This is a genomic window from Nostoc sp. (assembly GCF_036917675.1).
GTDB lineage: Bacteria > Cyanobacteriota > Cyanobacteriia > Cyanobacteriales > Nostocaceae > Nostoc.
The window spans coordinates 1-57,671 of sequence record NZ_JBALCT010000069.1 but is presented as its reverse complement, the minus strand read 5'-3'; the positions used below and the strand labels follow the sequence as shown (position 1 = coordinate 57,671).

The window sequence follows — 57,671 nt, the reverse complement described above, 5'->3', positions numbered from 1 at the left end:
ATTCCAGATGTAGTTGTGATTCTATTACCTTAATGGCGAGAGTTGAGAAACCGAGGGGCAGTTATTGAACTCAACCAACCACCTCCGTTGTTGGTGGTGGAAGTCGTCAGTGAATCAACAAAGATTGTAGATTATCGAGCCAAGCGAGTTGAGTATAACGTTTTAAATATTTCAGAGTATTGGATTGTCGATCCATTAACGAGCAAAGTGACTGTCTTCAGATTGATTGAAGAATTATACGAACCAGTAGAGTTTGTTGATACTGAACGCATTCAATCTCAAATTTTTCCGGAGTTAGAACTAACAGATGAGCAAATGTTAACAGCCGAAGGTTAAAAGTAATTTAAGGATTGAAAAAATCTAATCCAATACATTGTGAGAAAATCCAAAAAAATAGCAGGGTTTTATCCTTGCATACAGTAAGTAGCGCTTATTCCCTACTCGACTACTCAAAGATAAGTAGTATTTTCCGAAAAAAGCGCTACAAATTCCAATTTACTGTGGCTATGAAACAACAGTGAATCGGAATTTGTTACGTTTGCTGAAGAAAAGTAGATAGGCAGAATAAACGTATGCTAAGATTATCCCCATAAAGAAACATCCTAATTGCTTAGTAGAATTAAGTAGATTAGCAATTTAGGCATCTGTAAAACTAATTTAACCTGCGGCAACAGGGGAAATTATTTAAAAGGCGATGTTTTATTTCTCTCAAGGCTAGGTTAATCGTGTCTTGACGTTTATTGTTTCCCTTGTACTAAACTTCAGAAGTTTGCCTATGACGATGAATTTTCTAGTTTGATCTATTGCGGAAGATATTTCCTGCATTTGCGGTTGCATTTTGTGCAGTAAGTACATTTCCATTTCTGCTTCCAGCTGATCCATTTCCACCTCCCACAGCTATATTGATGGGAAGAGCAAGAGCAGTATTGCCGATGGAGAAGTTATTACCGCTGAAGTCGCGAGCACCACCAGAGAGGTTGGCTTCTTCGTTGGTGGTTAATTCAATAAACAATGTGCTTTCCATGATTTGAGTTCTCCTTTGATTGTGGGGATTAAAATAACGTCACATTTAAAGTAACAAATATACTATTTGTATATCTTGTAACTTTTTTGTGTCGTTAGGAGTATTATACGGTTTTTGGTAAATTGGTCAAGCAACTAGTTGTTTAAGAAATATGTACTACACGTATTCATCAAAAATATTACATAGTAAGTATTTATACAAAGCTAATTAAAAATAAGTTTGAATTTATCAAAAAATCGTTGGCGTTTATATCAATATATATTGATATAAACATGGCATTGTAAAAACTTAATTTAGTTAAAAAAATCTAGTAAGTTAAGCTTGTTTAAGTATTAATACTGATAAATTAACCAAAATGCACAGAATTTAAAGATATAATCAAGCAAACCAAACAACTTTTTTATACGAGTCGTGATTAAATAACTTTATAAAACTCCAAACTGTGATTTTGATTTTTGAACAAGTCTTTTTACATAAAAATACGGCTTTTTTAATTATTTTATACAACATTAAGTTTATGATATATAACTTATTATTATAGAATAATTCGTAAGTTTGCTTAATTATTAATTAATTTGAAAAAAGCTTTATTTTAACAGAAGACGGCAATATCCGGCAAAATCAGTTACAACGATCGCAGTTCAATGCACAACTAAAAGCCCTAGAAACTCAAGTCACTCCTGAGTCCAATGCAATGCCACAGGCGATCGTATCCGCAAAAGCAGACCTGAGTCGCAACCAACGGGACTATCGAGACAGGGTAATTACAACTCAGAGCAGAAGTGCAAGAAGCAGAAGCTGCTGGTGAATTAGCTGGTGAGGAAATGAACCAATATCAGCAGTTGGGAAATACGGAGGCGATCGCTATTCTCCAAATTAAGGAAAAAGAACAAGCTTTCAAAGCTGCTGTTGCTAAACTAGAACGCGCTAAAGCGGCACTAGCAGGGACTTCCAGTCGTTAAGTACTCTGGTGCAAGATGTGAGTTGACCAAGTTTGTATAAAATAGGAGGAGAAATTTGGCTTAAATTTTTATGAGTTCCCGCCGCATTCTCCAAGTTGGTGAATCTTATACTTTCAGCCGATATTTTGAATTGCCTTTCACGATTGATGATATTTTAGCCGAATTAAATTGCACTGTTGAAAGGAAAAATCTAACATTACCTGAATCATCAGAAATTTTAGACATCCAATTTTTACAACAGCAACTTCTGCGTAATTTCTCTCATATTGATTTAGTTAACGAAACTACTAGACGGGAAGCTTTAATTGGTCCAATTTTGTTTGAAGTATGCGATTTAACTAATCAGAGGCTCAATATAGAATATTCTATTGCTGTCAACGACTATCTGAAAGGGACTCTGGACTACTATATTGCAGCACCTCAAAATTTATTAGTCATCGAAGCCAAACAATCAGATTTAGTTAGAGGATTTACTCAACTCGCTGTTGAATTAATAGCACTTGACAGCAACCGTTACTTCCCTACTCAAGGTGAGCAGTATGTTTAGTGAAAAACACCACTTAAGTTTATCAACAGTTGCCTACTAGCAACCGTTGATAGACTTTGTGAAGTTTGTTGAAGAAAAGTATGTGGGGAACAATAAACGTATGCTAAGATAATTGCTATAAACAAATAGCTAATAGCTTGCCACGGTTAAGTAAATTAGCACATTAAGGCAGGCGCAAAAGTAACTTAACCTGGTAAAATAGGATACTTTATTTAAGAGCCTTTATCCCAGTAAAGACGCTGTTGCTCGTGTCTTTGCGTTTATTCTTTCCCTAACTTATACTAAACCTCAGAAGGTTAACTATTGCCTTAATAGGATAGTTGAACTGCTGGACTACCATATCAGCCATTTTTGCTCGTAACAGTGCCTCCAGTAAGACTAACAGGGTCAGTTCTCTATAAGTTTGCGATCGCGTCGCCGCCATTTCCGCCCGCTCCGGCATCTCCCCCAATAAATTGAATTACAGAGTTAATAATAAAGACTGTAAAAGAGAATTTTTTAGCTGCCGCCTTCTGGGGAACCTTTTTCTTTCCGCCAGAGAAATTTAATTCTTCGTCGGCGGTTAATGTAGTGAACAATGTGCTTTCCATAATCTTAGTTCTCGCTTGATTGTGATGATTAAAGTTACGTCACTCCCAAGTAATAGATATAAACGTAAAAGAGTATATTTAGTAACTTGTTTGTGCCGTTAAAAGTATTATACGGCTCTTGCTAAATAGGTCAAGCAATTATTTTTTGAATAAAGAAAAATCTTTTACACCTCTTCCTCTTCAGGAAAGATATTACATAGTTAGCATTTATACAAATTTAATTAAAAATCAGTTTTTATTTGTCAAAAAATCGCATGCATCAATATATATTGATATAAATATGGCGATCTAAAAGCTTAATTTTGTTTGTCAAAAAACGTATAAATGAAAATTATTAAGTGTTAATACTGATAAAGTAACGAAAATTCCCAGAATTGAACATATAATTAAGCAAACCAAACAAGATTTTTTATACTAATTTGTACTTAAATGAATTTCTCAAACTCAAAACTGGGATTCGGCCTTTTTGAATAAGTATTTTTATGTAAAAAATTCTTTTTTGTAATTATTTAATACAACAAAAAGTAGAGGCTGTATAATTTATACTAATATAAAAATGTTTAATTTTGCTTAATTATTTATTAATTTGAAAAAAGCTTTATTACGTTGATTAGAAAAATTATTTGCAAAATAAATGAAGAAAGAGTAAAAGTTTAGAGGAAAATTATAAAAATTTGGTATTTCTATAAAAATGCGCTATGCAGGGTTGGTCAGATAAACCTGGATTAACTCTTTTTTAGAGATATAACCGATGTTAACCCCTGGGTCAGCAACTATTATTTCTGGTTTCTAAACTGGGGATTGGGGACGCAGAGAATAACCAATGCCCCATGCCCAATCCCTGTTCAGTCGATTCAACGCTCTTGAGTTGCCAAAAATTGACGCAAGCTCAATAAACTCAGGGTTTGACCCAAATTCAAGGGCAAAATTGAAACTCCTTCCAAGCGAGATTGTACCCAACCTTCTCCCCAGTACCATTCGTGGAAGCCGTCAATGCCTCCGCTAAGTACTAAGCGGAGACAGTTGGATTTTACAACATCTACTTGATGATGAATCGGGACTGGCCCAGTCCAGGTAGTAAACTGGAATCCGGGAAGCAGTTCTTCTGGCATTCCTGGCGCAAAGCGTTGCCCTAAGAGCCATTTTTCTAGTTGCACCGGATGCAGCAGACTATCACGAATTGCATTAGTTGATGCTTCGATTTCGATCCGCAGTTGGCTTTGTTGAAAATTACCCAGCATTTTTCTAAGATTGCCTAAAGGTGAGACGTTGCTATTTCTAATATTGCAAATACAATCAGTGATTATTACGGCATCACTTTTCTACCAGCAGAGAACTTAGATTGACACTCCCTCGCTAACCGCAAGCAGTCTAGCGGGGGATTCTTGTTTCTCAGAAACCCGCTTTTTGGCACAAGTACCAACGAGTCTTACAGTCTCTCCACAAGCTTGAATTTCTGTGTGTCCCACAGTATTTGCTGACAGTATCCTAATTCCTTCTGCCCTCAAGTTTTTTGCTGCGTTTTCATCTCTGTCGTGATGATTTTGACAACTCAAACAAGTCCAATCACGAATGCTGAGATTTAACAAATTGTTTTTATATCCGCAACAAGAGCAAATCTTACTACTAGCAAAAAATCTGTCAATTTGAACAAGTTTACCTCCCTCTCTTTCCAGCTTATAGCCAATAAAATTAAGCAACATACCAAAACCAGCATCATGAATTGACTTAGCTAATTTGGTATGCACTAATCCTTTAATACAAAGGGTTTCAGCTACAATGATTTGGTTTTCGTCAACTAACTTTCGTGAGAGTTTATGAAGGAAATCTTGCCTAGTATTTGAAATTATTTCGTGAACCTTGGCTACGGCCTTAATTGCTTTACGCCTATTCTTAGACCCTTTAACCTTACGAGATAAAGATTTTTGTCTACGTCTTAAACGTAAAGCATATTTCCTAGTAGGTTTAATGGGGTCAACTTTGTAGCAGGTTTCTCCATCAAAGACAATCACTAGACTGCTTAATCCTAGATCAATTCCTGATATCTTCCCCTGCTTGTTAGATGAAGCGTCTTTAACCTCAAAAAGAATTGCAGCAAAATATTTACCTGTACTTGTTTTAGAAACAGTCGCAGACTTAACTGTGCCATTAATGCTTTTGGAAATACTAGCCTTAACAACACCTAGCTTAGGAAGCTTTACGCCACCATTCTTAATTGAGCAACTTTCAGGATAACGGATTGATTGCTTGGAATGCTTGCTTTTGAACTTGGGAAACTTAGCTCGGAACACATTGAAGTTTTTAAAGGCAGATTCCAGATTTTTTAGCGATTGTTGGAGAACAGCAGCAGTAGGTTCTTGCAGCCATTCATAGTCGGTCAGTTTCTTTAACTGGGTAAGGTCTTTAGCCATTTGGCAGTAATTCATTCCCTTACCTATCACCTCATATTGGCTGTTAGTTTTATTGAGATAGTAATTCCAAACAAAGCGGGAACATCCAAAGTTTTTGGCTAAGGATGTTTCCTGTTCCTTGTTTGGATAAATTCGTACCTTCAATACATCCAACATCGATATTATTTTGTGAACTGTAGTGCTAATCTACTATTTACCGCTATCACTTGTCAACTATGTATAATCATGGCTTCTGGTTTGTCTACAGACTTAATTCACATTGTATTGGTGGTAAAATATCGTAGAAAAGCTATAAATGCAGAAATCCTAAACAGACTCAAAGAAATATTCACAGATACTCTAAAAAAGTGGGATTGCGAACTGTTAAAGTTCAATGGAGAAGAGGATCATGTCCATCTACTGAGCGATTAAAAACCAGATAAACCACTGTCAACACTCATTGGAAATATTAAAATAGTGAGTATCCGATTAATTCGCAAAGAATTCCCCTGGCTAGCTCAAAAATACTTTTATAACAAGCCTTATCTTTGGACTGATGCGTACTTTGTCGCTAGTTGTAAAGGTGTGACAGTTCAGCAATTAAAACATTACGTTGAGAACCAGCAGCAACCCAAACAATGAAACGCTGTTGCTTTATTTGTTAGTTGGTCGCAATTCATCTTCCGTTAAGTTTGCGACTGTAACGGGAGTCCTCTTGCTCCATTAAGATAGAAAAAGTAAACTTGTTAAGAAATGTAAGGTTATTCATGGCGGATCAGTTAATTCGTGCAACAGCAGCCGAAGGTGGAATTCGTGCCGTAGGTGTGATCACCACACGTTTAACAGAAGAAGTACGGGAACGCCATAAGCTTTCCTATGTGGCAACAGCAGCACTAGGTCGGACTATGGCAGCAGGCTTGTTAATGGCTTCTGGTATGAAGCGAACTGGGTCGAGGGTTAATGTCCGAGTCAAGGGCGATGGGCCTTTGGGTGGCATATTGGTAGACGCTGGCTTGGATGGTACGGTACGCGGATATGTCGGGAATCCATCTGTAGAATTGCCTCCCAATGCCAAAGGTAAGCTAGACGTTGGTGGTGCAGTTGGTGGCGGCTACCTCTACGTTGTGCGGGATATCGGTTATGGTTATCCCTACTCTAGTACTGTTGAACTAGTTTCTGGCGAAATTGGCGATGATGTGGCTCATTATCTGGTGAATTCCGAACAAACACCTTCAGCTTTAGTTTTAGGTGTGTTTGTGGGAGCAGCTGGAGTAACTGCGGCTGGAGGATTACTGGTGCAAATATTACCCAAAGCTGCCAGAGACGAAGCCCTAGTAGAAATATTGGAATCACGGGTTGCTGGTCTAGCAGGATTTACGCCATTGTTGCAAGCAGGGAAAACTTTGACTGAAATCTTTAGCGACTTGTTAGGAGATATGGGGCTGGCAATCTTTCCCGAACGGCAAATGCTGCGTTTCCACTGTGGTTGTTCTTTCGATCGCGTTTTGGGGGCACTGAAGATGTTGGGAGAAGTGGAGCTGCAAGATATGATTATTAAGGATGATGGTGCTGAAGCAACTTGCGACTTTTGCGGCAGCGTTTACCAGGCAAGTAGCGATCACTTAGCTCAACTCATTGCCGATTTGCAAGCTGAATCTACTGTTTCAGAATAAAGTATAAAATAGCACTGATTTTTGAGATTGTTAATGGTATTCTGTGGAGAGAGATAATCAAAAAAGTAGCTTTTTAATTACGAGAAAGTTACTATGGCAACAATGGAATTATCAAGCTAAAACAGAGCGCTATTCAATTATTTTGGTGTGAGAGATGACAGAGCGGGATATTCCAGACAGTTGGTCTTCAGCCAGTGGAAAAAAGCCAGATCAAAACAAAAGATTATCCCGAACGGAACAATTCGGTGAAACTCAACCATTTGATGTCCCAGCTACTGGTTCTACCTCCAAGTCAGTGAAGCGGCGAAAAAAAAACGATACGCAAGGATTACCTATAAATAGTCATTCAGAAGAAGCTACCCAACTCAGTAAAAGTTCTGGGAAATGGCCACGCTGGATGAGAAGCTGGGTATTGTGGTCAGTACTGCTAATGTTAATTCCCGGCAGTGTCGGATTCTTGGCAATAGCAATGCTGCTGAAGTTGCCAGCTGCCCCTAATTGTCCCTCGATTTTCTGGCCCCTAGCTAGTGCTTCTGTGCGGCTGCACTGCGCTCAGTTGGCGGCTTCTAAAGAGACAGTGAACGACCTATTGCAAGCGATCGCTCTGGTGAAGCAACTACCACAAAATCACCCGTTGCATGGAGAAATTGATCGTTTCATCGAAGAATGGTCACGGGATATTTTGAAGTTAGCCGATCAAAGTTTCCAAACTGGGAATTTAGATGAAGCGATCGCTACTGCCCAGAAAATACCCCAAGACGTGGTTGCTCATAAATTAGTCGATGAGCAAATTGGCAAATGGCAGTCGATTTGGTCAAAGGCAGAAGCTACATACAACGGTGCGATCGCCGAAGTAAAGGAACGACACTGGCAATCGGCATTCATGTTATCCGCCAAAATGCTGCGCGTAGACAATCAATACTGGACGGGTACTAAATACGACCAATTGAATCGTCTAATTGCCACAGCGCGGGAAGATGGCGATAAGTTAGGAAAAGCTGAAAACTTAGCAAGTAGTAAAGTAGTTGATAATTTACTAGAAGCGATCAAGCTAGCCGAATCCATAGATCAGGAAAGTTACATTTACGAAAAAGCTCAGTTAGCGATTCCGGCATTTGGACGCAAAATGCTGGAATTGGCACAGGCAAAACTAGACAAGCGGGATGCAGATGAGGCGCTGAATATTGCCAGACAAATACCGGAAAGTGCAAAACTACAAACCGAAACAGATGACTTTATCGACATAGCTGACGCGAAAAGAAGTGCTTGGATAGGTAATGTTTCTGGTTTGGAGGCTGCGATCGCCCAAGCACAACAAATTGATCCTTCCAGACCAGTGTATAACGAAGCACAGCAACTGATTGCTCGTTGGCAGTTGGAAATTGAAGATGTTGCCAATCTAGAAAAAGCGAGAATATTGGCTAGTCAGGGAACAGTCCCTAATTTAACAGCAGCGATCGCCCAAGTGGAACTTATCCCTACTAGTAATCCTAGGGCTACAGAAGCTAGACAAGAGATCGGTCGCTGGCGTGGCCAAGTAGAGACAATTGAAGACCAACCTTACTTAGACCGCGCCGAACAGATCGCGGTATTTGAGGATATTAACTCCTTGCAAGCTGCGATCGCTCAGGCCAGCGAAATCCGTAGAGGTCGGGCATTATATCCAGAAGCACAGAAAAAAGTTCGGACTTGGATCGGAAAGATTCAGCGAATTCAAGACCAGCCGTACTTGGATCAAGCCCAAGAACTGGCTCAGAGTGGAAATCTCACCGCCGCCATTGGCGCAGCTCAACAAATTGCCTCGTCGGGAAGGGCGCTTTCTGGGGAAGCACAATCTGCCATAAATGATTGGGAAGGTCAAATCCGCACCAAAGAAAACTGGAAAAAAGCCCAGGAAGTCGGGGCGGCTGGCACGCCAGAAGCCTTAGTTGAGGCAATACGGCTGGCAGATCGGGTTTCAAACAATAGCATCTTACGTATGGATGCGAATCAGGCTATTGACCAGTGGAGTCAGCAATTGTTAGAAATAGCCCGCTCTCAAGGTCAGTCTGATATTGCCAGAGGGATTGAAATTGCCAAATCGATACCACGCAGTAGTGCTGCTTACAGTACGGCGCAAGAGCAAATTAAGGCTTGGCAGCAATTTCTCAATCCACAACCGCAACCGGAACCTCAGCCTCAGCTTGAGTCTCCACAATTGCCACCATCAACGACTATTAATGGTCAGTAATATCCTTATTAACGATTAAAATCTTTTGATTCGGCATTTTCAAAGTGTATTAGGACTTACGCAAAACTACACGGTGTAGGGGCAATTCATGAATTGCCCCTACAAAAATTTATTCTCCGATCCCTTCTCCCCATTCTTTAATTACAGAAAATAGTGATGAGTAATCATCATCAGCAAATGACATTTTCACGGCTGTTTGCAAGATTTGCCGCACACCTTTAATATTGCTGAGATCCAAACTCAGAGATTTCGCTTCCGAGATAAACAATTCTGTATCTTTAAGCAAGTGTTTTGTGGGGAAATCGGCATTAGCATAATTGCCATCCAACATCCGTTGTAGCTTTTTGTCAAAGATAGGTGCGTAGAATGAACTGTCGCGCAATATTTGCATAAACACATCCACATCGACACCCTGACGCTGGACAAAAGCTAGACTCAGAGCAAAGCAAGTTGTTAGGGAAGCTATTAGTTGATTTAGTGCCAATTTAAGCGCCGCCGCAGATCCCACCGGACCGATAAGTAAAGGTTCTGTCCCAAAATTTTGGAGTAACTTTAAGTGGCGTTCATATTGTTCTGGTTCGGCACCTACCATAACACTCAACTTACCAGCTTTTGCTTCCGGGATACTCCCTAATACGGGTGCTTCTAAATACTCACCACCACCTGCAACAACTGCATCTCTAATTTCCTGGCTTTGTGTGGGAGTAATTGTTCCCATTTGGATGATCGTGCGTCCTTTCAGAGTTTGCCAAGCCGTATCTGAAAGCAACACATTATAAATGGCCGAGGCATTAGTAAGCATGAGGATTACACACTCAGCAGCACGAATGGCATGGCGCGGATGTGTGACAATTTCAGCCCCAGCTGCTTGTAGTGGTGCTAATTTTTCTGGGGTGCGATTGTAGGCAACTAGCTGTATATCTGCGGCTAATAACCTTTGAGCCATTGGTAGTCCCATCAGTCCAGTTCCCAGAAATGCCACCTTCATTTTTCATGTTCCTTTGGTACAGCGTCAAACAATTTTGGATTTTGGATTTACCGCAGGGCTATTTCATTCTCATCTAGTCTGCCTCAGAATGAATTCTGAGTCTAATAGCACTCATTCGTCTAAAAACGACTAAGAAAAGGTTATAGTCCGTTAAAACGGACTTTAGCTATTAGCCGCTGAACTTCAGTTCTGGGCGGTTTCTGTCTAGAACGAAATAGCCCTGGATTGACCCCAGCAATCAAGTCACTGCCTCTGTCATTTAAGTTTCCCTACTCTCTAACTCTTGGCAATCAACCACCAGCAGCAAAAGTCGCCATAATTATCACTGAAAGTAAAATACCTGGAGTAAGTAAGGTTACTAGCATTAGTAGGTCATGAGTATTCATAATTATTACTTTTGGAGTGTGTTTAACTTTATAGTAATCACTGTTATGCTATTTTAACTTTTAAAATTTACGTTTACTCTGGCAGAGTCAATCCTTTTAGTGGTTGAGAAACTTCTGTCTTGTCCAAACCTTTGCTCTGAACTAGGACTCCAAAACCACCTAGTCCTGTGGGATCTATAAGCTGGTGTAGTGCGTCCCGCCGCTTTAGTAACTGTGAGAGGGATTGCTGTTGCTCAGAAAGGGCTGCAATACGTTCGCCTAATCCCAACGCCATCAAAAATAATCCCTGCTGGATAAAACCGACTTTCTCTAAACTACACCGCTCACCCCAGCGTGACAAAGCCGTAAAGTCAACATGGGCAGTGATATCTTGCTTTCCAATATTGATATAGGGGTTGTCATGGAAACGATGATGATAATAACACTGTAGCGTTCCTTGCGATCGCCTGGGATTATAATAACGACTTGCGGGGTAGCCATAATCAATTGTTAACACATAGCCGCGCTGCAAGCGGTCTGCTACTATACTCAACCAGTCTAGAGCAGCTAAATTAATTTCACTGCGATAGCCATCTGGATATGGACTTTGAGCAAAGTCGATTTGCACTAAATCCAAATATTCAGCTAGTTGGGGCGTTGAAGGTTCCCCTGTGACTTCTACAAATACAAAATTTGACCTCTCCCCCAACCCCTCCCCTACGAGGGGAGGGGAGTAAGATTCGCCCTTATCTTCTAGGGAAGGGGGTTGGATTGTCACATAAATTTCTCGGAGTTCTCCCGTTTCTAGAATGAATTGATGCACGGGGAACGCGTCTACTAATTCATTAGAAAAAAAGCAGCCTGCGATCGCATTCGGTGGTATATCCTCTAGATTGCACCAACGTACAGGTAAATCTTGCAAACGTTGCTGCTGTTCTTGTCTTAAAGTTGGGGACTTTTCAACAATGATGTACTCCAGCGCCGTAAAAAAATCTGGGTAGCGTAGCTGATGATATTTGAGGATATGCAATGCCAGCAATCCTTGACCTGCTCCCATTTCTACCAGAGAAAAGGGTACAGGTTTTCCTAAAATCTCCCACATTTGCAAAAATTGTTCTGCTAGTAACTCGCCAAAGTCAGCACAGAGGTTTGGCGAGGTAAAAAAATCACCACCCTGAAAGCCAATTTTGACTGCATCGCTGGAATAGTAGCCATGCTCAGGGTAGTATAATAGCATATCCATGAATTCAGCAAAAGTAATTCGTTGTTGAGGATTAGTGGTAATGTGATTTGCGATCGCTGCACACAATGCTGGATTTGAATCCATAAAATTTCAGATTGGGGAGTTGAGAAAATAAATGAATTATGAATGATGCAAAACAAAATTCATAATTCATAATTTCCCTAACGGTCTACAAACCCCATAATATCGATCACTGTATTATGGCGCTGGCATTCATTGACAGAAAAAACTTGAGAAGTTTGCAGTTCCATGCGATCGCCTACCAATCTAACGCCACAACATGATTCAGTATCCAACTACATCAAATACTTATTTTGTCAATACTTCCTTCAAAGCATAAATCGACGGTGCAAAGAAGTAGCCGCCGCCAGTGGGAATCACCCAATCTTCAGGTGCAGTCAGTTCTTTAGTTTGAGGTTTATTTTGGTCATCCTCAAGGTGGATAAAGAACTTGCGTGTGCGATCGCCACCTGGTTCGTTATTTCCACTTTGACCAATAATTGGATCGTGACCAAGAGTTAATTTACCTTCAAACTCGTGACCGGTAGCAGCCTCCTTACTGAAGTTTTGATTGTTAACCCAGTTCTGGGTTACAAACTCAAACTGGTCTACAATCGAGGTCTGATAAGCCAAAAAGTGCAGACCACGATCAACAAACTTCTCATCTTGTAGCGGATTGTTCGGTGTCGAAGGAGACACACTACCATAAGGAATGCCGCGACGGAGCAAGCGGTGTGTTTGAGTGGTAACTTCACTGCGATCAATCTCTTCAGTAGCTGGGCCTTCACCTCCTGGTGTTTTGTCGTTGCGTGGATAAGTTTTGCGGGTATGGGCAATAAACGGGCAGCGCAGACCTGTTGCATCGTGGGAAGGCGGAACTACATCGTTTTTGAAAAATTTTCCATCTGGTGGATCTTCACCGTTGAATTCAAAATCATTATTGGCATTATCATCATTACCCAAACTTGGAGCATCTTTTTCGGGCGTGCGGACAGTGGGAGCACCACTAGGCCAGCGACCAATCAGCTTTGCGCTCACCTTTCGAGGGTCGGTATTTAGGTTAGTAGCAGTGTCGTTCAAGAACTTGTGAAACTTGTACACATCTTGACGCAATCGCCGGAATACAAGGTAAGAGCCATCATTCGCCCAGTGTAGTCCTGCCGACACAACCTCACCTTTGCTATCTTCCAACTTTTTAGCATCATTGTCCTGACCCGCATAGCCAAAAACGAACTCTCCTGGCCACAGAAGATCCTGTCCTGGTTTGCCCTGGTTTGGGTTCTCTGGGTTCTGCCTGGGGGTGAGAAGTTCTTTGGGATTATCAGCAACCCGGCCACGAATCCCAGGTTGCGAAATTCCATCAAGGTTGCCAAAATGCTCATGTCCAGACAGGGGTGAGGGTAAGTTCGCTCCCTCTTCCAAGAAGGTAATTCTGGCTCCGCTGCTTTTAGCATTGCCTTGCCCGTCTGTAAATGCCACAATGCTTTCTAAGATCCGCGAAATTTCTGCCAGCAAGTCCGCGCGTTCGTCGCTAGCAATGATCAAAACCAGATCAACTTTGCCATTATCCGGGCCACCCACAACCCAGCCAATCGGGTTGCCATTCTTATCCACCGGGTCTTTCAAATCAACAGCGCGTTTTGCTAGCCCAGCTTTAAAGGATGTATCCTTAAATGCATCGGCATCATTGGTTAGTTTCTTCAGCCCCTCAAAGGAGAAAGCTATATTGACCCAGGTTGCCTTAACAGTGCCTTCTCGTCCTCGTCGTTTTCTGCAAGACTTGAATAGGCGGTTGAAGGCAATCACTTCTGAGGCGGTGGCAATGAAGTCGATTTGTGACTCAAGCCACTGCTTGAAGGCATTTGGATTTTCAATTTCAAGGAACAAGAGCGCCTGGTAGTCTTTATTGAATCCACCGAGAATGTTGCCTTGAATGTTGTTGACATTGAGAACAGGCTCATTAGGCGCAGGGACGTAGAAGAATGTGTTTGTTTGTTGACCTTCTAACGGATCAGGAGCAGGTGCTTCACGAATTATTTCTTGTGTCATAATCAAAATTCTGTTTATGGTAAAGCCTATTGGCTATTGCAAAATGGAAAGATGAAATCAGGTATCCCTGTTGGGAACCTGTGTTAAATTATCCGACGTAAGTAAGCGATTTATGCAGGAATTCTATTTATTCTTGTCATGGTTATAGCAACTTGCCCAAGCGATCGCGATCGCCAGCCCAATCAATTCTGTCCAACGCCAAATTAAAATTTTAAAAGACAATTTACTACCTAACCACTCACCAACGACACCAGCACACCATTAAGATCGCGGACACGAGCAATTGTTTGTCCTCCATGCTGGGTTTTAGGGGCATCTAATGCTTTTGCGCCTGCCCCGATCGCTTTCATATAAGCGCTGCCAACATCAGGAGTGATAAATGATATCTGGATTAATGCCGGTGGTTGTGTGGGATCGTTGGCATGGAAGCCGCCAGGAAATAACTTTTGTGCTTCGCTACTAGAGGAGAAAGCTAATGTCGTGTTTCCGGTTTCGATTTCCGCCCAGATAAAATGCCCCCGATCTTCGAGAGTGCGACGAACTAGACCAAAAGCTTTTTCATAAAACTCAACCGTCTTAACTACATCCTCTACCCAGATGACCGTGTAACCAAATTTCACAGTTTTTTCTCCTGATTATCAAAATTAATGTTGGCAAGAGCCAGAGCAAATAGAATTCGCGGCTATACAAACTCTCGTCCGCCTCCGGCTTCCCTCTCCTTACTAAGGAGAGGGATTGAGGGTGAGGTTTGTCTTATATTTAACTTTCTAGTATGTAAGGGGCTGTTGCGAGAGTTTGCGCCCCTGTTTGCATCAATTTTATATCTGATGGCGACCAATCATGAGGACTTTGACAGTGATGTGCCGCTAGCAATCCCCATAATCCTCTGGGAATCAAAATTGGTACAACTAGGTTGGCGCGAACCTGCATATTGCTGAGAAAATCTCGGTGACAAGGCTCGATTGGCTCTAATTGAATATCAGCGATCTCTCTTACCCGTCCTGCTAAGTATAAAACAGCATACTCATCATTAAAACAATCATCTGGACCAGTGGAACCAAGTATTGAGAATTCTTTAGAACTCAAAGATTCAAAAGTCACCTGTCCTTGCCACCGTCCATAAAAATAATACAACACCACCCGATCAACCTGAAGCGATTCTCTGAGTTGATTAGTTGTTTGCCGGACTAACTCATCGCGCTGCATTGTTCTGATAAGGCGATCGAGCAAATTTTGCAAACCCTGTTCGCGGCGATCGCAGTTCGGGTTAAAATCTGAGTGATAATTAATTTGCACAGTCATATAATTACAACTAAGTAAATACTGCTGAATTTATATAGTAATTTATTAGACCTTATATAAACACATTCTTGCATTTATACCAGCAATTCATTTTAACTAACATAACATTAGAACCTCACCCCCTCCTCACAAACATCCCTCTCCTTAATAAGGAGAGGGACAGGTTTTGCGTAGCATAACCAGGGTGAGGTTTTCTTCTGCTATTAGATAGATGCTAATATTTTTGATTCTCCAAACATTGGAGCAAAGCTACGGTAAGCTGACAATGCTGCTTCCTTAACAGTTGCATTAACAATTGGAAATGTCGTAAGGATGTAGCTAAATTCATCTTCAGTTAAACCGTAAAGGTGTGCTATCATCCCATCGAGTTCGGCGCGTAACTTAGCGCGTTCTGTTTCATCGGTAACGCCTTGTTGATGGGAAACTAGACCGACTTCTTGCGCGAGTTCGTCAAATTCTGGTGTCGTGCAGATGAGCTTGGCAGCGCGTTGTACAATATCGTTGAAGTTGCGATCGTTTTTTGTTAAACGTGGGACGGGCATTTGATATATATAAAATATTGTTAGATTTTGGCTAATCCTTTGCCGAATGCCATAGTCAAACACAAAAGAGTTTAAACAAGCCATAGCAAATAAAATTTCAGCTTCACTAATAAATTGTTCTATTTGTGAATTTTCTTTATTAAAAATGATGCTAGCATTCATCGAATGACCGAAAAAAACCTTTGGAGGTAGTACAGATGCTATTAAAGACCTCTCGTTTGTACTAGCTGCTACAGAACGATAAACCAATCTATACATTTCATAATTTAATTTTTGACACTCATCTTTATGACGACGGAATAAAGCTTTTCTCCCTTCCTGTTCATCTACCCAAAATCTCGGTTCAGCATATAGGTGAGTAAATTGATGAATCATTTTACCTTCATACAGTGGTAATCTATTCTTTGAATATGACTTAAATAAATTCTTATCATCAGTCATGTGAAATTCACGGCTTAAAGAAAGATTCCACTTATCCTTAATTTTCTCACCCAGTAATGGGAATTTAGTCATTTTTTCAGAAATATGGAAGTCTATTTCATTTTTAAACTCCACTACTGAAAGTGAGTCAGGTGATAAACGGCGTATAAGCTCAATACTTATTGATATACTATCGTTGCTTGGAAATCTTTGTAATTCCCCAACATCGTGACGCATAAAAGCAGCAGGAAATTTTTCAGTGTTACCGCCTTTTTCAAAAGTAAGAACAACAAATTTAAAACGGCTATCAACACCTTCAAAAATTGTTTTGCGGTTTTCAAAGCAGAATAGCCCAGTCACCTTACTCTTACTAAATAACATTTCACGTAATTGTTTGGCTCCTAAGTCATTATAAAAACTACTAGGAATAACAATACCGCATTCAGCACCAGGATGTAATAAGTTAAAACATTGCTCTAAAAAAAGTTTGTACAAATTAATATCTGTTGTCTTTGACTTCTTACCATTAACAACAGAAATTTGGTTTTGATAGTGTTTAGATGAACGATAATAAAGATTTACATGAGGAAACCTGCTTTTGTATTCCAACCATGCGGTTGCAATTTCTTTATCTTGCAACAGCTTGTCCTTTGCTTCTTCAAAAGTATGTATATCCATCTTCTTCTTCGTCACCAAATCATTATATTGGGCGAAGAACTCTTTTGCATCTGGTTTAAAACCTTCCCAAGGTGGATTAGTGATAATTGCATCAAAACCGCCACGTTCCAAAACCTTGTCAAAATGATAACCCCAGTGAAACGGCTTTAAAGCTGCAATATCCTCAACCTTCAAAACACGCTTCTGTGATTTTCCAGTTAGCTGAACCTCCTCATACTTAATACCCAAACGCTTACTAAACTCATCCAACAGCAAAACATTTAACTTTTCTTGGGATTTTTTATTGAGTTGTTCAATATTTTTGCGGAGGTGTATCAATCGAGTCTCTTGAGGTGTATCTGTATCGGGTAAGACTTTAGGTAAAAAAGCGTGTTTTTTGTACAACTCAACAGATTTATTCTTTTCTTCCAGAATTTTCTTATAATTATCTGCGGCTAAAGACTGTAATAAATTTCCTTGTAGTGAATTTCCCACAGCATCAAAAGCTGTTTCATCAACCCGAATTAAACCAATTAAGGAATTACCCGCCATAATATTAAAATCAATATTAGGCAAAGGTTCTAACTCTTCCACATCGTGAGCAGAAGAAACCAAAGCTAAGAAAAGACGTAGTTTAGCAATTTCCGTTGCTTCCTCCATGATATCTATACCATAGAGGTTATCAGAAACAATCCGCTTTTTTATAAAATAAAGTACTGATGGATGCGAACTTTGGATATCTTCAAGCTGATTTTTCAGAGAGCAATTACCCATCAATTCAATAGTGCCAATTACGGCACTATAAACTTGAATTAGCGTCTTCATCGCCGCCACTAGAAAAGCACCATAACCGCAAGCTGGGTCAAGAATTGATAAATTAGGAAGAATATCTTCCATTAGTAGATGACAAAGATTTACATCCAACTTGATCAGAAGTTCATTAATATCCTCAAATGGCTTATACTTATCAGATAGTGCATCATTCACGCGGTCTACAATTAACTTGTGAATAGTTCTATCACAGAGATATTCTGTAATCTGCGGTCTAGTATAATACGCTCCAAAAGCCTTTTGATTAATGTACTTTTCAAAAATATAACCCAATACATCAGGGTTAATTTCATCATCTTTACCTTCTGGCGTATCATCCAGATTCCAAGAATAACGCTCAAATAAATCTAGAACTTGCCCAAACGCCTCATCAACTATAGAAATATCATATTTATCTTCAATATGATGTTTCATAAATAGACCACCATTCAGGTATTTAACCTTTCCTACCAATTCCTGAACAGATAAATCGCGGTCAATCTCAGGTTTAGCAAAGCTTTCAAAAAACAAAGCCTTGAGAAATTCACTATAAAAATAATTATCACCTTTTTGCTTACTTAACTAAAATTAAGTCCGCCAGCGCAGACTTTAAGAAACCCTATTTATACGAGTTAAATTTTTAACCATGCTCTTGATACCTTTATAAATCCTTTATCTTTGATTAAGGTTGAGTGATATTACCCAAAAGTTATTGATTTATTTCAGCGCCGACTTTATTTGTGCAGCCACAATTTTTAATCGTCACGTATATTTGCTGATTACTTTATCAAAACGCCTAATTGCTTTATCAAAATACCTAATTACTTTATCAAAATACTTAAATGCTTTTACAAAAAGCCTTATGATTTACTTTAAATGGCTTATGACTTACTCATTTTGGTGTATTCCGCAAGCAAAATGAGCTTTTACTTATTCAAACCCCAGTTTGCTTTCTTATTTCAGTGTTTTACGTAAAGCGTAGATTGGGTTGAAGAACAAAAATACAGCGCTTCTGTGTTGATTTCAATATAGACCTAACCTTATATCTTGCACCTAGCCCTGGCCATTAGAAATCGCAGCTATACAAATTAAGTACACATCTTAATATGATAAATCTTGTGGGGTGGGCAGGAAAGCCCGCCCTTGTGTACCTCATTCAGATGAAATGTGCTGTATTTCTATTTCACCCTTAACCAACTAAATATATCTGCTGGCGTAATTTGCCAATCTACTAATACATTAAGAACAGTCAATTTATCATGATTATATTTTACTTCAGGCAACTTATGAGGTTGAAATACCATCACCGATTTATCATTAGAGTCAATAAACCAACCTAATTTTGTACCATGATTAATACAGAAAATAATTTTATCAATCACATGGTTAGGAGATTGGTCAGGTGAGAGAATTTCAATAATCCAATCTGGATAAAGTTCAAACTTGTTGGCAATTTCTCCAGATTCATCAACAACAAGCCGTGACCACTCAAAGACAGCAATATCTGGAACTAAAGAACGTCCTCCAAATGTGCAGCGTAATTCAGTTAATGCTAAAGCTTTTTGCTCAGATTCACTTACCTGATTAATCTCCGTTGATAAACGAGTTTGGATTCTGCTATGTTTTCCCTGCGGCATTGGTTTTTGGTGGTTTTTTTTATCAATATATTCACTAGCTGGTTTAGTTTCTGGTAATTGCAGAAACTCTGTCAAAGAAAGATTAGATGATAATATAACCATAAAAATTACTCCTAAAATAATTAGATTATATCTTGAAAGCTACGCGATAAGGGCACAGCATTGCTCATTGGTGTCAACTTAACCTTAAAAGGGCGGTTAGAAACCGCGTCTACACAAGCAAAACCCACCGACCTGGGTTAAAAACTTTTGATTTTCTCTTAGTCCACGGAGGTGGCCTACCCTTCTCCTGACGGAGACGCTGTTCGCGTTCGGGTTCTCCGAAGGAGTACGTTTGTATAGCCGCGATTTCTAATCGCCAGGGCTAGGTGCAAGATGTGAGTTAAGAATATTTGTAGGTTGGGTTGAGGCAATGCGTTACCCAACATTTAGCGTGGTAGGTTGGGTTTCACTTCGTTCAACCCAACCTACAATTCTACAAACTTTAATTTACGAACCCTCAAATAATCCCAAAGAACAAATAATCTGAGGTTCTCGCTTATCCATTTCTTCAGTCACAATACACAAACGGTCATCTATCCGTAGCGACACCACTAACTCAGCCAACTGCTGATTATTAATACCGCTTCTCAGTTGACGATTAAAAGTATCAATAGCTGACTGTCGTAAAGGATAACGGTAAATTTCGTCAATTGCTTTTAAAAGTTCATCACTAACAAATTCTGTTCCCTTCATATCTTGAACATAACCCTTGAGTCGTTCATAAGTGCGAAACCTTGCACCTGATGGTCGTCCCAATTGACCGCCCGCATTTTTCTCTTCTTCAGCAATCAATTCACCACCCTTTTTCACTAACTCATGATGCTGTTCGTCTCTGGCTATCGCTGGGGTAGATTCTTCACACGCCGCCACCCGCAGCACCGCTAATTGTGATTGAGTAACGCTATTTCCATCGCGGTCAACATAAATCAAAGAATCATTTCCCTCAGTGGTTTTCATATAAAGCAATACGCCCTCTGGTTGCAGAGGTTGCGGAGTATGGGCGCGGGTAGAATAAACCACATTTTGCATTTCTTCAATTGTTTTTTTCAAACTTGGATTGCCATCAGTGGCTTTTTTCCAGATTTGAAATGCTTCTGATGTCAAATCAACTTCTGTATCTTCTTCACCATCTAAAACTCCAGATTTCTCATTGTACAGGTCGAGAATTACTCGTGCATCATCATCTTCAAAAAAAGCTTCATCAGTTCCCACCACTTCCGCATTTTCTTGTAGTCGTTTGCGGAGTCGTCCCCGCAAATTAATAATCCGTTCTACTCCCTCGGCTGGTAAAAAAGAATAACAAAGAATTTGGTCAGCATTTTGTCCAATGCGGTCTACCCGTCCTGCACGTTGAATTAAGCGAATAATTGCCCAAGGTAAATCCCAATTGACGATAATTGCACAGTCTTGCAAATTATGACCTTCACTTAAAACATCAGTAGCTATTAAAATCCGCAACTCATCTGATGATGAAATTTGCTGCCGTTTTCCATTACTCACAGGGCTAAATCTTCCCGTAATTACGGTCAAGATAACTTTTATTGTAAGGAGTAGCAGATAATAAAATACATTTGCTTTCGTTAGCAGCAATATATTCTGTAATCGCTCGATAACGTTTACCTTCGCGGTTACGTAAGTTGTGACTTTCATCAATTAATACAACTCGGTAACGGGGAAGTTTTGGTAACTTATATTGTACTTGACTAATTGACATAACTTCGGCAAGTAGCCGATAATTATTTACATATTCTTGCCACATTGGGACTAAATTTTTCGGGCAAAGAATCAATGTTTCTAAATAACAATCTTCTTGTAATATCTTCGCAAGGGCGGTTCCAACTAAAGTTTTACCCAAACCAACCACATCGCCCACTAATACGCCACCACGCCTAGTTACATGACGCGCTGCTAGCTGCACGGCAGCTTTTTGGAAGTCAAATAAATTGTTAAATTCGCGGGGTATACGAAATTCTGAAAGTCCGGCGATCGCTTCATGGGATAAATGGTAAGCTATCTTTAGGTAGATGTAGTAAGGTGAGATTACCTCCTCCCTAGCCCAACTCCGATCAATAATCTCTGCCAATTCTTGAGATATATCTACACAACCGTAATCTTGCCAGCGATCGCTAAACCACTTTTGCAGTTTATTGCAAGCATCATGATCTAAAATATCAACATTTAACTCCCCTTGTTTCGCCAATCCGGGAAGAGTTAAATTACTACTACCCAAAAATCCCACAGTTGGAGTGTTGGGATCATTACGATGCACAAGATATAACTTAGCGTGCAGGGGATGTCCCAGAAACAGTTTAATAATTAGTTTCTGAGTTTTTAGCTGATGACTTAACTGCCGCAACCCCGCTTCATCCTGATTAGTGGGGGCACCAATAGCCAACTGCTGGCGAAATTCCGAAGCCATGCGTTTTTTCAACCGCACGATAGCACTATTATCAATCCCTCTATCACCACTACCAAGGGTAAATGCTGCATGAACTTCATCACTGGGTAAGCTTTGCATCCCAATTAGCAAACGGCAACAAGCCTTTTCACTACCAAGATACTGTTCAATTAAATCATCAATTTTTCGCCAACCTCTGAGGTTAAAGTAGCCAACGCAAAAATCTGCCCGATAAGAGACTTTGAGAGTTTCTCGTAAAATCTGTAACAGTTCTAAGTTAATGTTGTCAAAAATCCGGGGCATTATTTAAAACTCTTAAAAAGAGAGGATTTATAAATATTTCGTACCTATGTTATAGCGTTTATCGCCCTTTGTAAGGTACAAGAACCCCACCCCCAACCCCCTCCCCGCAAGCGAGGAGGGGGCTATGATGTACCTCACCCCGATAAAGAATAAGCTTTATCTCCCCTCTCCTTAGTAAGGAGAGGGGTTGGGGGTGAGGTTTTAAACCTTTAAGAATTTTGTTCCCTGTTCCCTGTTCCCTCTTCACTTGATAAAAAAATAGAGCAGTTGCACTGTAATACAACTGCTCTAAAAAGTACTTAGATAGATATTATCTACCTATCCACAGACCCCATGATTATGTCAACACTGCCGAGAATCACCACAACATCTGCAACCTTCATTCCGCGCAGTAAATGTGGGACAATTTGAAGGTTGTTGAAGTCCGCGGCGCGAATTTTCCACCGTAAGGGGAAGACATTATCATCGCCAACCAAATAAATTCCCAATTCACCTTTGCCACTTTCTACACGAGAGTAGATTTCACCTTTGGGAATCTTGAAGGTAGGGGAAACTTTTTTGCCAATATATTGATAATCAAATGCGTCCCACTCTGATTTTTTCCCTGCGGCTAAACGTTTAGCTTCCAGATTTTCGTAAGGGCCGCCAGGAAGTCCTTTAATTGCTTGGCGAAGAATCTTCACAGATTCGCGCATTTCCCGCATCCGCACCACGTAACGGGCAAAGCAATCACCGGCTGTTTCCCACTGCACATCCCAGTCGAAATCGTCATAGCATTCGTAATGGTCAACTTTCCGCAAATCCCATTGCACGCCAGATGCACGTAACATCGGACCAGAAAGTCCCCAGTTAATTGCTTCTTCACGGGTGATAGTACCAATACCCTCAATACGTCGCCGAAAAATGGGGTTATCGGTTACTAAGCGTTCATACTCATCAACTTTGGGTATGAAGTAGTCGCAGAATTCCAGACACTTATCTACCCAACCATAGGGCAAATCGACTGCTACCCCACCAACGCGGAAGTAGTTGTGATTCACCATCCGATAACCTGTAGCGGCTTCCCACAAATCATAAATCATCTCCCGTTCTCGGAACTGGTAGAAAAAGGGAGTTTGAGCGCCCACGTCAGCGAGGAAGGGGCCAAACCATAGCAAGTGGTTAGCGATGCGGTTCAACTCCAGCATGATGACGCGGATGTAGCTAGCGCGTTTGGGGATAGCTACACCTGCAAGCTTTTCTGGGGCGTTGACAGTGACGGCTTCGTTGAACATTCCCGCAGCGTAGTCCCACCGACTGACGTAAGGGACGTACATAACATTAGTGCGGTTCTCAGCAATTTTTTCCATTCCCCGGTGCAAGTAGCCGATAACCGGTTCACAGTCAACCACATCCTCGCCATCCAGGGTGACAATTAGCCGCAGAACCCCGTGCATTGAGGGGTGTTGTGGCCCCATATTTAGCAGCATTGGTTCAGTGCGGGTTTCTAGTCTGGTCATAGATTTCGTGTTCTCCGTTCGTGAAAATTTTGAATTCTACCGCGCAGATGCCAACTAGACCCAATTTATCTTGTTTGCCAAAATGAGGTTTGTAGGGGCAATCTATATAATTTTGACTCTACAGGGTTATGTTGGAGAGAGGATAGCAGCAAAGGAGTTGTAATTGATGTTTCATTTTGTTGCACCTCTTCAATTATTATAGGGAAGCTTGATATGCAAGGGATTGAGACACAGGTTTTTTTTCATGTAATCTCTTTTTGCGCTTAAAATCCTGTAGTGGCTAAATAATACAGAATTGACAGAACTGTTATCTGCTTGCAGAATACTAAGACATTCCCCTGTATGTATATCCCACAATCTCACTGTTTGATCATCACTGCAAGTAGCTAGAACTGCATTATCATATTAACCCTGGCTTACCTCACCCTCAATCCCTCTCCGATATATTGGAGAGGGAAGCTGGAGACAGGATGAAGTTTTGCATTTTATTTAATCCACGTTGCTTAGTATCTATGCTCCACAGTCTTTAACTTTTCGCCAGTCACAAATTACGCTACAATCTTTAACCCCTGTTAGTTCTGTACGCTCGCCACATCCATCGTGAAACACTATCAACAACAAACCAACGCCTTCCACAACGATTACCTAAACAACTTGTGGGGAGAAATCCAAGCTTGTCCTTACTTTGCTATCAACAACCTCAACCGCGATTTTGTCGCTACTAAAGGATTCTCCGTAGTATTTCAACGTTCTGGATTAGCAAAAGTAGAACAGCAGTTTCCGTACTTCAAGCCTTACCTCGATTTGGCTCTCCAGGCAAATTGTAATGCTTTTTACCTCAATCCTTTACAGCTAAAGGAAGGCTCCCGTGTCGATCCGCATATTGATCGCTCCTTACGTTCCTACTCCAAAACCATTGAACCGCCTGCGGTTGTCAGTGTGCTTTATGTGCGAGTCCCAGCAGATATGGAAGGGGGAGAACTGGTATTGCGATCGCACAAACGCCAACTTGGGCAAATTAAGCCCCAAATCAATACTTTACTTTATTTTCAAGGTGATTTAACCCATTCGGTTAACGGTGTGAAAACCCCAGGAAATCGCCTAAGTTTAGTTTGTGAACAGTATAGTTTGAGTGATGCTGAACTCCAGGAAATTCCAGAGTTTACCGTGGAGTCAAGAAGCTCTCAGTCTACAACCAAAAAGAGAAAGTATGCCTCATAGTTTAGTGTTAAATTTGCTACCTCAATCGCCAGTTTCACCACAGTTTCTCACAGGTAGACATCTCCATGCCCTATTTTTAACCCTCGTTAGTTCTGTAGATCCCACATTGGGCGATCGCTTGCATGATTCCACTGCTGATAAAGCTTTCACTCTTTCTCCCTTACAAATTATTAACACAAACTCTCCCCTTTTTAAGGGAAATAGAGGGGAATCTAAATTGCAATATTCACATCAACAACCCATTCTTGCCAATACACCTTGTTGGTGGCGCATCTCTTTATTAGATGATACTTTATTTGGCAAACTTACCCAACTCTGGCTAAATCTTAATCCCAATCGCCCTTGGCATCTTGGCCCTGCTGACTTGTATATTACCAGCATTGAAGGCACACCTCAATCTATTCAACCTTGGGCAAATGCCAGTACTTATATTCAATTATACGAAGAAGCTAGCGATGCCTACGGCGGCAAGCTACGCAATTGCTCTATTAACCTTACCTTCTCCACCCCTACCGCCTTCCGTCAAGGACAGTATGACAATACCCTTCCTACCAGAGAATCTGTTTTGAATTCCCTACTTTCGCGGTGGAATAAGTACAGTTGCATAGAATTTACTCAGATTGCGATCGAGTCAATCTTCTCTTCTTTTGTCAACATTCACACAGAAATATTAGCTGACTCCCGTAGCAAATTTATTGGCATTATTGGCGAAGTTAACTACAAGATTTTAGGAGCAATTGAACCGATACAAATTAAGCAAATTAACGCTTTAGCTGACTTTGCTTTATATAGCGGCGTCGGGAGAAAAACAACTATGGGCATGGGGATGACACGGCGGCTGTATTCTCACTAATTTAAATAATAATTTAAAAACCACCTAAGTTATGAATAACATCGAATATATTTCCATTGCGGCATTGAGTCAATACGCTGGAAATTTTGGATTAGAATTTATCAAAATTGGTTTGAAAGAAAGTTGCACACGGCGTTAAATTGGGGAAAGGGTGAGCAAGCAGCCCACCCCAGACTATTATCTATTTAGTAATACTTTATACTGATGCTTCAGTAGCAGTTTTGCCAACCAGCATTGCAGTATTTTCGTCGCTTTCAAGGATACCGAATTCAATCAACAACTCTTCTAACTCTTCCATCTCGATAGGTGTGGGGATAGTGAGGTTCTTGTTGTCGATAATTTTGGTAGCTAATGTCCGATATTCATTAGCTTGGTTGCTGTCAGGTGCATACTCGTTAACAGTCATCCGGCGCAATTCTGCGTGTTGAACGATGTTGTCACGGGGTACGTAGTGAATCATTTGAGTGTTCAAGCGTTTTGCCAGGGTTTCGATTAGGTCGATTTCCCGGTCTGTGTTACGGCTGTTACAAATCAAACCACCCAAACGCACGCCACCAGTGTGAGCATACTTGAGAACACCACGAGCAATGTTGTTAGCAGCATACATCGCCATCATTTCACCTGATGTCACGATGTAGATTTCTTGTGCCTTGCCTTCACGGATAGGCATTGCGAAACCACCGCACACAACGTCACCTAATACGTCGTAAGATACGAAGTCTAGGTCTTGGTAAGCACCGTTTTCTTCTAAGAAGTTGATGGCGGTGATAATACCACGACCTGCACAACCTACACCGGGTTCTGGACCACCAGATTCGACGCAAAGAACGTCACGGAAACCCTTGAGCATCACTTCATGAAGTTCTATATCTTCTACTGCGCCACGTTCAGCAGCGAGGTGAAGAACGGTTGTTTGAGCTTTGCTATGTAGCATCAAACGGGTAGAGTCAGCTTTGGGGTCGCAACCGACAATAAGAATGCGCTTACCTATTTCAGCCATTGCTGCTAGGGTGTTTTGAGAAGTGGTAGATTTACCAATACCGCCTTTACCATAGAAAGCTATTTGTCTAATCTTTGGGTCAGTCATGGTTGTGTTTTCCTACAATGATTTAGTTAATGAATCTGAAGCTTGATGTGAAATCTTCACTCTTGATGCTGTTGGGAAGTACAGCCTGTTTGCGTAGATATATAGCAACTTGTCGCTAGACATCGCACCCTAGTAAAAACAGTCAAAATCAGAATATATTTACCCACAAAACGATTGCTTAAGGGATAGATAAATCTCTATTTCCTAATAACGAAGCCTTGAAAACTTTGACTTCAGTATTGTAAGTTTTTGTAACAGAATTCCAAATGGTTGCTCAAGCCTCAAGAGTGGTTGCAGCAGCAATTCAAATGAACGCAGATTTGTTCTCTGAACCACACAACCAACCAAATTGCAATCCACTCTAAATGTCGCTACAACTTCTCTGATTTTGTAGATGTCAATTCGTCAAGAACTTCTATAGCGCTTCTCGTTTTGTGATTGATGCAGCCGGATAAATTCCAGCCCAAAAGTGGTAGCTACAGGTGCAATACTATATATAATGTCTGCACAGGCAACCCCAAACATTTTGGCTTAGACTAGTATCTTGGTGACTTTTAACAGTATGGTTAAATTCCTGAAAATTTTGGAACGACACCATTCTGCTGAGAGTTTTCCTTCCAAAAGTCAGCAACTGCTTCAACTTAGTTCGCGGTTGAAAATATTTGCTCCCGCTTATACTAAGTTAGTAAATATTCTGTATTTCTATGGATTTGTCAGGCTGTACTAAGAGTCTTTCTTCCCAGACTCCAAGAGTAATTGCTTTAGCGGGTAATGCTCTTGCTAGGTTAGCTAACTCTTATTGGTTGATACCCAGATAAATTTTGATTGACTTCAAGTTGTTACGGAGGCTACTATCTTACTCAATCTAGTTTTAGATTTTCGTGACAAACAGATGTAGCTAATTGAAGTGGACTTACCAGAGCAAAAAAACTTTCTTGAGCTTGCCTCAAACTTGTCTTGAAGTCTTTTTGTGTTTTTAGTTTTTTGATTCCTATAAAAACCATAACATACATCTTGCTAATTTATTTGCCGAATATCCAATTATTTATCTACTCGCTAGAAGATTATCCTTAGAATATTTAATAGTCATAAGTTACGCGCTCCCAGGTTACCAGTTAGTCAAATTATTGCTCATAGTCAATCTGTGCAGTTAGATACTTTTGGGTATTTCATCAAAGTATTTAAAACTAATGTTTTATAACGAAAAGATAATTTCTGATTTTTGCACTAAAAAATTTTTTAAAACCTCCTTTCTAGTTAGAGGCTCCAAATGCTCTTTATTTATTGGGCTGCTGGCGCAAGTCTTGAGGCTCCGCCTCAAAATAGGCATTCCCAGTCGGAGACTGGGAACGAGGTAAAACGAGCAACTGGTATGCGGTTTCTAACCGCTACAATCGATTAGTATCTTTTGTAACTAACTTCCAGCCTTCAGCTTGGTCAACTAGCTTCATCGACTCTAGTTGAAGATTGTTGAAAGCAGATGCATGAAGTAGAAAGTAGGGTTGGCCGTTGTAGTGCCAATAATATTGCAGTTCACCAACAGAAGCGGGAATGATCGTGCGATCGCTATAATAATCCAACGAGGGACGATGATAGGGAAAAGATGTGTAAATCTTCCTTGTGGCTGGATTTGCCCGCACAATCATGGCGGCGACTGGTTTAACTGGATAGGCTTCCGATAATTCCCAAACCCAGTAGTTAGATTTCATTAACAGCAGTAGCGAAATATAACTTCCCCAAAACAAAATCTTCAGAAATTGCCCATCGCCTCGTTCTGCCAAAATAGCTGCTAAGGTCATAGTTAAAGCTACTGCTGCAAAAATCAGTTGTAAGTCCGTTTCCGGTGTTGTACCCCAACTGAAATAAATACTACCAGCAGAAGCGACTACTGCAAGTATCGCCAAACCAGCCACCCAAGCACGGGGATAAGATGAGAGTAAAGGCGAATTTTCCGTCTCTGATAACTGGATACCAAAAGCTAAGGCTAAACTAGGGTAAATCGGGAATAGATACCAGGGAACTTTCGTAATCATGAAGGAAATTACCAGCAGGTAAACACCACTCCACGCCAGTACTAGTTTTGCCCAGCTAAGGTTGCGATTTTCCCAGGTTAAGCGGACAGTTTGCGGTAAGAATAATAGCCACGGCCATGTGTACTTGAGAAGTTCAATCACATAGTACCAAGGTGGTTGAGAATTCCCGTCTACAATAGAGCTAATTCGGCCTAGTGATGAGTTTGCAAGGCCAATTTGAGCGAAGGTGTAACCATAGTGAATTAGTTGGGCAACATACCAACCAGCTACGGGGAGAATGCCAATTAAGATTGCTATCCACAGATAGTAACAGGTGAGCAATCGTGGCGTATCCCAAAATAGAAATATGATTGCGATCGCACCTAATAATACACCTAGCAGTCCTTGAGTTAGGCAAATCAACCCAAAACTAACGCCAACACCAAGACAATAACGTAAATCTCGGCGCGATCGCAACACGCACAACATCATCACCATCAAAAAACTTACCATTGCCCCATCTAACATTGCTAACCGCCCATGACGCACCACAGGTAGCATTGTTAGGTAAATCAAGGCGCTATAAATCGCTGCCCAACGCTGGCGAAATATCTCTCTAGCAATGCAATACAGTAAAGGTACGGATGTCGCTGTTAAAATTGCTCCAGGCAGGCGCGTTGTCAACTCATTTTCGCCTCCTAGAGAATAAGCCCAAGCAATTAGCAAATGCATTAAAGGCGGCTTGTCATAATATGGTTCGCCTCCTAGCGTTGGGTAAAGCCAACGCATTGAACCTGCTGGGGCGTGCCAAATTTCATGAGCAACCTGTGCCACAGTCCCTTCATCCCAATCTCGCAGGGGCAATCCTCCTAGATTGATGCTAAATAGTAGCACTGCTGCCAACAGCAACACTATTAGCCATACCCAATCAATCCATTTGCCAACCGTGCGATGCTGTTTTTCTAGATGACTCCAAATAAAGCTTCCTTCTTGCATATTCTCTGGTAATCATTTTACTTGCTGGTTTGATTACATAGAGATATCTAGCGAATCTCCAATGTTGCCACCCAGTAGCAACGTATATTCTTAACAATTGCTAGTTTCCAAGATTAACTCAACTTTCTCTAATTGGCGCTATTTTTTGAAAAATTTATCTTAGTTATTTCAAGAACATTTAAGCCGATAAATGATAAAAATAATACACCTAATAAATTATTTATTACCTGCTAATTAGTCCGTAAATGAACTTGTATTTTATTTTAATGTCACGCTTAGGTTAATTTTTATCTACTTAGTTGTAAGCTAGCTAAATTCCGAAAATTAGGAAATAATTGCTACATAGTTTCAATGGGATCTGAACACTTCAAGGAATTATTTGTAATTTTTTTGCATAGTAATAACCAATATCTTTTAAATATTCCGCTTCGTTCCCATCCCCTCTGGGAATAAATTCTGAGGCAATAGCTTGCATTCCTCTCAATCAGGGCTAAATAAAAGATTTTAAGCCATATGAGCCAATTTTAGTATTTTAAATTTAATTAAGCGATTATTTAACTTAGACATCTGTATTGTATGATTTTGTCAAAGCCTTTTTTACAAAAATAAGCAGCTATTAAAATTATAGGAGCCTGTCAATGAATTTACCTGTAATTGTGGATATTACTGTTGGCTTAGTTTTTATTTACTTAATTTTGAGCCTGCTAGCTTCTGAAATTCAGGAGTTGATTGCCACATTTTTACAATGGAGAGCTAAACATTTAAAAAATTCAATTGAATTACTTGTAGGAGGTGGTAGCGAAACTGAAGAATCAGATATTACTAAGGCAAGAAATTTAGTACAGAAACTTTATAACGATCCTTTGATTAATACGTTGAATCACCAAGCAAAGGAGCAAGTAGAAAAGCAGTTTCGGGGAAATACTAAAAGCAGTAACAAAAAAGCACTAGGAGACAAACAAAGCGCCCCTTCCTATCTTCCTTCTGAAACATTTGCAATTACTTTATTAGATTACTTAAAAATTCCCCAGCTAATTAATTATGTGAAACATCCTAGTGATGAAGTTCAAACAAATTTGCACATGATCTTAGCATCTTACAAAGAACTTAAAACAGGTATAAATGATCCTTCGACGAGTGCAAGTTATAAAAAAATTAAAGCAATTTATGGAGATATTGACCAGAAATTTATAGATTTTGTTAATAAGGAATTACCTGATGAAGTACCTGACAATTTAATCAAGAGTCTTGGTGTTCTTGCTCAACGGAGTAGGATAAAGATTGGCGACCTCACAGAAGAAATAAATCAGTTTAAAAATGAAGTAGAAACATGGTTTGATCGCTCTATGGATCGAGCCAGTGGTGTTTATAAGCGCAATGCCAAAGGAGTTGCTATTATCATTGGAATATCAATTGCCATATTAACTAATACTGATACATTTCACCTCATTAATAGATTGTCGCAGGATTCGGTTATCCGCTCTGCCATTACTCAAAGTGCAAGTCAACGAACCGATTTCATTAAAGATCCAGAAGCCAGAAGTGAAATAGAGAAAGTTTTAGGAAATGCTTCTGTACCTATTGGATGGCAAAACATTAATCAACAGTTTGAGCCGAATAGTGGAAGCATTGTATTCATCAGAATTTGGCAGGTTTTTAGATTAATTTGCGGTTGGATAGTCAGTGGTTTAGCTATTGCTATGGGTGCGCCTTTTTGGTTTGATATCCTCAATAAAATTATCAATGTGCGGAATTCCGGGCCAAAACCTGTTGCGTATACTAAGGATCAACCCTCTCAGAAGTAGCGTTTTACAGCAGTTTTCATTTATTGAATCACATCTGTTATAAGGAACATTGCTCATTGGTGTCAACTTCAGCCCAAATTCCTTTAAAACCTCGTTTCCAGGCAGAGCCTGGAAATGCTAATCATTGCGGCTCTGGGGCGAGTAAGGTAGGCAGCAGCCATCCAATTAAGCATTCCCAGTCTCCGACTGGGAACGAGAATCTTTTGCCCCTACTGCGTTGGCTTACCTCACCCTCAATCCCTCTCCGATATATTGGAGAGGGATCGTGAGATAGGATGAAGTTTTGCATTTTATTTAATCACGTTTCTTAAAAAATAAAAATAACTCGGAGTTTTAATTCTTTATTCTGAAGAATAATCTCAATTTGCTTGATGAATTCTCGAAAGTAAAATCGTCGCTCTGTTTCCGACAAATCTAACCAAAATTGTGGAATAGAAACAGCTTGAGCAACAGAACGCAGGTTAACTGGGGGAAGAGTCGCCAACTTTGCTTCGAGTCCAGAAAGTTCTGTGCGGAGTTTGTAAGCCCTTAACTTTGCTGTTTCAACATCTAAAATTCCAGTTTCAATTAAAGCGGGTAACTGAGCAAGTATTTCTTGCTGACGTGCGATCGCTTGCCCTAAACTATTCTTGACTGCATCCAACTGAGGAAAATTCATCCCCGCTACAGCTAAGGGTAAGTCACGGCAAACGGTTTCAATTGTATGTTCTAAAACTTCTTGGTAGGGAACAGCCTTACACTTGGGGCGTTGGGGACAGTTAGTAGAACGTAAATAAAGATACTCCTTATCTTGGTTGCGTTGGGTGACACGGGTAACTGTCAGATGTGACTGACACTCAGCACAGACAACCAACCCAGCTAAAGAACGCCTAGCACTAGCAGTTCGGGATGGTAAACGGCTGTTACGGCGTAAAAGTCGGTCAACTTGGGCTGCTTCTTCTTTAGAAATTATCGGAATATGGGTATTGGAGATAATTTCACCATTTTGGTAAGCTGTATTGCCGCGATAAACTGGATTAGTCAGCCAGCGTCTTCCTGTGGTTACAGAGATTTTTTTGCCGTATTTTTTCGCCAAGTAACGAACTGAACCCCGCAGGGAACCATAGAGTAAAAAGTCTTCAAAAAAATCTTTGACTACTGGTGAAGTACTGCGGTCAATGGTATATTTTCCCTTACCTCTGCGATAGCCGTAGGGAACTTTGCCGGGTGGTGGTACAACATCGAGACGATTACGGGCGTGTCCTTCACGGATGCGACGACTACGTTGTTGACGTTGAATTGCGTGTAGCAAATTCAGCAAGTCAGCGCCCAGAGGGTAATTTTCGGAAGTGTAGGGCTGTTCAGTAGCAATTATCGCTACTCCCATTGCTTCGAGTTGATGCAAGCGATCGCTAATTTCCTCTACAGTATCCCCTAATTCTTCCAACCGCCGAATCAACAGATAATCTGCTGGTTCAATTTCGCAATCGCTAAATAATTGTTGTAATTGCGATCGCGCAGCCTGTCCGCAGGACTCTCGCGCAGCCTGTCCTCTGGACTCTCGCTTACCCAAATCTTCATAAACGCGATCCACCTCCCATCCCCAATCGGCTTGATCGGGAGAAGATTCTAATAGCGGATCGGTGTAAGAGTAAGCAATGATTTTCATTAGTCATTAGTCATTAGTCATTGGGAAAGAGAAGGTAGTTCTTGCAGAAGGCAGAAGTTCTTTAATTTTGAATTTTGAATTTTGAATTTTGAATTAATTTCTCGCCCTCACTGCTGACTCAACTCGATAATATTCCCATCAGGATCTTGAGTGAACAGAGCAGCGCGACCGGAAGCGCTGGCTTGAATGGGATAATTATGATTGAGGAATTGCTGTTTGGCGGCGTCTAAGTCAGTTACTGAGAAGGCGACGTGGGGATTGCGTCCCCATTTTTCGTTTGGGTTTTCGTTGGGGACGGTAGGTGCAACTATCAAGTGAATTTGATAGTCGCCGACTTGATACCATGCACCAGCGTAGTTTAGCGAACGATCTATTTTGGCTAATCCTAATACTTTGCCATAAAAGTGTTCAGAGCGTTCTAAGTCAGTGACAAGAATTGCTGTATGGAGACTTTGGGTAATCTGCATTATCGGTAGGTGCGATCGCGTTTATCTAAATTTTGACGTAGTTTGAACCCTTGTGGGGAGTGCGGAAGCAGGGGAGCAGAGGAGAATAATAATAACCAATGCCCCATGCCCAATGCCCAATAACAAAAAAATGAGGATAAATGATGGATGCTCAACTAAGCCTTACAGAAATCAGTGTTGCACGGGAGATTTTACAAAATTACGACCCTGCACAACACGCTTTGAATCACTTGGAAAAACACAATGGCAAAGTTGAAACCGCTTTTGAGGATTTGTGGATTGAGAAAAATGGGCAACCGTTGATGCAGCAAAGTAAATCACTTTGGCAAGTAACACTAAAGGTATTGCGTGAGGAACTCTGTGGTGATGATGGTTTTCGTGGTCAACTTAAAGAATACACGAAGAATCCAGGGAGTTCGCCCTTGCTGACAGGGTTGATTATCTCCCTTGTGGGTGTAGCCACGGCACACGGCTTGCCAATTGATCCAGCGATCGCAACTATTATTGTTTTATATATCCTCAAAATCGGCTTGAATATTTTTTGCGAATATACTGAACCACCCGTTGGCAATTCTGGAACTCTAGCGCCAGTAAACTGATGTCCTATGATTAGGTAACATCTGTGCCTAATCTCATAAAAACTTAGAGACTTTCAAATTCTCACTTTAGTCGCCTCCAGCAGCTTAACGCTGGCATAAATAGCATCAATATAAGGTGTGGGAATTTGAGTGAGTTTTCCCAATTCTGCCACCGCGCCAACAATAGCGTCTATCTCCGTGGGGCGTCCAGCTTCAATATCTTGTAGCATTGAGGTTTTATGGGCACCAACGTTTTCTGCCCCATTAATTCGCTGATCCAGCGTGATGCCAAACTTTATACCCAAGTTTTCTGCGATCGCTTGGGTTTCAGTCATCATTTGTCGCGCTAGTTCACGGGTGAGGGGATAGCGACAAATACCTTCTAGAGTAGCACCAGTCAGCGCACTGATGGGATTAAATGCCACATTCCCCCACAACTTGATCCAAATTTCCGTGCGAATTTGATTGCGGATTGGTGCTTTGAATCCTGCCTGTTTTAAAGTTTCTGCTAATAATTGGATGCGTTCTGTTTTACTACCGTCGATTTCACCGAGAGTAAAGCGATCGCCTTCAATATGCTTAATTACACCTGGTTCAATTATCTCAGTTGCCGCGTAAACGACACAACCGATGGCGCGTTCAGCACCGATACTAGCTTCAATAATTCCATCTGGATCAACAGATTGAATGCGTGTACCTTCATACTCACCGCCATGCTGACGAAAGTACCACCAAGGAACACCATTTTGGGCTGTCACCACCATCGTGTGAGCATTATAGAGTGCAGGGAGAAAAGGTGCGATCGCAGACAGACTCTGAGCCTTGACAGTTAAAATTACTACATCTTGTAGCCCTGCTGACTGGATATCGCTAGTTGCCAGAGACGGAGTAGCAATTTGGCTAGAACCGTTTGCCATGAGCAACTTCAGCCCATTTTTTTGAATTGCCTCCAAATGAGAACCACGCGCAATCAGCGTTACGGCTTCACCTGCCAGTGCCAGTTTTGCCCCTAAATATCCACCAATCGCACCCGCGCCAACAATACAGATTTTCATTTGATCTCCAGCCTTCCTTTAAAAGCATTTTCGCCTCGAAGGGCGTAAAAATAAATGTTTTGGGCAGGATAAATGACGATTACTGTTGCAAATTTACAGCCGAATTGGCGATCGCTTAAAGATAATTAACTGGGTTCACGGGTGTGCCATCTCGACGAACTTCAAAGTGGAGATGAGGCCCAGTTGAAAAACCTGTGGAACCGACAGCAGCGATCGCTTGTCCGCGTTCAACAGCTTGTCCTTCGGTAACATACAATTCGCTGGTATGTCCGTATAATGTCGTAATCCCTTTGCCGTGATCGATAATTACCGCTCTGCCATAACCACCATACCACCCAGCAAAAATCACTATTCCCGAATCGGCTGCCCGAATTGTACTACCATAGCTAGCGGCAAAATCCAACCCGGCATGAAAGCGACGATAGCCGAGGATTGGGTGCATTCGCCAGCCGAAGGGACTGCTAGTAGGAGCATCACTAGGATATACCATTACACCAGTTCCCCGAATGATCAAACTTGTCCGGCTGTTGGTTTTTGCTTGCGCCTCTTCTGTTGCTTTGGCTTCTGCTACCTTTTGTTGAATCAAGACTTCCAGATTTTTGGATTCCCTCTCTAGCTGGTTTTGCGCTGCTTCCAAGGCGAGGCGATCGCTATTGAGGCGTTGAATCAATTCTGATTGTGACTGCGCCTGAGTTTGATAATCGGTTTTTTGTGCCAGCAGTTGCTCACGAATTAAGCCAATTTCATTTTTTTGCTGTTCTACTTCCGTTTTTTGTTTATTGATCAGGTTTGCTTGGGCGTTAAGTTTCACCAAAATTTGCTGGTCTGCCTGATACACTAACTTCAACTGATAACGGCGGCTGATAAAATCGCTAATATTTTCACTTTGGAGCAAAACTGCCCATCCAACAGATGCTGGCGATCGCTGAAGATAACGCAATCGTGCTACTGTTGCTATTTGATGAGCTTCATAGTCACGTTCCGCTACAGCTAAATCAGTTTCCAATTGCTGGAGGCGTTGGGTAGCTCGTTGTAATTGCAATTCGCCCTCTTGAATATAGCTATCTGTGGTTTGCAGATTTTGCTCTAAACCAGTCAGGTGTTTTTGCGCCTCTTGTTGGATATTTGTTAAGCGATCGCGATCGTTAGCCCCACTCTGATGCTGCTGGTTCATTTGTTCCTGCTGTTGCCGCAGAGTATCAATAGATCCTATGGGCATTGCCTGGGCTGGAATTAATGCCAAACAAATCCACAAAATGCCGCAAAATACAATAGATAAACAGCAATAAATCTCCTGTTTGACTCTAAATTGCGCTCTCATCCTGCGAACCTAACCAAAACGATGCTTTCAAACACTATGAGGATTATTCCCAAAATCTGATTCACCCACTCCAACACTATGTATCAAATTGGTCTGCCAAGTTTTAACACAAAGATTCCATTTGTGTCAGCATTCAGCAGGTATCTCTGCCGATGAGATGTGTGAACTATCTTTCAGTAAAATTTTATACTTATCATCTGGAAATATATCTTCTAAGCTTACGAAAAAAATTTAATATACATTCCCATTCAGTATAATTTCTGTGAATTTTTGTGTGCTGAATCATAAATTAATAGTAAAAATTTTGACATCATATCTAATACAAGAGTATTATTTCAAACAACATCAATCTTCAAAATGATGTTTATACTTAGAAATAAGCAAATGAAGGTAGGTGCATAATGAAACTACAAGATTTCTTGGGAAAAGATGAGAAATGGGGATTTGAGGCGATCGCTGATGACGCAGACTTGGCTCGTCAGATTCAGATACTGTTAATCAACTTAGGTTTGCTAGAACCTCCATCTGATGGGAAATTTGGCCCTGTTTCTGTGATATCGATCAAAAAATTTCAAGAATTAACAAAGACTGGAGAAAGTGACTTTTTAGGAGCAGTCACAGCCAAGAAACTAATTGAAACCAAACCAGATGAGCTTCCTAAACCCCCCTTAAAACTTGGTAATGACATTGCCAGCAGGATTGTGAAATACTTGCTATCTAAAAATTATCAGGTATTCACCAATCCAAAAGAATACAACATTGTTTATATAGAGGGTATAAATGGAGACTGGACTCTCAATAGTGATACACCCAATGAATTTAATGATCGGCGGATTGTCATTGAAGTAATAAATGATGTTCCCAAAATCGTAGATCACTGGGAAGCGACTACAGAACCAGGGAACTACTACACTTATAATCCGATGAATCCTAAAGGAGCAGCTAGGATTCAGTTTGGACAATACAAAGCTTGGGCTGTTGGCATCCACGGCACAGCAGAGCCTCACGAAGCATTAGTGCAAGTTGGAGATATAACTGTTTGTAGAGATTTCAACAAAGATTTTAAACGGACTGGGGACAAACTTGATACAGGTGATGATTTTCATGTGAATCAACACTACGGCTTTGATTTTCCTCGAAATGATATTCGCCTTGCCAGTGCGGGTTGTTTAGTGGGACGTGCCCGTGAAGGACATAGAGAGTTTATGGCAATTATTAAACAAGATCGTCGCTATGTCGCTAATCGCAAATATGTTTTCTACGCTACCGTGATTCCTGGGGATGATTTAGTGAAGATTTTTCCAGCATGAGGCCAATCAATTTTGGATTTTAGATTTTAGATTAAAAAGAGCAATCAAGTCATTAGCTCTATCAAGGAAGAGGAAAAGGGGCAGATCTTGCGGGAGACAGTGGAGAGGATTGATGTCAACTTAAGCCCAAATCAAACCCCTTTAAAACCTCGTTTCCAGCCTCTGGCTGGAAATGCTTTTTCATTGCGGCTCTGCCGCAAGTCTTGAGGCTCCGCCTCATATCGGCATTCCCAGTCGGAGACTGGGAACAAGAATAATAGATCCCAAAGACGCGATAAATCGCCGTCAGGACGAAGGACTGATTATTGTAAAGACGCCGATTTATCGCGTCTCTTGCCTTAACCGAACAGTATTGAACCCGAACTGACGTTACTTAAGAAAAAAATCGTGACTTTAACAAAAAAATCATGATTTTAAGGAAAAAATCACGACTTTAAGGAAAAAATGGTGATTTTAAGAAAAAAGTCGTGATTTTAAGGAAAAAATCGTGGCTTTAATGCAGAAATTTTGATTTTCAGGGAAAATTTTTGATTTTAAGAGCAAAATCGTCATTTTCCTAACGATGGCTTCTCCATCCGTAGTGATGGTTGCTGAAATTGTGACAACTTGCCTAACAGCCAAGCACACCCTTGTCTTGGGCTTACGCAGAAGAGATCCTCCAACCCCCTTAAAAAGTTGGCTATACGTGTCAACTTAACGTAAAAACCAGTCTAGACAAAGCTTTGATAGATTCCCTCGTCAAGAGTCTCTGACTGGGAATGCCGTTCTAGAGGCTCCGCCTCTTGAAAAGCGGCAGAGCCGCCAGGAGGCGCATTTCCAGCCTCTGGCTGGAAACGAGAGTTTAAAGGAGTTTGCGTTTAACTTGACACCAATGAGCATTGCTCTGCCCTTACTGCGTGGTCTATTTACCTGAAAATAGCTTAAGGTTGACATCAATGACATCTGTGCTAACCTACTTTGTGTGAGACAGGAATTTTGTCTAACTTTGTTCTTGTGGTTGCCCTATCTGTGCCGTCAGCTTCTCTTTATCTTGCCGGCGTTTTTTGGCGTAAAGTTGAATAGTGACTGCCATCAAAACAATCATGGCGAAAATAGCCCAGGCAGCGATATCTGTAGGTAGATTATTCTTAAACACAGCCAGCAAGACGATCGCTACTAACATAACTGTGGGTGCTTCATTTAAAGCACGTAATTGCTGACTATTCCAGCCACATTCATCTACTGCTAACTTCTTCATCAGCCGAGCGCAGTAATGATGATAGCCAATTAAAATGGCAACAAACAGCAGTTTGATATGCAACCAACCCTCTTTTAAAATATCCGGTTCAGTACTTAATAAACCGATGGCCATTGCGATCGTCACGAACATTCCTGGATTAGTGATGATATGATAGAGCCGCTTTTCCATAATTTGATACTGATTCTTCAGTATCGTTCGTGCTGGTTCCGGTTCTTGGTTAGCTTCAACGTGATAGATAAAAAGACGTACCAGATAAAACAAACCGGCGAACCAAACTACAAATCCGACAATATGAAATGCTTTAAACCATGAATAAGCCATGAATCATAATCTCCTTTACTTCTGGTTGTGATGCCTTTTTAATGGTAATAAAAAGTTCACGAATGCAGGCGCGGATAACATTGATAAATGTAGCAAAAATCCCGACTTTATTTTTTACTACAGATAAATATCTATGATTTATCTGTGGTAATCTTGGTTTCATTTTTATAATATCGATTTTTGCCATTCGGTATATTGTCAATGAGCATCTTTACGACGCATAAAGAATAGTAGGTTGGGTTGAGCGTAAGCGTTACCCAACAAAGCCTTGATAATGTTGGGTTTCGTTCCTCAACCCAACCTACGCCAGTTTTAGTTTTTAGCCTTAACCCAAGCGTATTGAGTTATATTGTCAATGAGCATCTTTACGACGCACAAAGGGTAAAAGGTCTTCTAAAATCGCTTCGTGGTAATGTTCTTGAGGATAATGTCCAACGTTATTAAGTTTTATTAATTCGGCATTTGGTACGGCATTTACAAAATTTTGGGCAATATCTACAGATAACCAAGGGTCAATCATCCCCCATTGAATCAGAATTGGCTGTTGCCATTCTTTAAAACCAGATTCGATTTCTGTCATTGCTGAATCAAGCTGTAAATTACGAATACTTGATAAGAGACTTCGACCAGATGCAGAAGTTTTCAAAAATGGTTTTCGATAAATATCTAATTCCTTATCTCCGATGCGATAACGGCTACCACCTTCTAACGTCCTATCAACTAAAAGCGGGTCTTGGGTCATTACTTCACCTGCTAAAGGTAAACCCAATTGTTTAATTTTCCAGGGTAATTTGGCAGCAGTTGAAATTGGTGTATTTAAGATAGCTAAATTAGCAATTTGTTCTGGATGACGCAAAGCATATTGTAGCCCTACAGAACCTAAAAAGCCTTGGACAACTAAAGAAAAATGTTCAAGTTCTAAGGCTTTAATAAATCCTTCTAAAGCTGTGATAAAAGCATCAGGAGTGTAAGCAAAATCTCGTTTTTCTGGTTTTGCAGAAAAGCCATAACCAATCCAATCTGGAGCGATCGCTCTTGTCCCCTGATTCGCTAAAGCAGGTATAATATTCCGCCAACTGTAACTTTGTGAAACTAAGCCATGTAGCAACAACACAGGCGCTAAGTCAGTTCTACCGATTGGTAAAGATTCCCGATAAAACCATTCCAGTGAATCTACATTTATTCTATGTTCTGTTATTGACACGCTATATTCCTATAGATTGGGAATTGGGCATTGGGCATAAGAGGCAGAGGGGCAGGGGGCAGGGTGCAAGGGGGAGAATTAAAATTACCTCTTTCCCCTCTGCTCCCTGCTCCCTGCTCCCCACTCCCTATTCCCCACTCCCTACTCCCTGAGAAATAATCATCTCACGAATTGCATAAGCTGTGGCGGGTGCTAGTAAAACGCCGTTGCGATAGTGTCCGGTAGCTAGGAGGACGTTACTAAACCCTGGTAACTTACCAATAACTGGGGCTGGGCGTCCTTCAGGACGGGGACGGAACCCCGACCAAGTGCGGAGAATCGTTGCTGTGGCTAACTCTGGGCAAAATGCGATCGCTTGTTTTCTAAGAGATTCCAGCAGTTCTTGATTTGGCGGTATCTCATTTCCATTGCTGGGAAATTCCACTGTTGCACCCACCCAATAATCTCCACCGCCTACAGGAACAATATGGACATCGTTACCTGTAATCGCTGGCTGGAAGTCGGGATTGCCTAACGGATGCCCCAGGCGCATTTGCAACGCTTGCCCTAGCACGGGGCGAATATCAACCATTTGATTGAATTTTGCTGTCAGTGGTGTTGAACCTAGCCCTGCTGCGACTACAAACCAATCTGCGGCTATTTTTCCTTCTGTAGTCTCAAGTTGAACGCAAAATTGAGGGGAAGACTCAGGTGGTGAGGTTTGGGCATCCAAAACAGCCACACCAAATTTGAAAGTCACACCATTTTGCTGGGCAGCCTCAACTAAAGCTAATGTGAGGGCAGTCGGATCAAGCTGGCGGTCTTGGGGAGAATAGACAGCACCAGTAATTTTTTTGTGTAGGCGCAGCCCGTCGTAGACATCAACTTGAGGACAGATATTCTGGAGTTTAGCCGTGTCCCAGATTTCTAAATGCCAGCCTTGAGAGTGGCGAATTTCTACTAGCTTTTCCCATGCTGCTAAATTCTCCTCTTCCAAATAAAGACTGAGAATTCCCTGGCGATTAAAAGGGATTTTGCGAGCTGTTAAAGCTTCTAGTTCAGGAATCAAAGTTTCATAGCGTTGGATGCTAGTATGTCGCATCTGCCAAGCCTTGCCCTTGACTTTTTGGCTGATTGCGCCCATCAAAACGCCAAGTGCAGCACCCGTGGAAGCTTGTGCTGGTGGTTGGCGATCGCAAACTGTGATTTTTAGCCCTTTTACTTGACTCAATTCATAGGCGATCGTAGCCCCAATTACACCACAACCGATAATAACTACATTCATAACTTGTACTTAGAGTTAAAAGTGAGAAGTTAGGAGTGAGAAGTGAGGAGTTAAAAATATGATCAAACCTCACCCTCAATCCCTCTCCGTGAGTTCGGAGAGGGAAGCCGGAGGCAGGGTGAGGTTTTATATTTAATTTGGCCCACTTACTTAACTCCTAACTCCTGTACAGACGCGATTAATCGCGTCTCTCCTAACTCTCTTCTGCTTTAGGAAGTAGATCGAGGAATTTGTCAATGTCTGCAAAAGCAGCTTGGGAGTTACTCAAGGCAACTTGAGGATTGCCAGCACTAGTAGCTTTATCAAGTTTAACCAGGTCGTTAAACAAATTTCGCGTTATTTGACGTGCTGTGGGTTGGTCTTTGGGTAGAAGGTTGGGAGTGACATAAGTCAGGTTCAGCCTTGCTTCTGTTATGGGGCCATGTATAAAGTTACGCACATTTATCCAATCACCTTCTTGGATCAGGGTTTTCAACTCTTGTGAGCGATCGCGCACAGCCTGAATTTCAGGAACGTATGCCTGAATTCTTTCAAGTTGCGTTGCCGTGTAAGTTGGAGGTGCCACTGCGACACCAGGACTGCCACAACTAAAGAGGAATGTGGCCAATAATACTAGAACAAATGAAAAAATCGAGTGTTGACGCACCATACACTGAACTTAATTGTTTTTTGTTTGCCGATTATACAGTGTCATTTTAGATCGCTAGGGCAATTTATCGTTCAGGGGAACTGAATTATTTTGCACAATTCCTGGAACAACAAGTTTACTATTTTACTTATCAGCTTTAGAAAGGATGTGCTTACTCCCTAGCAACCTGGTTAATAGACGCGATCGCACTCGCAACCCAAAACCGAACTTGTCAAACACGCTAATGTAGTTCCGATGATCATTGCTGGAACAGATATTCCTTATATAGCGATGTGGGCTATGCTGCTGGCAGTTCGCCACCATAACCAATACGCCGAGCAAAAAATTAACACTATTGCCTGTCCTGGATTGGTACAGCAATAGGACGAGTGCCATATACTGAAGCTGCTAGACAGATGGCATTAGCCTACATCATTTTCTCTATCCACCCAAGCATCTCAATTGCATAGTTGCAGCCCAAAGACAACTTCAGATATGGGAAGGAGGAGATTTTAGGTAAAGTTTAAAAAACGCCCTAGCGTATTATATTGCTGGGGCGATCGCTAATCTCAACTTGATGATAGGTAAACGCTGAGATGGAATGCGGCATAATATTTAAAATGGCAGTATTCTAGAATTTTGCAGCAGCTATTTGCGGTGTAGTTGCTTTGCATACTGTTAGTGAAAATCTCATGTTTTCACAAAGAGCTATTGCTGTTAAAAATGCGAGCGTAACTGCTGTACAGGGAGCATCTCAGTTTTACAAATACACCGATTCATCCTCCCTCTCCTTACTAAGGAGAGGGCTGGGGTGAGGTTTAAGCTTTCTATGAAAGTGAGATGCCCCCGATGTATATGCAGATGTAATCCTTGAATAAGCTTACAAATTTCTCTGATATCACTTCTTACTTAGTATACCATACTTAATATTACTTAGATAGCTTTATCATGTCTTTACCTAATCTTTAATTTATCAATCAGTAATTCTATGTAATATGTTTTGAGTAAGATGCGATTTGATCTTATGAACACACATAAATAAAAACTAACTAACTAACTAACTTGAAAGTACAAAAATTGTCTGGATAGCCTAGTACTTTGTCAAGTTAGTAATGAAGGGTTTGTAGTCAGGACTTTAGTGCTTAGAAAATAAGGACTAAAGTCCTGATTACCAACTTGCTTACCCTTCAATTTAAACTTGACAGACTATTAGTACAGCAAGGCGTAAATAAACAGACCATTCAGAATAGACGAAAAGCTGACGAAAAATTCAGAGTACAAATATTTTATATTAGGAGATTTGGTGATATGTCCCTAACTACCTCAAGCGTATTTGATGCCAATTTCTATCGTGCTGCCAATTCCGACTTAGCTGGTTTAAATGATGCTCAAGCTCTATCACACTTCCAGGCTTATGGTTTAAATGAAGGTCGTTCCTTCTCACCACTTATTAATTTAAATTTTTATCGGGCTAGCAGTTCTGACCTGGCAAAATTAAACAACAGCCAACTGTTAGATCATCTGGAGAATCATGGTGTAGCTGAGGGACGCAGTTTCTCTCCAATTGTTGACCTTAACTACTATCGTGCTAACAACAGTGATCTTGCAAGCTTTAACAACGAGCAATTATTTAATCATCTGGAAAACAATGGTATTAGCGAGGGACGCTACTTTGATCCACTTTTCATTTTTGGGCAATATCAGTCAGTTAACTCTGATCTCAAAAACCTAAATAATTCTCAACTTTTGAACCACTTTGAAATCAATGGGATAAATGAAGGGCGTGAATTTTCACCCTATTTTGACTTTAACTACTATCGCGCTAACAACAAAGACTTAGCTAATTTGAACAACAGCCAGTTGTTGCAACATTTTGAAATCTATGGGATAAATGAAGGGCGTAAATCTTCACCCTCATTTGATGCTGGTTACTATAAAGCAAATAATCTCGACTTAGCTTCTTTGAAAGGCATCAATTTACTCGAACACTTTGATTTCTCTGGTGAGTTTGAAGGACGTCAGGCTGTGAGTAATTACGCTGACAACACATTCGACACTGCTCGCAAACTGACGATAGGTTCAAATTATACTCAAGTATTTGAACATGTCGGCTCATCCGATCTCAATGATTACTACCAATTTAGTTTAAATCAAGCTAGTACTGTTACGATATGGGACTATAGTTTTTCTAGAAGCATAGGTGAGCAAATAGTTAATAGTAACGGTCAGATTCTGAATTCTAGAAATAGTGCAGTACAAAATCAAATTTCTGCTAATAGTGTTGTAGGCAATCCATCTCTAACGATTTCATTAAATCCAGGAACTTACTATATACACATTCAACCTCAAGCAGGGAATACTGATTACCAGTTATTCCTTAATGCACAACCTTACGTCCCGCCCGTGGTAGGAAGTTCATCAAGATCTCTATCTCTACAGAATCAGATTCTAGCGAATCAATATCTAGCAAATCTACGGGAGCAAGAGGGTAGAATTGTAGCAGGTTTGGCTGACGACATGAAATTGGAGGTCTAGACGTAGGTTGGGTGGAGCGGAGCGCAACCCAACTGATTATCAGGATGTTGGGTTACTACAATTTTTTTGCTATAGCAATCCTAAATCATTCGTGAAAAAGAAAATCGCTGAAATGTTTATATCTACGTATTTTCTAACCTTTAAATTCGGATTGCTATAGACATAATATATAGACTATAGACAAAAATTATAACCCGAAGAACGCAAGGTATTTGAAACTTTGTTGTAGTTTAGGTTGATAAATATTGCGCTTTTGTTTTAATAATCGTAAGTGTTCAGCACCAATTATTACAGCTATTATAAATAATTTAGTTATTAAAAAATACCAGAAAAATTAGAGAGCAATATAACATGAATAATGCTTGGAAGCGTTGGATTACGACCGTTAATTTAGCTGCGATGTTTACAACGGGCGTAACTGCGGCACTAGTATTTTTAGTATTCTCTCATCAGGCAACAGCTGACGATCCAGGAGTATGTTACATGATCACCTCCTCTGGTAAAACCGTTGGATTGGGAAGGCTTTGTGGCAATATAGCCGCACCTTCAGACAACAGAGTTTTTCGAGTCCCAATTAAACGCCGCTTTGGTGGAACTCCTGTGATTGATGTCACCTTCAACGACAAAAAAACCTTTGAAATGATTGTAGATACAGGTGCTAGTGAAACCATTATTACTCTAAATATGGCAAGTACACTTGAACTCCAGGCTACAGGTACAATGCAAGCCCAAATTGCCGATGGTAGCCAAGTAAAATTTCCAACTAGTAAGGTAAAATCTATTGCAGTCGGTGGAGTTACAGCCAATAATCTTCAGGTAGCGATCGCACCAAAAGCCAGCATCGGCTTACTAGGCCACGATTTCTTTGGCAACTATGATATTAAGATTCTGGAGAAAGAAGTCCAATTTCATCCCCGCTAATGTTCCCAGGTAAAAACCGCCTACGCACATTTGTACCGCCAAGCCACCGACAATTGAATAGATGAGCGATAAGGATGCGATCGCAGCAACTCTTGCAGAAGATTGCCTATTTATGGTAGAGATTAATTAATCAAGTAGACTCAGGTAAATCAACAGTACCATATCTCCTCTGTCAATCATGTTGAAACTACTAAACGGTGCGATCGCGCTGATAAGACCAAGCCGCCAATAAACCAAAAACACCACAAGCCCAAAGTAGCCAAAGTAAATGTAGAATTAGATGGTTATCGTAGTTCAAGTTAACCGCCGATAGAACTAATTCCCGAAAGTGGTAGAACGGCGAGAATGCAATTAAATCTTGTACGATTTGCGGTACTGGAAGTGGAATTGAACCGCAAGCAACAGGAATAACAATTAGCGATAGGCTAAGAATGGAATCAGCACTTTTGGGATTTAGCAAGTACCCCAATGCAAGACCGAGAATCGCAAAAGGGATAATTCCTAAGATTAGGCTTGATATCAGAGCTAACCCTTGAGTCAAATCCATTTTCATCTCAAGTTGCCAGCTTCCTAATCCGAAGATTAATAAAAGGCTCACAGTACAAATCAGAAGCGAGGTGGCAATTTTAGCCGCCATATATACTGCTGGTGGTAAAGGTGTCGCTCTCAAAAGCTTCAGCCATTTTTCCGATCGCTCAACTGCAATTCGTTTACCCAGTCGGTCGATGACAATCGTGAAAAGTATGATTCCAGACAGGTAAACGACTGTTTCTGTTGCCTCTTCTCCTTTCAACCCTTGCAATTTTAATAACGGGACGAATCCCACCATTGCGAGTGTTGCAATTAAAAAGACTGGAGTGCGAAGTAGTTGAAGGATTTCAAACCAGAACTGTTGTTGAAAAATGCGTTGGATGTTTTGAGAAGAGGTTTCAGGTAAATTCTCTGTCTGTCTAGTATTTTCAAGTTGATCTAATAAGGCGTTATCTTCTAAATTTATTAGATACTGAGTTAGCTGTCCTTCAGGGGGACTTTCAGTAATTTTATGAACAGTGACACAGCGAGTTGCTAAGGTATTTAATCTATCCCAATCTGGTATATAATGCGTCACCATTATAATAGTGATTCCTCGTTGACGGCAGAGTTTGATTTGCTGCCAAAATTCTTCATATCCCGGTCCATCTAGACCCATAGTTGGTTCATCAAGGACGAGTAGTTCGGGATTGCCTGCTAGAGCAAGGGCAAATTTAAGCCGCTGCTTATGCCCACCATTTAATTTAATTGCCCAATCGGTTTCTTTATCTATCAGCTTAACTTTGTTGAATATTTCTTCAGTTGAAAGTGGATTAGGGTAGTAGCTTCTAAACAATTCAATAAGTTCCTTTACCTTAACATTTGTTGGAAACTGTACATCTTGGAAAGCTACTCCAACATGGATTTTTGAGTTAGCACTCTGTGGTGAAAGCCCCATTAGCTCAACTTCTCCACTACTGGGTTTGAGTAACCCTAAAATCAGATTCAGTAGAGTAGTCTTGCCAGCCCCATTTTCCCCGCGCAACCAGACGAATTCGCCTCGCTTAACAATCAGATTGATATCCTGTAAGATAGTAACTTGCTGGAATCCTTTGGGAACTACCTTAGAAACTTGCTTGAGTTCAATAATGTTCATAGCTTGTCTGAGAGAAGATATAGATAAGATTTAGAGTTAATGGAGTGTCATTTGCATTAGAAACCAAATCGCAAAGGAAGCGGCAACAGCAGGCATTAACGAAACACCGAAAAAAGTGGTTAAAATTACGAGTGCTGCTGTTCCTCCTGCAAATCCCCAAAAGTTCATAGCAAGTGAGTTGGTGGAATCAATTGGTGGTATACAAGTGCTGAATAAGCAAAATTCACTTCCTTTCGTTATAAAAAAGAATGTGGCAAGCATTGCAACTCCTAAAACTCCTAAAACAACCCATTTATTCAGGTGTAATGAAAATCCTGAACCGAGAATTTTTAAGGAAACGGCTGGAGTTTCTATAGGATTGGGATGAGATTGTATTTGTCCATCTGAACTTGGAACGACTTGCGGGTTGTTCGACGAGGATTGCACAACGTTGGAAGATTGTTGAGGGTTGTTAGAAGGTTGCATTTTGGTTGATTACTCCTTTATTTCGTGAAATATTCGACAAAGTTGGAAATTAAGATAGTGTTACTAAAGCACTGTCTGAATTGCAAGCCATACTACTGCACCAATTCCGACAGCGACAGCTAGAGGAACACCGCCAATAACAGCCACAAGACTTGCAACTCCAATTCCAATAACACCGCCTGTGATGTCTGGATGCTCTTTTACCATCTTGAGAACATCTTCTCTCTCTGGCAGTTTAGGTGGTGGAGATATGCCAGGTGTTTGAGGTTGAGGAGTAGCCGAGGGTTTAGGTGATGGACTACGACGATCGCTCTTTGCTATTTGTTTTTGTTCTTGAGAGCGATCGCGCCGAGTTTCAGGTTTTTTAAATGAACTAGAATTAAGTTGCAGCCCTTTAGGTTGGCACTCTTTTGGAAGTGTACCAGACCAGTGAATCATGGGATGACAAGAATGTTGAATCTGCAAAGTTTCTATGACTAGAAGCGGTGTCCAAACTAAAAAACATACAACTAGGACTGTTTGGAATCGATAGCGAAGCCATTGGTCGATTAAACTGGGAAAGTTTGTGATAATTTGCATGATCTAATTTGCGACGTTTTGCTTCAAGTGCTTTATCAACCCGCTCTACAGAGATATGCGATAGCATATCTCTTTCACCTCCTTTATCTCTCCAGGTTCCTCAGTTGAGTGATAAATCTAAAGAGCCATATTTGTATACTTCCCGAAAAACCGATCGAAGTAACTGTTAATGCCTTCAATTTTGAATTGTTAAATTGATTGCAACGTTTTAACATCTGCTTGCAAATCTTCGACATCGTAGTTAATACAAAGTCCCCGTTTTGCCAATTCGTGTTGAAACTCAATCACTGTCAGGCTAGTCCAAGCACGGGCTTTGCCACTACTAATTTTTTCCTGTTTGTACAACATGATGGCGATTTCGAGCTTTAATTCATCCTCAATCATCTTGGTTGATTGGAGGATGTCATCAGGAATTACAACGCTCATTGGATTCTGCCGGAGAAAATTTATTTATCCTGATTTAAAGATAAATGATTCTATTGTGAAAGATGCTGGCAGCCTCTAACCCGTGTCTGTATTAGGGATTTTATATGGAGCAAAGATCAAGAGTACAGGTAAGTTATCCAGCCAAAAGTACAGGCGAATTTAGTAAAAAAATTCCGACTTTAGCTGAGGATCACACAGGTGAACTGGATAGTCTTAATCTTGATTCTGAAAAACTAGTCATGACTTTTGTGTTTCTAGATCAAAAGCAACTGATGAAATTTATCAGCGTACAGAGATCATTGCAAATTATCTAGTTTCTATCTCTAGAAGATTAACACTCTACTATACCCATTCTCGTAATTTTTTATGTACTGGCGCTAGATACCACATATAATCATCAACTTTGTAATTATCAGCAGCTTTAACTATATATTCCTGAGCCAAATCAACATTATTCTCAACTTCGTAATATAATCCCAAGTAAAGATGACTGTAAAAATTTCCCTTTATCCCTTCTGATTGACCCACAGTTAAAACATCATCTGGTGTACAATTTCCCGAATACAAATCATATACGCGCTGCATGATGCGTCGAGGATCATTTTTCACAGTTAGTAAAGAATTACGTGCCTCTTCAACACCTAACGAACGAGCTATGCAGAGATATCGCCATACTGTTTCTTCTACATCTTGAGCATTCACAGTCAAATCTATTTCAAATTGTTGAGCGCCCTCAGCAAATCTTTCTGCGTAATAGTACGATAATCCACGTTGCCAGAGGTAGGGTTTGATACGGACATCCAATTGCTCTGCCATGTCAAAATCTTGAATCGATTCATCAATTTTGGCCAGTTGAAAGTTAACCATGCCTCGACGAATGTAAGCATTGAAATTTTTCGGCTGATTACGAATAGTTTCGTTCCAGCGCTGGAGTTGATTTTCCAGAGAATTTGATAAAAACATGGGTTGCCAAGCCTATATGAGGATTAACTAACATATTTTCAGCTTTGGGGAGAGTACGTCAATCTTCTAAATATTAGGCGTTCCTGATTTCCTGAAGCGTTAACTTTAAGAAAACTGTTTCATGTCATAATTTTGATGCTATTTATTTATTTTATCATGACCAGTATTATCGAATTTACTTGGCAGCAAGAGGCAATGATTCGCCACAGTCAGCGCCTAGTAAACAGTTTTCATCATTGGACAGGAAATTCTTTGTTGGATGTAAATGGTCTACCCCAGGAAATAGCGCAGGTATTATTTGAAGCACCTTTTGTCTTAGTTTCTCACGGCACTGAGTCAGACCCAATTTTCAACTATGGTAATCGCAAAGCGTTGGAACTATGCGAGTTTTCCTGGGAGTAATTTACTATAATTTCTTCCCGTAAATCACCTGAAGAAGTAGTGCAGGAAGAACGCGATCGCCTATTATCAGAAGCAGGAACTAAAGGTTTTAGCTATTTTTCTGGTGTGCGGATCACCAGCACTGGTAAACGCTTTGAGATCCAAGATGGTATCCTTTGGAATCTCCTAGACGAGGACAATTAGTTGTGCGGTCAAGCAGCAGTGTACTCTAAGTGTACGTTTCTCACATGATCACTGCCTGATCAGATATAAGTACTAATTATTTACTTAGTTAAACTGAGATCCATCCACGAGGTAGAAGAAACCACTTGCAGAATTCAGTATTGTAGAGTTTGTGTCTTAAAATCAGGAAAAAACGCTCGTGGTTCCCATTAGAGATAATAATCCGACAACAATCACACCTTATGTAACTTATGGACTGATTGCTGCCAACGTCCTCGCTTTTCTTTATGAAGCAAATCTTCCTCCACAAGCATTAAATGGATTTTTACACCTTGCGGCTGTAGTTCCACGAGAACTGACTTTAAGCTTTGCTGGTACTTCTCTACATCAACCAGTGCCAGAGTGGGCAACTTTAATTACCTCACAATTTTTGCATGGTGGTTTCTTGCACTTAGCCGGTAATATGTTATTTCTCTGGATTTTTGGTAACAACGTTGAAGATAAATTAGGTCATGTTAAATATTTGCTATTTTATTTATCTTGCGGTATTTTGGCATCCTTGACCCAGTGGTTCTTCGCTCAAGATTCTAGCATTCCTTCTTTGGGTGCGAGTGGTGCAATCGCAGGTGTCATGGGTGCATACATTCTCCGCTTTCCTAACGCCGAAGTTCTCGGCGTTGTACCTTTAGGGTTTTTCTTCCCAACTTTCCGCGTCCCAGCATATTTCTTTTTGGGATTCTGGTTTCTCGAACAAGCCTTCTACGGATTTGCCAGCCTCGAAACACCTACTAACATTGGTATGGAAAGCGGCGGTATTGCCTACTGGGCCCATGCAGGCGGGTTTATCTTTGGGGCAATTATCGGCCCACTGTTGGGTTTATTTAGTGATAAATCCCAGGAAGAATCTTGGTACAAGTGATCCTTTATTGGATCATAATGCCCCTCAATTATACTGTTTGATTTAATAGGTGAAATTGCCTAAACTTCGCAACTCCCAGCCGTACAGGGTATATTGCAGTTAGTCAATAATTTAGGAAAAACACCTGTGTTTCCCCTCTACGACGAAAATCGAACGCGAATCACCCCGTATTTTACCTACGGGTTAATTGGCATGAATATTTTAGTTTTTATTCACGAGGTGAGTCTGTCACATGCACAATTGAATCAGTTTTTAAGTCAGTATGCGGTAATACCTCAAGAGTTAACCACCAATTGGAGTGGAGAGTGGATAACGTTATTTACGTCGCAATTCTTACACGGCGGTTGGTGGCACTTAATCTCGAATATGTTGTTTCTCTGGGTTTTTGGCAACAATATTGAAGATCGATTAGGTCATTTCAAATATCTGATTTTTTATTTGGCGTGTGGTGCTTTAGCTGCCTTGTGCCAATGGTTTATTGGGATGAATTCTGAGATTCCTTCCTTGGGAGCAAGTGGTGCAATTTCTGGGGTTTTAGGTGCGTACATTATCCGCTTTCCGCAAGCTAGAGTGAAAACCTTAGTTTTTTTGGGGATTTTCATCACCACAATTAGAATTCCAGCACTAGTGATAATTGGACTTTTCTTTGTGCAAAATGTGATATCCGGTCTTGCTACCCTGCAAACAGCCGCTAAGATGAGCGTGGAAACTGGTGGAGTTGCCTATTGGGCACACATCGGTGGTTTTGTTTTTGGGGTGATTCTCGCTCCCCTGTTTGGGTTGTTTAGAGACGACTAACTACAGCATTTCCTAAAACTCCTAATGCCTATCAAACCTCTGCGTATCCTCTGCACTAACCTCTGCGTTAAAATTTCCACATTTGAAAACTATTAGTTTTTGTTAGCACGCGCTGAAACTTCTTCTGATTCTTCTACCTGAGTTCTAAATGTTGGTGCTTCTACAACTTGTTCAGGTACAGAAACGATGATATCAGCACCATTGATAATTGTTCCCAATAACCCTAGTTCCGCTTCAACTAATTGATCAATAGCTTCACCTAGCATATTCTCTTGTGTATAGTGTGGTCGCGTCACTAGTACGATGCCATCGCTGTAAGGTTGGATTAACAAAGGGTCATTGGATATGCTGAGAGAACTAGTGTCTAAAATAACTAAATCAAAACGTTCGCGGGCATTTTCGATCAGCCGTCGCATTTCGCTAGATTCAAGAATAGCAGCTGATTGCCGCACAGGTCCAGGGCTGGGAAGAATGTATAAATTTTCCACATCAGGAACTAAACGAATACATTCACTCAAATTAGCGTAATAACGCAGGGGTTCAATAGTGGCGTCGGGGTCAGGAATTACATTCAGGGATGTACAACGGGAAGGCGATCGCAAATCTATTTCGATAATCAAGGTTCTTTTACCAGCACGGGCTGAAGCTATACCCAAGTTATATGCACTTGCCGTTTTACCCTCTTGACTACTGGTGCTAGTAATCAACACCACCTTTAAGTTTTTACCACCAATCCGGCGCAGATTACTCCGGAATTTCTCATAAAATTCTAAATAAGGAGAATCGGCAGAAAGTAGCACAGGCATCGCACCTTGATCCAAATCATCAACTGGCATTAAAGGCAATTCTCCCAACAGTGCCACTTCCCGTTGCTTGAGGCTTTCGCGGATATCCTCTCTGGTTTTGAAAGTCCCTTCCATCGCTCCCAAGAAAAATATCACCCCGCCACCAATCAACACACCTAAGAAACCACCTACAGCTAGGGTAATAGGCACACTCTTAGGAGGTTTGAGATCGGCAATGACTGTGGGGCGTCTGGCAATGCTGAGGCTGCTAGTAGTTTCTGCCTCTGCGGTTTTAGCATCGGTTAGCTTCACCTGCATTTGGTCATAGATGGCTTTTTTGAGTGTAACCTCCTGTTCTAAACGCGATCGCTCTAATTGCTTGTTGGGTATCAGAGCATACTCTCGCCGCAGTCGCGCTTCTTGTTGAATTTCTTGGGCTAGTTGTTGTTGCAGCGTCTCCCCTTGGGTTTGCAACGCCACCATTTGGTTTGCCAACTGCTGACGTGCAGGATCTAAGCTACTTTGGGCGCGAATATTTGCAATGTTACCCGGAAGCGGAGCTGCTGTACCTTCACCACCTAAAACCTCTGCGGCACGTTGTTGGAGCAATTCCTCAGCAGCTTGTTTCTGACGCATCAACTGAATCATCGTTGGATGTTCCGGTCGCAAATCTTTTCTGAGTACGGCCATTTGCGACTCACTTTGATAAATTTGCGATCGCAAGCTAGCAATAATTGGATCGGCACTTAAAGCAGAAGAAATATAAGCCTGTCCGACTGTTAAGCCTAACTTATTTTGTAAACTGCGAACTTGACCATCAACCCCAGAAATAGTTAATTGAATTTGCCGTTGCAGATTTTGGCTGGTAGTAATAGCGCTTAACAAGCTGCCATTCTCTGCTGCTAATATTGCCGTTCGCTCTAGGCGATCGTACTGTTCCAACTTCTTTTCAGCAATTTGCAATTCCCGTTTAGTTTGTGGTGTGCGATCGTTAATCTTTTGAATAATTGCCTGTAACCGCCCAGTATTGATATCACTGCTCAACTTAATCATTGATTGCATCAATTCCGCCAAGACCTGTATAGCTCGTTTGGCATCAGTATCTACATATTTCAATTCCAATATACTAGATTCCAATTCTCCAGTTCTGGCGTTTTTTTTAGGTATTGTAATGGCAATACTGCTAGCGAGCTTTTTCGGTTGGACACCAGCTTTTTCTGCCACTCCTCCAATTATCTGGTTTGATAGTAAAACTTCCTGATTCAGATCTTTGCCTTGCTGTTGGATTTGAGTACCAGTTGTAGAGAAAGAAACTGGTGGTCCACTATAGGTAAGTGCAGCAGATCCTATATAACTAGTTGGTGGCTCTGGTTGCATAGCCACCAGAGTTGACCCTGCTAAAACTAAAGCAAAACTAGCCAGTCCAATCCATTTGTACTTCTCAAAAGCAATAAGATAGCGCTTAACAATTGGTGGGGTCATGGTCGCTTCGCTCCAATTAAAAATTAAAAATTAGGAAGTAGCAAACTAAAGATAGTGGTTTTAATACAAGATAGTTATCAACTTTCTACTGTATATATCGGTTGATATCTTTAATATTTTTACATTAATGAATTCAAAGATAAGTTGGAGATGTGGCTTCCTCCACTCCCAACTATTTCCAGATTGTATCCTTATTTTAGAATTACTAATTTGAGCCATTGCCACCGACGTTTCTAAAAAATTGGAGAAAAGATTGGACATTAAAGAAAGGTTGGGTAATGGTAGTCAGTAAATTAGTAATCTTACCGATGAGGTTCCGACCAACAACAATAACATCATTATCTTGAAGCGGCACATTTTGAGATGCATCACCGCCTAGAGCTTTTTTAGCATCAAGTTTTTGGGTAACAGCTTTACCTCGTTCAGAATCAAAGCGAACCAGAGCGATATCCCGGAGGTTCGCAGCGTCGAGATTTACTCCACCCAAAGCATCTACAAATGTACTGCCGTTAGGCAACGCTTGAGTGGAAAAACCTCCCCCAGCGTAGTTTAAAACCCGGACTCTAATCTGTGGTGTCGCCAAGGATGAACGTGCTACCAAATTGCGGTCATAACCGTCATCATTACCAACTTCACGACGGGGTACAAGTATTGCATCTCCGTCTTGTAAGCGTAAATTAGGGATTGAACCGCCATTTTGCAGTGCGGCATATAAGTCAATATTTTGTGAAATCACGGAACCATCGATTAACTTCCGGCGGACTTGTATTTGTCGCAGGTCTGCATTCAACGTTGAACCACCAGATATTAGCAAGGCATCAGCAACGCGGGGTGTTGATGAATTAATCGGATAAATTCCTGGTTTAAATATTTCGCCGCTAATAGTAACTTGAACTGGTCGCGTCCCTGCCAAGGATACTACCACAATTGGATCTGGGAAAATGCGACTTAAACCCAAGCGAATTTTTTCTTGAGCTTCTTCCAAAGTTAAACCTTGTAATGACACCGTTCCCACTTGCGGCACTACAATGTTACCTTCTGGACTAATTACAGCTTGAAAACTTAAGTCTTGACGCTGCGTTGCTAAGGCTAAAACTATTACCGGATCAACTACATAACGATTTAAACCCAAGCGAATTTTTTCTTGAGCTTGTTGCAAAGTTAAACCTTGTAAGGAAACTGTTCCTAGTAAAGGTACCACAATATTACCTTCTGGGTTGATTAAAGCTTGAAAGCTCAAATCTGGAAAGCGCTGAACTGAAACGCTAATTCCATCTCCTATGCCTAAGCGGTATGGGCCAGGAGGACGCTGAAGCACAACGCCAATTGTATCTCCTGGACCCAAGAGGTAGCGGCTGAGTTGGGGGGAAACTTCGTTATTTGCACCTGGAGGCACAACCTCAGTACCTGGCACAGGCGAAGGAGGTTGCCCTGGTGATTGTCCTTGAGATGGAAAAGGCAGGGCAACGACAAGTTGGATAGGTGTTGTTAAGAAAACTCCTACTTGAAGACTAACAAGACACAAGGCGCTGAATCCACGCATATAAGAACTGGAATCTATAAACATCGGTGCAGAAAATACTGATATAGAAATTAGTCGCGCGGAATGGTTATTCTACTCTATGAATGTCCTAAATGTCTCTTCTATCTGCAAGTATTTACGAAGAAGAACAGGAGGCTTTATCAAAATTTTATTTCTAACTTCATAATATTGTTAACATCTTTTAGCTCAATTTCAGCCTGAACGCAATTTATTGAGATACTATTGATGAATTTATGTACAAACGTATATGTAACAGACGCTACAAAGGGCCTGCCATCAATACAGTTTGCACTGTTTCTCCGATAGACTGCGCTAAAGACCAAGATGTTTCTACTTGCCCCAAAGGTTCCATTGGAATCAGAATACTGACGGCCACCCAAGGAGTGCGTTGCTTATGCCACTGTGCCAATTGATCCGCCAAGAACCAGTGGAAAGGTGATGGATTTCCACCGTCTGGCATAGCGTACCATTGCAATACAGCGAAGGTTTGCTGTGGTGTGGAGGCGCGAAAGAACCTAGCTTCTACTTTAGTTTCGACATTAGAAGTCAACTTTGCAGGCTGTTTCACAGTAAATTCCGCAGAGCGAGATTGAGCTACATCCCACTTTCCCCAGCGTGACCTTCCCCAGCCGTTAACCTCTGTCCACTCTACCTCTGGTTGATCCATAGGCCCGTTTTGTGGCAGCAAAAGCAGGATTGCCTGGGATGGGGAACCTTCTTTTTTAATTACCTGCAAAGACCATTTATGTTCGCCAATTTGCTGTTCTGCTTGTTCAATGGTTTTCCAACCAGGAAGGGTTAACCCAGTTTGGCGGATCTGTTTTAATTGGTTGAGGGTAGTAACAGGTGGCGGCTGTTTCCATTGCCAGTGTCCTGTCAGGTATCCGGGAACCCCTCCTATTGCTAGCAGCAGTAGTAATAACAAAAGTGCTGCTACCTGACTCAATTGGTTTTGCTTGAAAAACTTGGAGATGGAAATCATCAGTAAAATTTATAATACTTAGGCAAAATTTTACTTTATAAAATCAGAATATGAATTCAGTAATATTTATGACTTATGCATCAGCGACGAAAAATTTATCACCCAGCCCTTGAGATACCTCACCCTGGTTATGCTACGCAAAACCTGTCCCTCTCCTTACTAAGGAGAGGGATTAAAGATAGGACAGGGTGAGGTTTTTGTTTTGGGTAATTCGATGACTTGTGTGTATATCGTAGGGATGGAGGATGAGGCAGACAAGGGGAATAACCCAATGCCCAATGCCCAATGCCCAATGCCCAATGCCCAATGCCCAATGCCCAATGCCCAATGCCCAATGCCCAATGCCCAATGCCCAATGCCCA

Annotated in this window: 49 protein-coding genes and 4 pseudogenes (1 of these 53 running past the window's edge); 18 read left to right on the top strand and 35 right to left on the bottom strand. The window is 41.0% G+C overall.

Features of this window, described 5'->3' with window-relative positions; translation table 11 throughout:
* Positions 1-336 (top strand): annotated as a pseudogene (locus tag V7K31_RS26955) (Uma2 family endonuclease) (it extends 252 nt beyond the left edge of the window).
* Positions 337-790: 454 nt separating this feature from the next.
* On the opposite strand, the gene V7K31_RS26950 reads toward V7K31_RS26955, so the two are convergent.
* The gene (locus V7K31_RS26950) at positions 791-1,024 is read right to left on the bottom strand and encodes a hypothetical protein (RefSeq protein WP_335098519.1); all 234 of its coding nucleotides are present in this window, start codon (positions 1,022-1,024) and stop codon (positions 791-793) included.
* Between the two features lie 782 nt (positions 1,025-1,806).
* Here V7K31_RS26950 and V7K31_RS26945 point away from each other — a divergent pair.
* Entirely contained in the window at positions 1,807-1,986 is a 180-nt protein-coding gene (locus tag V7K31_RS26945; protein WP_335098516.1) for a hypothetical protein, read from the top strand.
* A gap of 70 nt (positions 1,987-2,056) precedes the next feature.
* Positions 2,057-2,533, top strand: coding sequence for a hypothetical protein (locus tag V7K31_RS26940; RefSeq protein WP_335098514.1), 477 nt, complete (start codon positions 2,057-2,059; stop codon positions 2,531-2,533).
* 395 nt (positions 2,534-2,928) lie between these two features.
* Here the strand turns inward: V7K31_RS26940 and V7K31_RS26935 are convergent, their stop codons facing one another.
* The 3 genes from V7K31_RS26935 to V7K31_RS26925 all read right to left on the bottom strand — a co-directional run bounded on the left by V7K31_RS26935 (position 2,929) and on the right by V7K31_RS26925 (position 5,690).
* The gene (locus tag V7K31_RS26935) at positions 2,929-3,123 is read right to left on the bottom strand and encodes a hypothetical protein (protein WP_335098511.1); all 195 of its coding nucleotides are present in this window, start codon (positions 3,121-3,123) and stop codon (positions 2,929-2,931) included.
* A gap of 854 nt (positions 3,124-3,977) precedes the next feature.
* Complete coding sequence (locus V7K31_RS26930; protein WP_335098509.1) at positions 3,978-4,364, bottom strand: hypothetical protein; 387 nt, start codon at positions 4,362-4,364, stop codon at positions 3,978-3,980.
* A gap of 96 nt (positions 4,365-4,460) precedes the next feature.
* A complete protein-coding gene (locus V7K31_RS26925) occupies positions 4,461-5,690 on the bottom strand; it encodes an RNA-guided endonuclease InsQ/TnpB family protein (protein WP_335098506.1) in 1,230 nt (409 codons plus the stop codon).
* A gap of 69 nt (positions 5,691-5,759) precedes the next feature.
* Here V7K31_RS26925 and tnpA point away from each other — a divergent pair.
* The 3 genes and pseudogenes from tnpA (at position 5,760) to V7K31_RS26910 (ending at position 9,416) form a co-directional block, all read left to right on the top strand.
* Positions 5,760-6,155, top strand: a pseudogene (gene tnpA / locus V7K31_RS26920) (IS200/IS605 family transposase).
* Positions 6,156-6,280: 125 nt separating this feature from the next.
* The gene (gene hslO / locus V7K31_RS26915) at positions 6,281-7,186 is read left to right on the top strand and encodes an Hsp33 family molecular chaperone HslO (RefSeq protein ID WP_335098504.1); all 906 of its coding nucleotides are present in this window, start codon (positions 6,281-6,283) and stop codon (positions 7,184-7,186) included.
* A 154-nt stretch (positions 7,187-7,340) separates the two neighbouring features.
* Positions 7,341-9,416 carry a chromosome segregation ATPase gene (locus V7K31_RS26910; protein ID WP_335098502.1) on the top strand — a complete coding sequence of 692 codons (2,076 nt, stop codon included), beginning with the start codon at positions 7,341-7,343 and terminating at the stop codon, positions 9,414-9,416.
* Positions 9,417-9,525: 109 nt separating this feature from the next.
* Here V7K31_RS26910 and V7K31_RS26905 read toward each other — a convergent pair whose 3' ends face one another.
* From V7K31_RS26905 to V7K31_RS31995, 12 genes and pseudogenes are all read right to left on the bottom strand, one after another.
* Entirely contained in the window at positions 9,526-10,404 is an 879-nt protein-coding gene (locus V7K31_RS26905; RefSeq protein WP_335098500.1) for an NAD(P)-dependent oxidoreductase, read from the bottom strand.
* A gap of 459 nt (positions 10,405-10,863) precedes the next feature.
* Positions 10,864-12,096: a class I SAM-dependent methyltransferase gene (locus V7K31_RS26900; protein ID WP_335098498.1), complete on the bottom strand. Its 1,233-nt coding sequence runs from the start codon at positions 12,094-12,096 to the stop codon at positions 10,864-10,866.
* A gap of 77 nt (positions 12,097-12,173) precedes the next feature.
* Positions 12,174-12,308, bottom strand: a complete 135-nt coding sequence (locus V7K31_RS26895; protein WP_335098495.1) for a hypothetical protein — start codon at positions 12,306-12,308, stop codon at positions 12,174-12,176.
* A 13-nt stretch (positions 12,309-12,321) separates the two neighbouring features.
* On the bottom strand, positions 12,322-14,061 hold the full coding sequence (locus V7K31_RS26890; RefSeq protein ID WP_335098493.1) for a Dyp-type peroxidase: 1,740 nt from the start codon (positions 14,059-14,061) through the stop codon (positions 12,322-12,324).
* A 230-nt stretch (positions 14,062-14,291) separates the two neighbouring features.
* Positions 14,292-14,681 carry a VOC family protein gene (locus tag V7K31_RS26885; protein ID WP_335098490.1) on the bottom strand — a complete coding sequence of 130 codons (390 nt, stop codon included), beginning with the start codon at positions 14,679-14,681 and terminating at the stop codon, positions 14,292-14,294.
* Between the two features lie 139 nt (positions 14,682-14,820).
* The gene (locus V7K31_RS26880; protein WP_442941390.1) at positions 14,821-15,363 is read right to left on the bottom strand and encodes a GAF domain-containing protein; all 543 of its coding nucleotides are present in this window, start codon (positions 15,361-15,363) and stop codon (positions 14,821-14,823) included.
* A gap of 203 nt (positions 15,364-15,566) precedes the next feature.
* The gene (locus V7K31_RS26875; protein ID WP_335098488.1) at positions 15,567-18,323 is read right to left on the bottom strand and encodes an Eco57I restriction-modification methylase domain-containing protein; all 2,757 of its coding nucleotides are present in this window, start codon (positions 18,321-18,323) and stop codon (positions 15,567-15,569) included.
* Between the two features lie 647 nt (positions 18,324-18,970).
* Positions 18,971-19,531, bottom strand: coding sequence for a Uma2 family endonuclease (locus tag V7K31_RS26870; RefSeq protein ID WP_335098485.1), 561 nt, complete (start codon positions 19,529-19,531; stop codon positions 18,971-18,973).
* A 387-nt stretch (positions 19,532-19,918) separates the two neighbouring features.
* The gene (locus tag V7K31_RS26865; RefSeq protein WP_335098483.1) at positions 19,919-20,971 is read right to left on the bottom strand and encodes a helicase C-terminal domain-containing protein; all 1,053 of its coding nucleotides are present in this window, start codon (positions 20,969-20,971) and stop codon (positions 19,919-19,921) included.
* A gap of 4 nt (positions 20,972-20,975) precedes the next feature.
* Entirely contained in the window at positions 20,976-22,172 is a 1,197-nt protein-coding gene (locus V7K31_RS26860; RefSeq protein ID WP_335098480.1) for a phospholipase D-like domain-containing protein, read from the bottom strand.
* Positions 22,173-22,486: 314 nt separating this feature from the next.
* Positions 22,487-23,671: an NAD(P)H-quinone oxidoreductase subunit H gene (locus V7K31_RS26855; RefSeq protein WP_335098478.1), complete on the bottom strand. Its 1,185-nt coding sequence runs from the start codon at positions 23,669-23,671 to the stop codon at positions 22,487-22,489.
* Between the two features lie 189 nt (positions 23,672-23,860).
* Positions 23,861-24,073 (bottom strand): annotated as a pseudogene (locus V7K31_RS31995) (WD40 repeat domain-containing protein); the annotation flags it as partial.
* A 198-nt stretch (positions 24,074-24,271) separates the two neighbouring features.
* On the opposite strand from V7K31_RS31995, the gene V7K31_RS26850 reads away from it, so the two are divergent.
* Positions 24,272-24,892 carry a 2OG-Fe(II) oxygenase gene (locus V7K31_RS26850; protein WP_335098477.1) on the top strand — a complete coding sequence of 207 codons (621 nt, stop codon included), beginning with the start codon at positions 24,272-24,274 and terminating at the stop codon, positions 24,890-24,892.
* Positions 24,882-25,745, top strand: coding sequence for a CRISPR-associated endoribonuclease Cas6 (cas6, locus tag V7K31_RS26845; RefSeq protein WP_335098475.1), 864 nt, complete (start codon positions 24,882-24,884; stop codon positions 25,743-25,745). Before V7K31_RS26850 ends, cas6 begins: the two co-directional genes overlap by 11 nt.
* Before the next feature lie 196 nt (positions 25,746-25,941).
* Here the strand turns inward: cas6 and nifH are convergent, their stop codons facing one another.
* Both nifH and V7K31_RS26835 read right to left on the bottom strand, forming a co-directional pair.
* Positions 25,942-26,832 carry a nitrogenase iron protein gene (gene nifH / locus V7K31_RS26840; RefSeq protein WP_335098473.1) on the bottom strand — a complete coding sequence of 297 codons (891 nt, stop codon included), beginning with the start codon at positions 26,830-26,832 and terminating at the stop codon, positions 25,942-25,944.
* A gap of 1,388 nt (positions 26,833-28,220) precedes the next feature.
* Entirely contained in the window at positions 28,221-29,840 is a 1,620-nt protein-coding gene (locus tag V7K31_RS26835; protein ID WP_335098470.1) for an ArnT family glycosyltransferase, read from the bottom strand.
* A 638-nt stretch (positions 29,841-30,478) separates the two neighbouring features.
* Here V7K31_RS26835 and V7K31_RS26830 point away from each other — a divergent pair.
* A complete protein-coding gene (locus tag V7K31_RS26830) occupies positions 30,479-31,645 on the top strand; it encodes a hypothetical protein (RefSeq protein ID WP_335098467.1) in 1,167 nt (388 codons plus the stop codon).
* 307 nt (positions 31,646-31,952) lie between these two features.
* Here the strand turns inward: V7K31_RS26830 and V7K31_RS26825 are convergent, their stop codons facing one another.
* Complete coding sequence (locus V7K31_RS26825) at positions 31,953-33,293, bottom strand: recombinase family protein (RefSeq protein WP_335098464.1); 1,341 nt, start codon at positions 33,291-33,293, stop codon at positions 31,953-31,955.
* A 107-nt stretch (positions 33,294-33,400) separates the two neighbouring features.
* On the bottom strand, positions 33,401-33,760 hold the full coding sequence (locus V7K31_RS26820; protein WP_335098461.1) for a VOC family protein: 360 nt from the start codon (positions 33,758-33,760) through the stop codon (positions 33,401-33,403).
* A 143-nt stretch (positions 33,761-33,903) separates the two neighbouring features.
* Here V7K31_RS26820 and V7K31_RS26815 point away from each other — a divergent pair, with 143 nt between their 5' ends.
* Positions 33,904-34,359 carry a hypothetical protein gene (locus tag V7K31_RS26815; RefSeq protein WP_335098549.1) on the top strand — a complete coding sequence of 152 codons (456 nt, stop codon included), beginning with the start codon at positions 33,904-33,906 and terminating at the stop codon, positions 34,357-34,359.
* A 53-nt stretch (positions 34,360-34,412) separates the two neighbouring features.
* On the opposite strand, the gene V7K31_RS26810 is transcribed toward V7K31_RS26815, so the two are convergent.
* Both V7K31_RS26810 and V7K31_RS26805 read right to left on the bottom strand, forming a co-directional pair.
* On the bottom strand, positions 34,413-35,393 hold the full coding sequence (locus V7K31_RS26810; RefSeq protein ID WP_335098459.1) for a 2-dehydropantoate 2-reductase: 981 nt from the start codon (positions 35,391-35,393) through the stop codon (positions 34,413-34,415).
* A 115-nt stretch (positions 35,394-35,508) separates the two neighbouring features.
* Positions 35,509-36,714, bottom strand: coding sequence for a murein hydrolase activator EnvC family protein (locus V7K31_RS26805; RefSeq protein WP_335098456.1), 1,206 nt, complete (start codon positions 36,712-36,714; stop codon positions 35,509-35,511).
* Between the two features lie 401 nt (positions 36,715-37,115).
* Between V7K31_RS26805 and V7K31_RS26800 the strand changes: the two genes are divergently transcribed.
* Complete coding sequence (locus V7K31_RS26800; RefSeq protein ID WP_335098453.1) at positions 37,116-38,024, top strand: peptidoglycan-binding domain-containing protein; 909 nt, start codon at positions 37,116-37,118, stop codon at positions 38,022-38,024.
* Positions 38,025-39,003: 979 nt separating this feature from the next.
* Here the strand turns inward: V7K31_RS26800 and hemJ are convergent.
* From hemJ to psbQ, 5 genes are all read right to left on the bottom strand, one after another.
* Positions 39,004-39,585 (bottom strand): protoporphyrinogen oxidase HemJ, encoded by a 582-nt coding sequence (gene hemJ, locus V7K31_RS26795; RefSeq protein ID WP_334828484.1) that lies wholly within the window; start codon positions 39,583-39,585, stop codon positions 39,004-39,006.
* A complete protein-coding gene (locus tag V7K31_RS26790; protein WP_335098451.1) occupies positions 39,566-39,772 on the bottom strand; it encodes a hypothetical protein in 207 nt (68 codons plus the stop codon). The genes hemJ and V7K31_RS26790 overlap by 20 nt, the downstream gene beginning before the upstream one ends.
* A gap of 165 nt (positions 39,773-39,937) precedes the next feature.
* Entirely contained in the window at positions 39,938-40,789 is an 852-nt protein-coding gene (locus V7K31_RS26785; RefSeq protein ID WP_335098448.1) for an alpha/beta fold hydrolase, read from the bottom strand.
* 127 nt (positions 40,790-40,916) lie between these two features.
* Positions 40,917-42,053, bottom strand: a complete 1,137-nt coding sequence (locus V7K31_RS26780) for an NAD(P)/FAD-dependent oxidoreductase (protein WP_335098446.1) — start codon at positions 42,051-42,053, stop codon at positions 40,917-40,919.
* 193 nt (positions 42,054-42,246) lie between these two features.
* A complete protein-coding gene (gene psbQ / locus V7K31_RS26775) occupies positions 42,247-42,702 on the bottom strand; it encodes a photosystem II protein PsbQ (RefSeq protein WP_335098444.1) in 456 nt (151 codons plus the stop codon).
* A gap of 234 nt (positions 42,703-42,936) precedes the next feature.
* Here psbQ and V7K31_RS26770 point away from each other — a divergent pair, with 234 nt between their 5' ends.
* The 3 genes from V7K31_RS26770 to V7K31_RS26760 all read left to right on the top strand — a co-directional run bounded on the left by V7K31_RS26770 (position 42,937) and on the right by V7K31_RS26760 (position 46,137).
* Positions 42,937-43,065, top strand: a complete 129-nt coding sequence (locus tag V7K31_RS26770) for a hypothetical protein (protein ID WP_335098442.1) — start codon at positions 42,937-42,939, stop codon at positions 43,063-43,065.
* Between the two features lie 924 nt (positions 43,066-43,989).
* On the top strand, positions 43,990-45,216 hold the full coding sequence (locus V7K31_RS26765) for a hypothetical protein (RefSeq protein ID WP_335098439.1): 1,227 nt from the start codon (positions 43,990-43,992) through the stop codon (positions 45,214-45,216).
* A gap of 351 nt (positions 45,217-45,567) precedes the next feature.
* Positions 45,568-46,137 (top strand): retropepsin-like aspartic protease family protein, encoded by a 570-nt coding sequence (locus V7K31_RS26760; RefSeq protein ID WP_335098437.1) that lies wholly within the window; start codon positions 45,568-45,570, stop codon positions 46,135-46,137.
* A 190-nt stretch (positions 46,138-46,327) separates the two neighbouring features.
* Here V7K31_RS26760 and V7K31_RS26755 read toward each other — a convergent pair whose 3' ends face one another.
* From V7K31_RS26755 to V7K31_RS26740, 4 genes are all read right to left on the bottom strand, one after another.
* Entirely contained in the window at positions 46,328-47,803 is a 1,476-nt protein-coding gene (locus V7K31_RS26755; RefSeq protein ID WP_335098434.1) for an ATP-binding cassette domain-containing protein, read from the bottom strand.
* Positions 47,804-47,839: 36 nt separating this feature from the next.
* Entirely contained in the window at positions 47,840-48,268 is a 429-nt protein-coding gene (locus V7K31_RS26750; RefSeq protein ID WP_335098432.1) for a hypothetical protein, read from the bottom strand.
* A 63-nt stretch (positions 48,269-48,331) separates the two neighbouring features.
* Positions 48,332-48,847: a hypothetical protein gene (locus V7K31_RS26745; protein ID WP_335098430.1), complete on the bottom strand. Its 516-nt coding sequence runs from the start codon at positions 48,845-48,847 to the stop codon at positions 48,332-48,334.
* Between the two features lie 189 nt (positions 48,848-49,036).
* Entirely contained in the window at positions 49,037-49,273 is a 237-nt protein-coding gene (locus V7K31_RS26740; protein WP_335098428.1) for a UPF0175 family protein, read from the bottom strand.
* A gap of 104 nt (positions 49,274-49,377) precedes the next feature.
* Here V7K31_RS26740 and V7K31_RS26735 point away from each other — a divergent pair, with 104 nt between their 5' ends.
* A complete protein-coding gene (locus V7K31_RS26735; protein ID WP_335098427.1) occupies positions 49,378-49,587 on the top strand; it encodes a hypothetical protein in 210 nt (69 codons plus the stop codon).
* A gap of 28 nt (positions 49,588-49,615) precedes the next feature.
* Here V7K31_RS26735 and V7K31_RS26730 read toward each other — a convergent pair whose 3' ends face one another.
* The gene (locus V7K31_RS26730; RefSeq protein ID WP_335098425.1) at positions 49,616-50,236 is read right to left on the bottom strand and encodes a tetratricopeptide repeat protein; all 621 of its coding nucleotides are present in this window, start codon (positions 50,234-50,236) and stop codon (positions 49,616-49,618) included.
* 156 nt (positions 50,237-50,392) lie between these two features.
* On the opposite strand from V7K31_RS26730, the pseudogene V7K31_RS26725 reads away from it, so the two are divergent.
* From V7K31_RS26725 to V7K31_RS26715, 3 genes and pseudogenes are all read left to right on the top strand, one after another.
* A pseudogene (locus tag V7K31_RS26725) lies at positions 50,393-50,821 on the top strand (MEKHLA domain-containing protein).
* A gap of 178 nt (positions 50,822-50,999) precedes the next feature.
* A complete protein-coding gene (locus V7K31_RS26720) occupies positions 51,000-51,719 on the top strand; it encodes a rhomboid family intramembrane serine protease (protein ID WP_335098423.1) in 720 nt (239 codons plus the stop codon).
* A 126-nt stretch (positions 51,720-51,845) separates the two neighbouring features.
* On the top strand, positions 51,846-52,517 hold the full coding sequence (locus V7K31_RS26715) for a rhomboid family intramembrane serine protease (RefSeq protein WP_335098547.1): 672 nt from the start codon (positions 51,846-51,848) through the stop codon (positions 52,515-52,517).
* 92 nt (positions 52,518-52,609) lie between these two features.
* On the opposite strand, the gene V7K31_RS26710 is transcribed toward V7K31_RS26715, so the two are convergent.
* From V7K31_RS26710 to V7K31_RS26700, 3 genes are all read right to left on the bottom strand, one after another.
* The gene (locus V7K31_RS26710; RefSeq protein WP_335098421.1) at positions 52,610-54,784 is read right to left on the bottom strand and encodes a GumC family protein; all 2,175 of its coding nucleotides are present in this window, start codon (positions 54,782-54,784) and stop codon (positions 52,610-52,612) included.
* Positions 54,785-54,989: 205 nt separating this feature from the next.
* Positions 54,990-56,351 carry a polysaccharide biosynthesis/export family protein gene (locus V7K31_RS26705; RefSeq protein ID WP_335098419.1) on the bottom strand — a complete coding sequence of 454 codons (1,362 nt, stop codon included), beginning with the start codon at positions 56,349-56,351 and terminating at the stop codon, positions 54,990-54,992.
* Between the two features lie 235 nt (positions 56,352-56,586).
* A complete protein-coding gene (locus V7K31_RS26700; RefSeq protein WP_335098417.1) occupies positions 56,587-57,309 on the bottom strand; it encodes a cyanoexosortase B system-associated protein in 723 nt (240 codons plus the stop codon).
* Positions 57,310-57,671 lie beyond the last annotated feature (362 nt).

What these genes read in the sequence shown, in the direction of transcription:
- V7K31_RS26830 (WP_335098467.1), top strand. Translation starts at nt 30,479, where the DNA reads ATGAATTTACCTGTAATTGTGGATATTACTGTTGGCTTAGTTTTTATT.
- V7K31_RS26935 (WP_335098511.1), bottom strand. Translation starts at nt 3,123, where the DNA reads ATGGAAAGCACATTGTTCACTACATTAACCGCCGACGAAGAATTAAAT.
- V7K31_RS26755 (WP_335098434.1), bottom strand. Translation starts at nt 47,803, where the DNA reads ATGAACATTATTGAACTCAAGCAAGTTTCTAAGGTAGTTCCCAAAGGA.
- V7K31_RS26950 (WP_335098519.1), bottom strand. Translation starts at nt 1,024, where the DNA reads ATGGAAAGCACATTGTTTATTGAATTAACCACCAACGAAGAAGCCAAC.
- V7K31_RS26900 (WP_335098498.1), bottom strand. Translation starts at nt 12,096, where the DNA reads ATGGATTCAAATCCAGCATTGTGTGCAGCGATCGCAAATCACATTACC.
- cas6 (WP_335098475.1), top strand. Translation starts at nt 24,882, where the DNA reads ATGCCTCATAGTTTAGTGTTAAATTTGCTACCTCAATCGCCAGTTTCA.
- V7K31_RS26710 (WP_335098421.1), bottom strand. Translation starts at nt 54,784, where the DNA reads ATGACCCCACCAATTGTTAAGCGCTATCTTATTGCTTTTGAGAAGTAC.
- V7K31_RS26880 (WP_442941390.1), bottom strand. Translation starts at nt 15,363, where the DNA reads ATGACTGTGCAAATTAATTATCACTCAGATTTTAACCCGAACTGCGAT.
- V7K31_RS26805 (WP_335098456.1), bottom strand. Translation starts at nt 36,714, where the DNA reads ATGAGAGCGCAATTTAGAGTCAAACAGGAGATTTATTGCTGTTTATCT.
- V7K31_RS26860 (WP_335098480.1), bottom strand. Translation starts at nt 22,172, where the DNA reads ATGCCCCGGATTTTTGACAACATTAACTTAGAACTGTTACAGATTTTA.
- V7K31_RS26735 (WP_335098427.1), top strand. Translation starts at nt 49,378, where the DNA reads ATGGAGCAAAGATCAAGAGTACAGGTAAGTTATCCAGCCAAAAGTACA.
- V7K31_RS26925 (WP_335098506.1), bottom strand. Translation starts at nt 5,690, where the DNA reads ATGTTGGATGTATTGAAGGTACGAATTTATCCAAACAAGGAACAGGAA.
- V7K31_RS26890 (WP_335098493.1), bottom strand. Translation starts at nt 14,061, where the DNA reads ATGACACAAGAAATAATTCGTGAAGCACCTGCTCCTGATCCGTTAGAA.
- V7K31_RS26855 (WP_335098478.1), bottom strand. Translation starts at nt 23,671, where the DNA reads ATGACCAGACTAGAAACCCGCACTGAACCAATGCTGCTAAATATGGGG.
- V7K31_RS26780 (WP_335098446.1), bottom strand. Translation starts at nt 42,053, where the DNA reads ATGAATGTAGTTATTATCGGTTGTGGTGTAATTGGGGCTACGATCGCC.
- V7K31_RS26765 (WP_335098439.1), top strand. Translation starts at nt 43,990, where the DNA reads ATGTCCCTAACTACCTCAAGCGTATTTGATGCCAATTTCTATCGTGCT.
- V7K31_RS26770 (WP_335098442.1), top strand. Translation starts at nt 42,937, where the DNA reads ATGATCATTGCTGGAACAGATATTCCTTATATAGCGATGTGGGCTATG.
- V7K31_RS26700 (WP_335098417.1), bottom strand. Translation starts at nt 57,309, where the DNA reads ATGATTTCCATCTCCAAGTTTTTCAAGCAAAACCAATTGAGTCAGGTA.
- V7K31_RS26810 (WP_335098459.1), bottom strand. Translation starts at nt 35,393, where the DNA reads ATGAAAATCTGTATTGTTGGCGCGGGTGCGATTGGTGGATATTTAGGG.
- V7K31_RS26705 (WP_335098419.1), bottom strand. Translation starts at nt 56,351, where the DNA reads ATGTTTATAGATTCCAGTTCTTATATGCGTGGATTCAGCGCCTTGTGT.
- V7K31_RS26835 (WP_335098470.1), bottom strand. Translation starts at nt 29,840, where the DNA reads ATGCAAGAAGGAAGCTTTATTTGGAGTCATCTAGAAAAACAGCATCGC.
- V7K31_RS26790 (WP_335098451.1), bottom strand. Translation starts at nt 39,772, where the DNA reads ATGGCAAAAATCGATATTATAAAAATGAAACCAAGATTACCACAGATA.
- V7K31_RS26750 (WP_335098432.1), bottom strand. Translation starts at nt 48,268, where the DNA reads ATGCAACCTTCTAACAACCCTCAACAATCTTCCAACGTTGTGCAATCC.
- nifH (WP_335098473.1), bottom strand. Translation starts at nt 26,832, where the DNA reads ATGACTGACCCAAAGATTAGACAAATAGCTTTCTATGGTAAAGGCGGT.
- V7K31_RS26905 (WP_335098500.1), bottom strand. Translation starts at nt 10,404, where the DNA reads ATGAAGGTGGCATTTCTGGGAACTGGACTGATGGGACTACCAATGGCT.
- psbQ (WP_335098444.1), bottom strand. Translation starts at nt 42,702, where the DNA reads ATGGTGCGTCAACACTCGATTTTTTCATTTGTTCTAGTATTATTGGCC.
- V7K31_RS26940 (WP_335098514.1), top strand. Translation starts at nt 2,057, where the DNA reads ATGAGTTCCCGCCGCATTCTCCAAGTTGGTGAATCTTATACTTTCAGC.
- V7K31_RS26740 (WP_335098428.1), bottom strand. Translation starts at nt 49,273, where the DNA reads ATGAGCGTTGTAATTCCTGATGACATCCTCCAATCAACCAAGATGATT.
- V7K31_RS26870 (WP_335098485.1), bottom strand. Translation starts at nt 19,531, where the DNA reads ATGGTTATATTATCATCTAATCTTTCTTTGACAGAGTTTCTGCAATTA.
- V7K31_RS26730 (WP_335098425.1), bottom strand. Translation starts at nt 50,236, where the DNA reads ATGTTTTTATCAAATTCTCTGGAAAATCAACTCCAGCGCTGGAACGAA.
- V7K31_RS26910 (WP_335098502.1), top strand. Translation starts at nt 7,341, where the DNA reads ATGACAGAGCGGGATATTCCAGACAGTTGGTCTTCAGCCAGTGGAAAA.
- V7K31_RS26745 (WP_335098430.1), bottom strand. Translation starts at nt 48,847, where the DNA reads ATGCAAATTATCACAAACTTTCCCAGTTTAATCGACCAATGGCTTCGC.
- V7K31_RS26760 (WP_335098437.1), top strand. Translation starts at nt 45,568, where the DNA reads ATGAATAATGCTTGGAAGCGTTGGATTACGACCGTTAATTTAGCTGCG.
- hslO (WP_335098504.1), top strand. Translation starts at nt 6,281, where the DNA reads ATGGCGGATCAGTTAATTCGTGCAACAGCAGCCGAAGGTGGAATTCGT.
- V7K31_RS26825 (WP_335098464.1), bottom strand. Translation starts at nt 33,293, where the DNA reads ATGAAAATCATTGCTTACTCTTACACCGATCCGCTATTAGAATCTTCT.
- V7K31_RS26930 (WP_335098509.1), bottom strand. Translation starts at nt 4,364, where the DNA reads ATGCTGGGTAATTTTCAACAAAGCCAACTGCGGATCGAAATCGAAGCA.
- V7K31_RS26800 (WP_335098453.1), top strand. Translation starts at nt 37,116, where the DNA reads ATGAAACTACAAGATTTCTTGGGAAAAGATGAGAAATGGGGATTTGAG.
- V7K31_RS26820 (WP_335098461.1), bottom strand. Translation starts at nt 33,760, where the DNA reads ATGCAGATTACCCAAAGTCTCCATACAGCAATTCTTGTCACTGACTTA.
- hemJ (WP_334828484.1), bottom strand. Translation starts at nt 39,585, where the DNA reads ATGGCTTATTCATGGTTTAAAGCATTTCATATTGTCGGATTTGTAGTT.
- V7K31_RS26815 (WP_335098549.1), top strand. Translation starts at nt 33,904, where the DNA reads ATGGATGCTCAACTAAGCCTTACAGAAATCAGTGTTGCACGGGAGATT.